The following is a 57671-nucleotide window of genomic DNA, read 5'->3' on the forward strand; positions in this document are numbered from 1 at the left end:
AAGAAAATTTTTTAGAGAATCATACAGAAGTTAATGAGATAATTTCTATGTTAAGAGATAAATCAAGGAAATAAGCAACTTTACATTGGAAGAAGGTACGAGCATGCAACAATCAAAAGAAGAAAGAGTACATGACGTATTTGAGAAAATTTCTGATAAATACGATGTGATGAATTCTGTAATTAGTTTTCAAAGGCATAAGGCATGGCGCAAAGAAACGATGCGAATTATGGATGTGAAACCCGGGAGTAAGGCACTTGATGTATGCTGCGGGACGGCAGATTGGACAATTGCACTAGCGGGAGCTGTAGGTGAAGATGGGAAGGTTTACGGTTTAGACTTTAGCGAAAATATGCTAGCTGTCGGTAAACAAAAGGTAGAAGCTTTAGAATTAAAGCAAGTAGAACTTATGCATGGAAATGCAATGGAACTTCCTTATGAAGATAATACGTTTGATTATGTAACGATTGGTTTTGGGTTACGTAACGTTCCGGATTACATGCAAGTATTAAAAGAAATGACGCGTGTAGTAAAGCCTGGTGGAAAAGTAATTTGCCTGGAAACATCCCAACCAACGATGATAGGTTTTCGTCAAGGATATGTCTTATACTTTAAATATATCATGCCGTTATTTGGAAAGATGTTTGCGAAAAGTTATAAAGAATATTCATGGCTTCAGGAATCTGCTAGTACATTCCCAGGGATGAAAGAGTTAGCACGTATGTTTGAAGAAGCTGGGCTTAAGAATGTGCAAGTGAAACCATTTACTTTTGGTGTAGCAGCTATGCATTTAGGTATTAAACCAGAATCAAAATAGAAAATAGAAAATAGAAAAAAGACGTTTTAGGTTAAGGTGAACAATATGAAGTTACAACTTATGTACTCTTTTTTACGATCGGATATTAATGTTATAGAAAAAGAATTGAAGAAGACAGTTGCTTCTGAGCAGCCGTTAGTAGAAGAAGCGGCATTACAGCTTATTGAAGCAGGTGGGAAGCGGATTCGCCCTGTTTTTGTTTTGCTTGCAGGGAAATTTGGGGATTATAAGTTAGATGCAATTAAGCATGTTGCGGTTGCATTAGAACTAATTCATATGGCTTCGCTTGTTCACGATGATGTCATTGATGCTGCGTTTTTACGACGCGGTAGCGCAACAGTGAATGCGAAATGGGGAGATCGTATTGCAATGTATACAGGAGACTACTTGTTTGCGAAGTCTCTTGAATGTATAACAAATATAGAAATTCCAGATGCACATCAAGCGTTGTCTCATACAATTTTAGAAGTTTGTAAAGGTGAAATCGAACAAATTAAAGATAAGTATAACTATGATCAAAATTTAAGAACGTATTTAAGAAGGATAAAACGAAAAACAGCATTGTTAATCGCCGCAAGTTGTCAGTTGGGAGCGATTGCTGCTGGTGCTAATCGTGATACTGTAAATCGTCTATTTTGGTACGGATATTTTGTTGGTATGTCTTATCAAATTATTGATGATATTTTAGATTTCGTATCGACAGAAGAGAAGCTTGGAAAGCCTGCTGGTGGTGATTTATTACAAGGTAACATTACATTACCTGTTTTGTATGCCATGGAAGATCCAGTTCTTCGTCAAAAAATTACATCTGTGCATGAAAATACAACAGCAAGTGAAATGAAAGAAATTATTGATGATATTAAAGCGAGCGAAGCTATTGATAAAGCATTTTCGTTTAGTGAACGTTATTTACATAAAGCATTAGAAATAATAAAACCACTCCCTCGTGGACAGGCGAAGTATGCGTTGCAAAATGTCGCAAAGTATATTGGAAAACGAAAATTTTAGTGTTTTGTCTGAAAAATAAAATAATCTCTCTATTTCAAAACTATTGCGCAATTGTGATAAGGGTGTTAATATGTGTGTGGGGATATACAATTACATACATAATTCAGAAGTGGAGAGATTTTTTATGGAAAAAACATTTCTAATGGTAAAACCAGACGGTGTACAACGTGCCTTCATTGGGGAAATTGTAGCTCGTTTTGAGAAAAAGGGCTTTCAATTAGTTGGTGCAAAATTAATGCAAGTTACTCCGGAAATTGCTGAACAACACTACGGTGAGCATAAAGAAAGACCTTTCTTTGGTGAATTAGTAGACTTTATTACATCTGGTCCTGTATTCGCAATGGTATGGCAAGGTGAAGGTGTAGTAGATACAGCACGCAATATGATGGGTAAAACACGACCACATGAAGCTGCTCCTGGAACAATTCGTGGAGATTTCGGTGTAACTGTTGCGAAAAACATTATCCACGGTTCGGATTCTTTAGAAAGTGCAGAACGCGAGATTGCTATTTTCTTTAAGGAAGAAGAATTAGTAGACTACTCAAAATTAATGAATCAATGGATTTACTAATTATTTTGAAATAATTTGTAAACGCTTTAATAACTGTGATAATAGTAAAAAGTGCGAGAAGAATAGGGGTATTCTTCTTGCACTTTTTTTATTTCGATCAGTTACGAAGTTAGGACTGTTATGATATATTGGTATGTAAAGTAAAAGGTCTACTATTATGAAAATAATCGAACAATTACAAGTAGGGAAAGCAAACATTCGATTTACTATATAATTTCTTTGTATTTTAAAGAGTGATGGAAGATAATATAGCTACTTTATGTAGCGGGATAAATACATATGCGAAAAGAGGAATAACGTATGCGATATATTACAGCTGGTGAATCCCACGGTCCGCAACTTACGACAATTTTAGAAGGTGTTCCGGCAGGGTTATCTTTAGTAGCGAATGATATAAATGAAGAATTAGCTAGAAGACAAAAAGGATATGGACGCGGTAGACGCATGCAAATTGAGAAAGACCAAGTGCAAATTGTAAGTGGTGTTAGGCATGGGAAGACGATGGGGTCCCCGATTGCACTTGTTGTTGAAAATCGTGATTTTACACATTGGACAAAGGTTATGGGTGCAGAGCCGTTAACTGAGCAGGAAGAGAAAGAAATGAAAAGACAAGTTACGAAACCTAGACCTGGACACGCTGATTTAAATGGTGCGATTAAATATGGTCATAGAGATATGAGGAATGTATTAGAGCGTTCTTCAGCACGTGAAACGACAGTTCGTGTTGCAGCTGGTGCAGTTGCAAAAAAAATATTGGCGGAATTAGGTATACAAGTAGCGGGACATGTTATCGAGATTGGTGGTGTACAGGCAGCAAATATTAAATATAACTCTATTGTGGAATTACAAAGTACTACAGAAGCATCTCCTGTACGTTGTTTAGATGAAGAGGCCGGTAAAAAGATGATGCAAGCAATTGATGATGCGAAGGCAAATGGTGATTCTATCGGTGGTATTGTTGAAGTAGTTGTAGAAGGAATGCCAATTGGGGTAGGTAGCTATGTACATTATGATAGAAAATTAGATGCAAAATTAGCAGCGGCAATTATGAGTATTAACGCTTTTAAAGGTGTTGAAATTGGAATTGGTTTTGAAGCAGCACATAGACCTGGAAGTGAAGTGCATGATGAAATCCTTTGGGATGAAGTGCAAGGGTACAGAAGAAAAACGAACAATGCAGGTGGATTAGAAGGTGGCATGACAACTGGTATGCCGGTTGTTGTGCGCGGTGTTATGAAACCGATACCGACATTATATAAACCGCTTCAAAGTGTTGATATTGATACGAAAGAACCTTTTACAGCGAGTATTGAACGTTCAGATAGTTGTGCAGTGCCAGCAGCTAGCGTTGTGGCTGAAGCTGTTGTGGCTTGGGAGCTCGCAACAGCTTTAATTGAACAATTTGGATTAGATCGTATCGATCTTATACGTGAAAATATTGAGAAACATAATGAATATGCGAGGGGATTTTAATGGAGAACATACATATTCAAACGAAATCAAAAGAATATGATGTACATGTTGGAAGGGAGGCGTTGTCACACTTAACAACGCTTATTCAAAAAATGAATCCTGCAGTATCTAACATAATGATCATTTCTGATGAAGCTGTTGCATCACTGCATTTACAGACAGTTGTTGATGCATTGCAAGTAGAGCAAAAAGTATTTTCGTTTGTTGTACCGAGTGGCGAAAAAGAGAAGTCTTTTGAAAATTTCTATGAGGCTCACACTTCGGCTCTTGAAAATAAATTAGATAGAAATTCTTTAATCATCGCACTTGGAGGCGGAATGATTGGAGATTTGGCTGGATTTGTTGCTGCGTCGTTTATGCGTGGTATTCGCTTTGTCCAAGTTCCAACGACTTTATTAGCTCACGATAGCGCAGTAGGCGGGAAAGTAGCAATTAACCATCCACTAGGAAAAAATATGATTGGAGCATTTCATCAGCCAGAAGCTGTTGTATATCATACGCCATTTTTACATTCACTTCCTGAAAAAGAGTGGCGATCAGGTTATGCAGAAGTGATAAAGCATGCTCTTATTGGTGATGTGGAGCTATATCATTGGTTAAAAGAAGAAGTGCAAACGTTAACGGATCTTCGTGATGAAAAGTTAATTCATATATTAACGAAGGCGATTCCTGTGAAAGCGAATATTGTGTCGCAAGACGAAACAGAAAAAGGTGTACGTGCCCATTTGAATTTTGGGCATACGTTAGGACATGCTCTTGAAAAAGAGTTAGGATATGGGAATATTACTCACGGTGATGGAGTAGCGGTTGGCATGCTATTTGCTATGTTTTTAAGTGAGCAAGTGTACAAAGTTGATCTTTCTTATGAAGAAATGAAGCAGTGGTTCTTGAAATACGGTTATCCAAAAATGCCAAGTGACTTGAATGTAGAACGTCTCGTTCAGTTGATGAAACAAGATAAAAAAGCAAATGCTGGAACAATTCATATGGTGCTTATGCAGGAATATGGGGGAGTGAATGTCGTATCTATTTCAGATGAGACTGTTCATATTGCGTTAGAAGCATTTCAAAAGGATATGGTGTAAAAAAGTCGTAGAACAGGTATGAAATGCATATTTAAAGGTATTCTCGTAATGGTGACGGTTATGATTAAAGGTGAAAGTAAGACATTATAAATCATATCAATGACTGGGGGAAGAAAAGTGAGAGTAAAAGAGCAATTGTTAACTTTGAGAGCATATGTACCTGGGAAAAATATTGAAGAAGTAAAAAGAGAATATGGATTGTCAAAAATTGTGAAGTTAGCGTCGAATGAAAACCCATTTGGCTGCTCTGCGCGTGTGACAGAAGCATTAACTTCGTTAGCTAATCAATATGCACTCTATCCGGACGGGGCGGCATTTGAGCTTCGTGAGAAAGTAGCAGAGCATTTAGGTGTAAAAGCGGAACAACTTTTATTTGGTAGTGGACTAGATGAAGTTATTCAAATGATTAGCCGTGCTTTGCTACATAATGGGACAAATGTTGTAATGGCGAACCCTACGTTCTCGCAATACCATCACCATGCTGTTATTGAAGGAGCAGAAGTTCGTGAAGTACCACTTAAAGATGGCATTCACGATTTAGATGCAATGTTACAACAAGTAGATGAGAAAACGAAGATTGTATGGATTTGTAATCCGAATAATCCGACAGGTACATATGTAGAAAAACAAAAATTACTTTCATTTTTAGAATCAGTTCCAAAGTCAGCGCTCGTTATTATGGACGAAGCATATTATGAATATGCTGGGGCAGAAGATTATCCGCAAACATTACCTCTTCTTGAAAAGTACGAAAATCTTATGGTGCTACGCACATTCTCAAAAGCATATGGATTAGCTGCTTTTCGTATTGGATATGCGATTGGTGATGCAAAGCTTATTGGGCAGCTAGAGGTAGCGAGACTACCATTTAACACATCAACTATCGCCCAAGCGGTAGCATTAGCGGCAATAGAGGATCAACAGTTTTTACAAGAGTGTGTGAAGAAAAATGCCGGAGGATTAAATCAATATTATGCATTTTGTAAGGAATATAACGTATTCTACTATCCATCTCAAACGAATTTCATTTTCTTGAAACTTGGTATACCTGGTAATGAAGCTTTCGAACGATTAATGAAAAAAGGATATATCGTTCGTTCTGGTGCAGCATTTGGTATGCATGATGGTATTCGTATTACTGTTGGATTAAAAGAAGAAAATGATGAGATTATTGAATTACTTACGGAACTTGTAAAAGAACAAGTGAAGAAAGAAGAAACGTATTCTTAAGAAATGGTGGAGGCTCCTGTTACAGGAGCCTTTTTCATTTGAACTGCAATAAGGGGAGTTGTTTGCACGTTCAAGAAAGAAAACGTTACAATAGAAGTAGACGTATAAGAAGAACTATTGTACATATAACTTATTTAAAATGTGAGGAGGATACAGTTTGAAACTAGTAGGACGAAAAAATAGTTTGAATGGGAAAATTGTTGTTCCAGGAGATAAATCTATTTCGCATCGCTCTGTTATGTTTGGAGCGATAGCGGAAGGGACGACGAAAGTATCAAATTTTTTATTAGGAGAAGATTGTTTAAGTACAATTGCATGTTTTCAAAAACTAGGTGTCCAGATTGAACAGTTTGGTAACGATGTCACGATTTACGGTAAAGGATTACATAATTTACAAGAACCGAAAGAAGTATTAGATGTGGGGAATTCAGGGACGACTATTCGTCTTATGCTTGGGATTTTAGCAAATACGCCGTTCCATAGTACGATAATTGGTGATGTATCAATTGGAAAACGTCCTATGAAACGTGTTACAGACCCGCTTAGTAAGATGAATGCTCAAATTGATGGTAGAGAAAACGGACAATATACACCTTTATCTATTCGCGGTGGTAAGGTAAAAGGTATGCATTACCATTCACCAGTAGCAAGCGCACAAGTGAAGTCAGCAGTTTTACTTGCGGGTTTGCAAGGGGAAGGGATTACTACGGTAACAGAGCCTATGCAATCTCGTGATCATACGGAAAGAATGTTGCGTGCATTCGGTTGTACCGTAGATGTTAATGGACGGACCGTTTCATTACAAGGTGGACAACAACTTAAAGGTGCAGACATAGAAGTTCCAGGAGATATTTCTTCGGCGGCATTTTTCTTAGTAGCTGGTGCAATTGTCCAAAATAGTAAGCTTGTATTGGAAAACGTTGGTTTAAATCCGACGAGAACAGGGATTTTAGATGTATTAACAAAGATGGGTGCACTTATTTCTATCGATCATATTAGAAATGAAGAGTTTGAACCGTGCGGGGATATTACGATTGAAACATCTAAACTAAAAGGAATAGAAATTGGTGGAACTCTTATTCCAAGATTAATTGATGAAATTCCTGTAATTGCTTTATTGGCAACGCAGGCAGAAGGAATTACTGTTATTAAAAACGCTGAGGAGTTAAAAGTAAAAGAAACAAATCGTATCGATACGGTTGTAGATGAATTAGGCAAATTAGGTGCGAAGATTGAAGCTACACCAGATGGTATGATTATATATGGTAAACAAAGTTTAAAAGGAAATACTGTTAATAGTCACGGCGATCATCGTATTGGGATGATGCTTGCAATCGCATCGTGTATTATAGATGGAGAAGTGAAAATAGAGAATAGTGATGCGGTCGCTGTATCGTATCCGGAATTTTTCGAACAATTAGCTGCGCTATGAGAGAAAGTATAGGAAGAGGTAGTTCACTCAAAAGGTTGCGTTCTTACACCTAGTTGCTTATGATAAATGAACAGAAGAGAATATTTTTTGAATTAAAGGAGACGTTTATGCAAAAGTTTGAACAGGCTGTTTCTTATATTGAAAACGGTGAAGCAGAAAAAGGATTACAATTATTAAAAGAACAACTACGAGTTGCTAATGATGAAGAGAAGTATGATATCGCTCGTTACTATCATACACTTGGGTTTATGGATGAGGCGTTAGCAATTACTGAAGACTTACGCTTGCTATATCCGGAAGAAAGTGAATTTACGGTATTTTTAGCAGAATTATATATTGATTTAGATAAAGAAGATGAAGCGATTGAAGTGCTTCATGATATTCCAGAAAACGATGATTTATATGTTCAATCGTTATTACTTGTAGCGGATTTATTCCAAATGCAAGGTTTTGATGATGTAGCAGAACAAAAACTATTAAAGGCGAAAGAAATGATGCCAGACGAACCTGTTATTACGTTTGGGTTAGCAGAATTATATAGTAGTAAAGGTGAAGAGCAAAAGGCGATCACTTATTATGAATCGTTACTAGCAGAACATAAAGTTATGGGTGGTGTTGTCATTGCGCTTCGTCTAGCAGAAACTTTAAGTGCTATTGGAAACTGGGAAGAGGCAATCTCTTACTATGAAGCGGGGTTAGAAGAGCAAAAAGATATTCACTCATTATTTGGATATGCCTTCACATTATACCAAGGAGAAGAATATCAAAGAGCAATTGGTGCTTGGCAAGAATTAAAAGAATTAGATCCTGAATACGCATCGTTATACATGTATTTAGCGAAAAGCTATGAAAAAGAAGGCATGCTTCAAGAAAGCTATGAAACACTTCAAGAAGGAATTAAAGTAGATGAGCTGTCTGTTCCTTTCTATGTAGAATTAGCGAATATTGCGGCGAAATTAGGTAAAATAGCGGAGGCTGAAGAATTGCTTCAAAAAGCGCTGGAGCTAGATCCGGGACATTTAGGTGCGATATTAAAATATGCGTATATTTTAAAAGAACAAGAGAAATACGAAGAGCTAATTGCAGTTGTAGAGCGTGCAATTGACAGTGGAGAACCAGATACACAACTACTTTGGGATCTTGCATTTGCAAAAAAACAATTAGAAATGTATTCGGATGCATTAAAACACTATGAAAGTGCATATACTTCTTTTAAGAATCATCCAGATTTCTTGGAAGAGTACGGTTATTTCTTATTAGAAGAAGGAATGCGAAAAGAGGCGAAAGAAGTATTTACGCAGTTAATACAACTAGACCCGACACAAATTCATATTGAAGAATTGTTATATAATTTAGAGGATTTTTCATAAGTTGGAAGGAAACTGAATGCCGCTTCTTGAATCTAAAAAGAAAAGAGAAAGACAGAGGAGGGACTTAATCGCTATGAATACCCCTGTTTCTGTAAACGAGAAGAAGGATTTTGTAAAATGGTTTTTGAATAATTACCAACTGAAACAGCGTGAATGTGTATGGATTTTGAATTATTTAATGAGTCACGATCAATTAATGCATAAAGTCCACTTCGTAGAACATGCAAAATATTGTCCGCGTGGCTTAGTAATGTCAGCAAATTGTGTGAAAGACACACCGTTTCACTTTTTCAAACAAAATGTAATGACAACAGATGCAGAAAAATCGTTTCATGATATTCGTTTGAATCGAGATGAGGATATTTATATTCAGCTTAATTTTAAATCATCGTTCCAAAATGCAAACTATGTAGCTGTATTAGAAGAAAACCCATATTTGCCAAAGCATATTGAAGTGAATGAAAAAGATCGATTGCTTGCAGAACGATTTTTAGAAGAAAGTGTATTCTCATTTAGAAGAGAACGTCTTTTGAAACAAATTGATGAAGCTTTGGATAAGCAAGATAAGGAAGCATTTCATAGGTTAACAGCAGAGTTGAAAATTTTATAGAATTCATTTTGATTATGTAATCTTTACGAAATTCAGACTTTTTAAGAAAAACTACTTAATAATAGGTAGTTTTTCTTTTTTTACCTCTTTTAGTATGGTTTAATATATATAAAGTGAAAGTTCTGTTATTTCGAATGAAGGAGGGGAGAAAAGGTGAAATGGATTGTAAAAGATGTAGAACAGTTTGAGCAAGCGAGGGAGTATGTAGATACAGGGATTATACCCCTTTTGTCTATTTCGGCAGCAAAAGGGATGAAAATGGTTGTAGAGCAAGGTGAATTTATTGAGGCTTTGAGTATGGAGTTGGAAAGGGAGTATAAAGGAAGAGTGCTTTTACTGCCCGCATTTACGTATTTGGTAGAGAGCCAAAAGAATGAAAAAGACCGTTTGCAAGAATGGACAGATCATTTGCAAAGGCAAGGTTTTAAGCATATTGCCTATGTGACAAGTGACTTTTCATGGAAAGAAGATATGAGAGATGTGCAGGGTGATTTATTTTGGTTTCCATCGTTATCATTAGAGCAATTTAGTGACCAAGCGAAAAGGGAAGTTATTCGTGCACACATAAAAAATATTATGGAAATGTTGGAAGAAAGATGGATAAAATAATAATAAACAGAAAGTTCTTATTATTATGAGTAGTATGATATTGACCTATACAAGAGGGTATTATATCATGATAGTGTCCTAGTTTTTATTTTTTATATAATTTTTTCACGAGGGGACAATTTCTGATAGAGGGGGGAAATTTTCGTGAGCGAGAAAGAACATCGTGTGTCAAGAAGACAGTTTTTAAATTACACACTTACAGGGGTAGGAGGCTTTATGGCGGCGGGTATTTTACTGCCGATGACGAGGTTTGCGCTTGATCCGGTGTTAAGAAAAGAAGCGGGAACAGATATGGTTGCTGTTGGGCAAGTAAAGGATATTACAACAGAGCCGAAGCGCTTCGATTTTAAGGTGAAGCAGGTTGACGGATGGTACAAGTCTGAAGAGCCAAAATCTGCTTGGGTGCATAAAGATGAAAGTGGAGAAATTGTTGCGTTTTCTCCAGTATGTAAACATTTAGGTTGCACAGTGAACTGGAATTCGGACAAAGCACATCCTAATCAATTCTTTTGCCCGTGTCACGGGGGACGTTACACAAAAGATGGGATGAACATTAAAGGCACACCGCCTCTTGCTCCGCTTGATGTGTACGAGTCTAAAGTGAAAGATGGAACGCTGTATTTAGGAAAAGCGAAGCCAAGAGGGGGTGCAAAGTAGATGCTAAATAAAATTTATGATTGGGTAGACGAACGTTTAGATATTACACCGATATGGCGTGATATCGCTGATCATGAAGTACCTGAGCATGTTAACCCGGCACATCACTTTTCTGCATTCGTCTATTGCTTTGGAGGACTTACCTTTTTCGTTACTGTAATTCAAATTTTGTCCGGAATGTTTTTGACGATGTATTATGTGCCGGATATTAAAAATGCTTGGGAGTCGGTTTATTATTTACAAAATGAAGTAGCTTACGGACAAATTGTTCGTGGTATGCATCACTGGGGCGCTAGTCTCGTAATTGTAATGATGTTTTTACATACACTCAGAGTTTTCTTCCAAGGTGCGTATAAAAAGCCTCGTGAGTTAAACTGGATTGTTGGTGTTCTTATTTTCTTTGTTATGTTAGGTCTTGGTTTTACCGGATATTTATTACCGTGGGATATGAAAGCGTTATTTGCTACGAAAGTAGGGATTCAAATTGCAGAGCAAACGCCGCTCATTGGTCCTTATATTAAAACATTACTCGCTGGTCATTCCGAAATCGTTGGCGCTCAAACATTAACTCGCTTCTTTGCTATTCACGTCTTCTTCTTACCAGCAGCACTTCTAGGTTTAATGGCCTTCCACTTCATCATGATTCGCAAACAAGGTATTTCCGGTCCGCTATAAGAGATTGCTAAATTAAAGGGGAAAGAACAAAAGGAGGGAGATTATGCATCGCGGCAAAGGGATGAAGTTTGTAGGAGATTCTCGGGTACCAGTAGCCCGGAAACCAAATATTCCGAAAGATTATTCTGAATATCCAGGGAAAACAGAAGCGTTTTGGCCGAATTTCTTGTTAAAAGAATGGATGGTTGGTGCAGTTTTTTTAGTCGGTTATTTATGTTTAACAGTGGCGCATCCGTCACCGCTTGAGAGAATGGCGGATCCTACAGATGCAGGATATATACCACTTCCAGATTGGTATTTCTTATTCTTGTATCAGTTATTAAAGTATTCGTATGCTTCAGGCTCATTTACTGTAATTGGTGCGTTTATTATGCCGGGGATTGCGTTTGGAGCGTTACTATTAGCTCCGTTTCTAGATCGAGGCCCAGAAAGAGCACCATTGAAGCGTCCTGTAGCAACGGGGTTTATGCTTTTAGCAATTGCATCGATTATTTTTTTAACTTGGGAATCTGTAGCACACCACGATTGGGAAGCTGCAAAAAAACAAGGAGCAATTGTAAAAACAGCACCAGTTGATAAAAATGATGACGGCTACAAGTTGATGCAAAAAAATACTTGTTTAACATGTCATGGTGACAATTTACAGGGCGGAGCGGCAGCACCGGCTTTGCAAAACTTAACTTTAAAACCAGAAGAAATCGCTAAAATTGCGAAAGATGGAAAAGGTTCAATGCCTAAAGGTGTATTTAAAGGTACAGATGAGGAACTGAAAAAGCTTTCGGAATTCGTTGCAAAGTATAATAAAAAATAATAGAAAAGCTGACTACAAAATCTGTGGTCAGCTTTTTATTTTGCGTGCTCAGCTAAGCTGGGCACTGTTTGATAGTGAAAGGTTTAAATAGAATTCTACAAGGATTCAAAAATTATTATAGCCTATCTTCAATTGGACAGAAGTGGCTCGGTAAAATAGATTGGTACGTCTTAGAACGGCTTAACCTTTTCTGGAATAAGAAAAGAAACATGGTCGTATCAAGGACTTGATGTAGAAAATAACATACACACTCGTGAAAGTAGGAAGCTAGAACAAACTGAAAGCTAAAGAAGGAAGAGCATCGGAAAGCTGTATGAGGGAAAACCTCACGTACGATTTGATGAGGGGAAGCTGAAACAGAAAAGGGATAGCAAAGCCATCCCTAAATAAAATTTAATCTGTTTCAGTTTTCTGCTCTACGATGACGGAAAGTTTGCTATATAATAGAGTAGAGTTCGATGAAAGAATTACTTTGTTTGAAAGGTGTTGGACATACAGATTGGCTTACTTGTATGCAATGTTAAGGCAACGTTCGGTACTATTATTTTTATTGGTTGTTAACATATTAGGTACAATTTACGGATTCATATGGTATGGAAATCAATTAAAAGAAACCTCACCTATATTTTGGCCGTTTGTACCAGATAGCCCGATGGCGACTCTCTTTTTTGTCTTTGTTTTAATTGCTTTTTTGATGAAGAAGAACTGGGGGTTGATAGAAGCGCTAGCGATAGTTACTTTAATAAAATATGGCATATGGGCTGTTGTTGTAAATGGAATTATGATTTATGTAAAAGGTCCTATTGGCCTTATGGGATATATGTTAATGTTATCTCATTTTGCGATGGCAGTGCAGGGAATGTTATATGCTCCGTTTTATCGGATAAAAAAATGGCACTTCACTGTAGCTGGCATATGGACATTACATAATGATGCAATTGATTATTTATTTTGGCAAATGCCGAGATATGGGATTATGCATTTATTTGTAGAGAAAATTGGTTATTTTACGTTTTGGTTAAGTATTGCTGTACTGTGTATTACATATTATTATTGCTTACGTGAGAACCGAAAACAGTTTTCTTTATGATGGTGAGGACATTTAGGGGGAGAAAATGAAGAAAAATAAGAGCGGTATAAACATATTGGATCGATTGATCACTTTAGTAGTTTCCTATAGCATAGCATTTTCTGTTTTCGCTCTCGCGACAACGGTAGTTGTATATGGAAAATGGTTGTATTATTTTGAAATTGATTTTTTAAATATTCCAGATTTAGCGGATATGACGAAAGATGAAATTAAGAGAAACTATGATGTGCTTATTACATATTTATCGCCGTTTTATGAAGGTGCATTACAATTGCCGACATTAGATATGTCCACAAATGGACGCATTCATTTTGTAGATGTTAAAAATATTTTAGTAAAGATTCAATATATAATGTATGGAACGATTGTAATTGCTGTATTAGGAGGAGCGTATTTATTAAAAAAGAAAAAAGAAAAGTTTTTACTTCACGGAGCGATTCTTACAATTATTTTTCCAATAGCTCTTACGTTACCAATTGCTATTAATTTTGAAAAGAGTTTCGTATTATTTCATAAGCTTTTATTTAGCAATGATTATTGGATGTTTGATATTGAAACAGATCCGGTTATTTTAATGTTACCGGAAGAATTCTTTATGCATGCTGCATGTATTATTTTATTATTGATTTTAGGTGGTAGCATGCTTTGTTACGGTGTGTATAAATATTTAGTGAAAAAGAAAAGGGTTTCAAAGAAAAAATTCTCTGTTTAAAGAGAATTTTTTTGTTTTCATAGAGATAATATATTTTTTGGTTTTGTTCTGTTCTATTCTTGTCCAATTCCACATATTTTGTACTAGTAGTTATAGGGGGGACCGGGATGAAGAGAACATTAATTGGACTGATAGCATTTCTAATTATAATGTTTCCAGTACGTATATATGCTGAAGAGTGGAGCGAACTAACTGGATTGCTAGATGACTCTTTGCAGTTAGTGAAGAAAAAAGAAGATGAAAAGGCAATACAAGTACTGTACCATTTCTCAGAGCAATTTCTATCAAAGGAGAATGAAAATAATTCAAAAGTAACTCCGGGACAAATTAGAGTCGTTTCTTTAGCATACGATAAGGCGAAACAATCTCTCGCGGAAGATTCAGATAGGCAAGTTAAAGTGGATAATATGTTAGCGTTACAACTTGCTGTTGATGCACAAGTATCTAAATATCAGCCACTTTGGATGGAAAGAGAAAGAAAGATAATGAATGCTTTTTCTCAAGTAGAAAAGGCGATGGAAAAAGACGATGATGGACAGTTCCAACAGACGCTAAATACATTTTTAAATGAATTTAATATTATTTATCCTAGTTTAATGATTGCTCTGCCAGAAAACGAAGCGCAGCGTGTAAATGCACATTTATCTTATTTGGATGAATTTCGTAACGTTATGTTAAAAACGAAAGGTGGACAAATGCAACTAGGGATTATTAAAGGTGATTTGCAAAAAATATTTCATACAGTAAAAAAAGATGAGATTGCTCCCTCTCTCATTTGGTTTATGACAATTACTGGAGGACTTATTTTGTTCACTTTAACGTATGTTGGATGGAGAAAGTATAAAGGGGAGAGAGAGAAGCGGAGAAGCAACTTGCATTCTAAAGATAGATAATACGCATAAATAAAGATACGGATTGTAAGGTTTATTTATTGACAACGGTGGAAGAAAAAAATAGAATGAGAAGTACTATAATTAAAACTTCAATGGAGGTTTATGATGTTTTATTTAATTTACTTCGCGATCATTTTGATCATACCGTTGTATGCACAGTCAAAAGTACGTAGTGCCTATAGCAAGTATTCACAAGTTTATTCAACATCAGGTATGACAGGAGCGGAAGTGGCTCGAAAAATTTTAGATGAAAATGGATTGTACAATGTAGCCGTAGAAGAAACGCCAGGTCATTTGTCAGATCATTATGACCCGCGTGTAAAGACGGTTAGATTATCGACAGATAACTATTATGGTCATTCAGTTGCTGGTACAGCTGTAGCAGCACATGAAGTAGGACACGCAATTCAAGATGCGAAAGATTATAACTTTATGCGTGTACGCCATTCGTTAGTGCCAGTTGCTAATTTTGGTTCAAACATGTCATGGGTTTTTGTCCTAATTGGTGTATTTGCACAAATGTCTGGTTTGTTGTTACTAGGAATTATTTTAATGGCAGCAGGTGTTATTTTCCAACTTGTTACATTACCAGTTGAGTTTGATGCATCAAAACGCGCAATGCAACAAATTGAAGCACTTGGTATCGTATCAACAGATGAGTACGGTCAAGCTCGTAAAGTATTAAATGCGGCAGCATTAACATATGTAGCAGCAGCAGCTGTAGCAGTATTTGAATTATTACGTCTCGTATTAATTTATACTGGTATGCAGCGTAGCGACGATTAAAGACTATCAATTTTGATAGTCTTTTTTTGTTTTGTGGATTGAATCTTATAATATGTTACAAATGGAAATAATAGAGAGAATATGGGGTATAGAACTAGTTAAAATAAAGATAAGTATGGAATGATGAAAGAAGGTGACGGACATAGAATATCCATATTATTTAGTTAAACAAGTGAAGGAGCGTAGTGCTACATACCAATTAGAAGGTTTTTTAAGTGGACAGGGCCCTAAAAACCCGAAATTAATGCTTGTTGGAGAAGCACCTGGTGAAACAGAAATTCATAATGGGATTCCATTTAGTGGGAGAGCGGGAAAACATTTAATGGAATTTTTAGAACGTATTCACGTTACAAGGGAAGAAGTATATATTACGAGTGCGGTCCGGAGTAGACCTTATAAATGGAGAGAGAAAAGGGAACGAAATGGCGAAATAATACAGAAGAAGTACAATAGAACACCGAATCAAGGTGAGATACTTGCCCATGCACCTTTGCTAGATTATGAACTGGAATTTATACAGCAGCCGGTTATTGTCACACTTGGTAATATTGCATTACAGCGTTTAGTTGGTAAAAATAATAAAATTACGGATGTTCATGGAGAATTGTTAAAGCAACCTGTGCAGCGATTGAAAGATAGCAGCAGTACAGAATTTATTTGGTCAGAAAAAGAATATTATATTTTTCCGACCTTTCATCCAGCTTCTATTTTCTATAATCGGAGTTTATTGGAGCTCATTTATGAGGATTTGGAGAAACTTAAAAGATATGTAATAAAAAACTAGAAAAGCTAAAGAGCTTTTCTAGTTGAATTTAATTATGTAACGGATTTTTATTTTCATCTAGTGTAAATCCTTCGCCGACGACATCATGTACATCACTTACAGCAACAAAGGCGTGAGGATCTACTGAAATAATGATATTTTTTAATTTCACGATTTCGTTTTTTGCAACAACACAATATAGTACATTTCGTTCAACTTTCGTATAGGATCCAACTGCTTTTAAAAAGGTTGCTCCGCGCTCCATTTCGGATAAAATTTTTGAAGCAATTTCATCGTTTTTATCAGAAATAATAGTTGCGCCTTTTGCTGCATAAGCACCTTCTTGCATGAAATCAATAACCTTAGCCCCGATAAAAACAGCAACTAACGTATACATGCCCTCGCGATATGATAAATATGTAAGAATAGAGATAATGATAACGACCGCATCAAACATAAACATCGTTTTTCCCATACTCCAGCCAACATATTTGTGAGCTAGCCTTGCGATAATATCAACACCGCCAGTAGTCCCGCCGTATTTGAATATAATTCCAAGTCCTATGCCGATAAATGCCCCAGCGAATAAAGCAGCCAGTGTCATATCATTTTGCAAGTTTAAATGTAAGTTGAGAACCTCGTAGCGCTGAAACACCCAAAGGAATAAAGAGACGCTAAATGTACCGATTAATGTGTATAAAAATGTTGTTCGGCCGAGTAATTTCCAGCCAATGAAAAATAGAGGGACGTTTAAAATTAAGTTTGTATAGGAAGGATCAAGTGAAAATTTAAAATATAATAATAGCGTAATGCCGGTAAATCCACCCTCTGCAAGATGGTTTTCAATATTGATATTCACAATACCGAAAGAAAAAATAGCGGAACCGATTAAAATAAAAATGATATTTCGAATCTTCAAATTTGATGTCATTTAGAAATCCCCCTAATTATGTAATGATTGCATTGCTCCTCTTAAACGATAGAACATAATAATAAGTTATTTCTAGTTGATAGTAAAAATAGAGAATGGTATAAGAGCTTAATTAGTTCAGCCTGATATTGTGCGGAAAAACTGCAAAAGAAAGTTTCGCTTTATCCCGTTCCAACGGCTGGTAGAGGGAAAAGCGAAGAAGAAAAGGTCGAACCAGCCGTAGGGACCCGATTGGTTCAGGCTGATCTTTTGCAAAAATCACGCAAAAGAAGTTTCACTTTATTATAGTCTATCCTAAAAAGAGTCGTAAATAGTGATATGAGGGAATAATATTTGTCAAATCGCGATGAATTGGCTAACATGAAAGAGGAAGGAATAAGAGGTGACTAGTATGGAAGCAAAAACGATGAAAGATATGCAGAAAGAAGTAGATGCATATATCGGTCAATTTAAAGAAGGTTATTTTAGTCCGCTTGCAATGATGGCTCGTTTAACTGAAGAAATGGGAGAGCTTGCAAGAGAGGTTAATCATTATTATGGTGAGAAACCAAAGAAAACGACTGAGAAAGAACGAAGTGTTGAGGAAGAGCTTGGAGATGTTTTATTTGTTATGATTTGTATGGCAAATAGTTTAAATATTGATTTAGAAACAGCGCATAACATTGTAATGAATAAATTTAATACACGTGATAAAGATCGTTGGACACGTATTGATGAGGGAGAGAAAGACGCATGAAAGAAATTAAAGTAATTATCGCTGGACCACGAGGACGCATGGGATATGAAGCAGTCCTTCTTATGGAAAGAACAGCGCATTTCAATTTAGTAGCAGCAATTGATTATAAGCATGGCGGAGAAAAAATTTCTGATTTACCGGGAATGCCAGCGCTAGATGCACCTATTTACGCGGATTTACATACTTGTTTAGATGAAGTAGAAGCAGATGTATTGTTAGATTTAACAACACCAGAAATTGGAAAGAAACATGTGACACTTGCAGTTGAACGTGGACTTCGATCAGTTATTGGTACAACTGGATTTACTGAAGAAGAACTAAAGCAATTAACAGAAAACGCAAAAGAAAAAGAAGTAGGAACAATCATTGCTCCAAACTTTGCGATTGGTGCAGTACTTATGATGAAGTTCTCTCAAATGGCAGCGAAGTACTTCCAAGATGTTGAAGTAATTGAATTACACCATGATCAAAAATTAGACGCACCATCGGGTACAGCTGTAAAAACAGTAGAATTAATCCGTCAAAATCGTGTACCAAAAGAGCAAGGGCACCCTAATGAAACGGAACAATTAGAAGGGGCACGTGGTGCAAATGTAGACGGTATTCACATTCATAGCGTACGTCTACCAGGGCTTATTGCACACCAAGAAGTAATGTTCGGCGGAGATGGACAAATGTTAACAGTTCGTCATGATTCATTCAACCGTGCATCATTTATGTCAGGTGTAAAACTATCAATTGAAACAGTAATGAACCTTGATCATCTTGTGTACGGTTTAGAAAATATTATCGACTAAAGGGGAGACAACGGATGAAAATTGCCTTAATCGCACATGACAAAAAGAAAGATGATATGGTTTCGTTCGCATACGCATATAAACCAATTTTTGAAAAACATGAACTTTTTGCAACAGGAACGACAGGACTTCGTATTATGGAGGCAACTGGTTTAGTTGTAACAAGATATCAATCCGGTCCTCTTGGTGGCGATCAAGAAATTGGTGCAATGATTGCAAAAAATGAGATGGATATGGTGATTTTTTTCCGGGATCCACTAACAGCCCAGCCGCATGAACCAGATGTTAATGCGTTACTTCGTTTATGTGATGTATACGCCATCCCATTAGCAACAAATATGGCAAGTGCTGAAATGCTAATGCATGCATTAGAGCGGGGAGATTTAGATTACCGAAAGTTAAGAAAATGAGGGGAACAATTATGAGTGGATTACATATATTAGCGTTTGGTGCTCATGCCGATGATGTTGAAATCGGCATGGCAGGTACCATTGCAAAGTATACGAAGCAAGGATATGAAGTAGGCATTTGCGATTTAACAGAAGCTGATCTTTCTTCAAATGGAACGGTAGAACTAAGAAAAGAAGAAGCAAAGGCTGCAGCTCGTATTATGGGAGTAAAAACGAGAATTAATTTAGCAATGCCAGACCGTGGTTTGTATATGAAAGAAGAATATATACGTGAAATTGTAAAGATTATTCGTACATATAAACCAACACTAATTTTCGCACCATATTACGAAGATCGTCATCCAGACCATGCTAATTGCGCGAAAATTGTGGAAGAAGCTATCTTTTCAGCGGGAATTCGTAAATATATGCCTGAACTTCCGCCGCACCGTGTAGAGTCTTTTTATAATTATATGATTAATGGTTTTCATAAACCGAATTTTTGTATAGATATTAGTGAATACCTTTCTAAAAAGGTGGAAGCGTTAGAAGCGTATGAAAGTCAGTTTTCAACAGGGAGTGATGGTGTTAAGACGCCATTAACCGAAGGATACGTTGAAACTGTAATCGCTCGGGAGAAGATGTTTGGGAAAGAAGTTGGAGTGCTGTATGCCGAAGGATTTATGAGTAAGAAACCGGTTTTATTACATGCTGATTTAATAGGGGGATGTAAATGAAATTGAAAATAGGTATTACATGTTATCCTTCTGTAGGTGGTTCTGGGGTTGTTGGGACAGAGTTAGGGAAGCAATTGGCGGAACGCGGGCATGAAATTCATTTTATTACATCGGGTGTACCATTTCGGTTGAATAAAGTGTACCCGAACATTTATTTTCACGAAGTAACAGTAAATCAATATTCTGTTTTTCAATATCCACCTTACGATTTAGCATTAGCGAGTAAAATGGCAGAGGTTGCTCAAAGAGAAAACCTTGATATTTTACATGTGCATTATGCAATCCCTCATGCTATTTGTGCATATTTAGCAAAACAAATGATTGGGGAGCGTATTAAAATTGTTACGACCTTACATGGAACGGATATTACTGTGTTAGGTTCCGACCCTTCGTTAAATAATTTAATTCGCTTTGGTATTGAACAATCTGATGTTGTTACAGCTGTGTCACATTCGTTAATTGAAGAAACAAATGAACTTGTAAAACCAGATAAAGAAATTGAGACGGTATACAATTTTGTAGATGAACGTGTTTATTTCAAACGTGATATGTCTCAATTAAAAAAAGAATATGGTATACGAGAAAATGAAAAAGTGTTGATTCATATTTCAAATTTCCGAAAGGTTAAGCGTGTACAGGATGTTGTGCAGTCATTTGCCAAAATTGTAAAGGAAGTAGATGCGAAATTGCTTCTTGTTGGTGATGGACCAGAGTTCTGTACTATTTTACAATTGGTGAAAAGTTTACATATTGAGGAACGTGTCTTATTCCTAGGAAAGCAAGATAATGTTGCAGAGCTTCTTGCGATGAGTGATTTAATGCTACTTTTATCAGAAAAGGAAAGTTTTGGTCTTGTTATATTAGAAGCGATGGCGTGTGGTGTGCCTAGTATCGGAACGAGGGTTGGGGGCATTCCAGAGGTCATTCAACATGGTGAAACAGGATATATATGTGAAGTTGGAGATACAGACGGAATAGCTAAGCAAGCAATTCAGCTACTAGAAAATGAAGAACTTCACCGTAATATGGGAGAGCGAGCGATGAAATCTGTATATGAGCAGTTTCGTTCGGAAAAAATCGTTTCACAGTATGAGGCGATTTATTATGACATACTAAGGGATGACAAGAATGGAAAGATTTAAAAAAGCTAGTTCAATTATTGAGATGTTAAAACAGCACGGACATGAGGCTTACTTCGTTGGTGGAAGTGTACGCGATCTTATTATCGATAGACCGATTGGAGATATCGATATCGCAACATCTGCTTTACCAGAAGAAGTAATGGCTATTTTCCCAAGAAATGTTCCGGTTGGTCTTGAGCATGGAACTGTAATTGTTGTAGAAAATGGTGAACCGTATGAGGTAACTACTTTTCGAACAGAAAGCGAATATGAAGATTTTCGAAGACCTAGTAGTGTTCAATTTGTCCGTTCATTAGAAGAGGATTTAAAACGACGTGATTTCACGATGAATGCAATTGCAATGACAGAGGAAGGCGAAATGGTTGATTTATTTGCTGGGAAAGAAGCGATTCGTCTGAAGGAAATTACAACGGTTGGAGATGCTGCAGACCGTTTTCAAGAAGATGCACTGCGAATGATGCGTGGTATTCGGTTCGTAAGTACGTTAGGTTTCTCTTTGGAAATAAAGACGAAACAAGCAGTTGAAACGTATGGGCATTTGCTCGAACATATAGCGATTGAAAGAATTACAGTTGAATTTGAAAAATTGTTGACCGGTACATATTGTGTGAATGGTCTTCAAGAGTTAGTAGAAACTAAGCTATTTTCTCATCTGCCATATTTGCAAATGTCAGAAGAAAGACTCTTGAGAGCTACGCAGTATAAATGGGATTCTTTTGAAACAGACGTTGAGGCTTGGGCATTTTTCTTATATTGTATCGGAGAAGAGCATCCATCTGTCTTTTTGCGGCAATGGAAGTTCTCGAATAAAAAGATTAAAGATATCATAGCGGTTATATTAGCAATTCGTTCTAGAAAGGAGAAGGAGTGGGATACAATCCTTCTTTATAAAACTGGGATTCGCATCGCTGAGATGGCGGAAAGAGTATATGAAGCGATAATAGAAAGTTATAATAGTGCGTCTGTTAAGCAAGTACAATCATTATTTCATGCATTGCCGATAAAAAATCGTCAAGAAATGAATGTGACTGGTAATGATTTATTAAGCTGGACAGATAAAAAGCCAGGTCCGTGGGTTGCCGAAATGCTTCAAAATATTGAAGAAGCAATCGTACAAGGAGATTTAGTTAATAAGAAAGAGGATATAAGGGAGTGGCTACAAAGATGCAATCTACTATAAGAAAGCAGTTATTACAAGTTTTTTCTGAAGCAGATGGTGCATTTGTATCTGGTCAAATACTTAGTGACAAACTTGGTTGTTCGAGAACCGCTGTATGGAAGCATATGGAGGACCTTCGTAATGAAGGGTATGAACTAGAAGCTGTACGCCGCTTAGGGTACCGAATTGCTAGTAAACCAGATAAAGTAACTGCGAATGAGATTCAATTAGGATTACAAACAGAGCGTATCGGTAGAACGGTTTATTTTGAAGAATCGGTTGAGTCTACTCAGCATATTGCAGCGAGACTTGCTTATGAAGGCGCAGAAGAGGGAACAATTGTCGTTGCTGAAGAACAAACAGCAGGTAGAGGACGTTTAAGTAGAAAATGGTATTCCCCAAAAGGAACAGGAATTTGGATGAGTATTATTTTGCGTCCCTCGATTCCAGTTCATCATGCACCACAGCTTACTTTATTAGCAGCTGTTAGCGTAGCGCAAGCAATTGAAAAATGTACCGGTGTAAACGTAGGGATTAAATGGCCGAATGATATTTTAATTCAAGGTAAAAAAGCTGTCGGTATATTAACGGAGATGCAAGCTGATCCAGATAAAATTAATGCTGTTATTATGGGAATTGGCATTAATGCAAATCAGAAACAAGAACATTTTGATGAGGAAATTCAGCAAATTGCAACTTCATTAGCAATTGAATCGGGTAAGCCGATTGTTCGTGCGGAACTTATGCAACAAATTTTCTTGCAACTAGAGAAATTGTATGAAGAGTATTTAAAAAATGGCTTCTCTGTTATTAAAATTCTTTGGGAAAGTTACGCAGTAAGTATCGGAAAAGAAATTACAGCTCGAACGATGAAGGAAACTATTAATGGGCTAGCAAAAGGAATTACGGAGGATGGTGTATTGTTACTTGAGGATCATCAAGGACAAGTGCACCACATTCATTCTGCTGATATAGAAATTAAGTAAAAGAAGTTCCTATTTTGGAGCTTCTTTTTGTCATTTAGATACTAATAAATTTCACATACCGTAATAGGGATAGAAAATTATTTTTTCGAAAAAATGTAGCAATTCCTTTTCAGAGTTTGCTATAATTAGTTCGAATATGGGCAGTATCAAAGCGAACTGCACCATTATTTTACGCAGTATGAAAAAATAATAATTTGGATTCTGCCTTGATCCAATAACGGACTGGGACAGAGGGATGAATAATGCCGACTAACACACAACCCTTCTGCCCTTTTATGGCCAGAGGGGTTTTTTATATGATTTCGGCCATCTCCTCTCTCCTGCATAAAGGAGGAGTAGTTTTTGAAAACAACAACAGATTTTTTGAAAATGAAAGAGCAAGGTGAGCCGATTACAATGCTAACGGCGTATGATTATCCATCTGCTAAATTAGCAGAAGAAGCTAAAGTCGATATGATTTTAGTGGGTGATTCTCTAGGAATGGTTGTACTTGGGTATGATTCAACAGTTCCAGTAACAGTAGAGGATATGATTCATCATACGAAAGCTGTACGCCGCGGAGCGAAAGAGACGTTTATTGTAACTGATATGCCATTTATGTCTTATCATGTCTCATTGCAAGATACGATGATTAATGCACGTCGCATTGTTCAAGAGAGCGGGGCACATGCATTAAAGGTAGAAGGTGCTGGAGAAGTTATATCAACTATTCACTACTTAACGAATGCGGGAATTCCCGTTGTGGCGCATTTAGGTTTAACTCCTCAATCTGTAGGAGTGCTAGGTGGGTATAAAGTACAAGGGAAAGATGCTGAAAGTGCAAAAAAATTAATAGAAGATGCAAAGAAATGTGAGGAAGCTGGTGCGATAGCACTTGTGCTAGAATGTGTGCCAATGCAATTAGCAGAACTTATTTCAGAGCAGTTAACAATTCCTACAATCGGAATTGGAGCAGGACAAAAAGTAGATGGGCAAGTTCTTGTATACCACGATCTTATCTCGTACGGCGTAAATCGTGTTCCGAAATTTGTGAAGCAATATACGTCTGTTCAAGAGGAGATTGTGCGAGGGATTTCGCAATACGTTACTGAAGTAAAGACAGGGCAATTTCCTGAAGAAAAACATTCATTCACAATGAAAGAGGAAGAGTGCTTAGCGTTATACGGAGGAAAACAATAATGAAAATCATAACTACAGTGCAAGAGATGCAGCAAATTACAAACGAACTGCATGCAAGTGGAAAAAGTATCGGTTTTGTTCCAACGATGGGGTATTTACACGAAGGGCATGCTACGTTACTACGTAAGGCAAGGGAAGAAAATGAAATTGTAGTTTTAAGTGTATTTGTAAATCCACTACAATTTGGACCAAATGAAGATTTAGATCGATACCCACGTGATATTGATAGAGATGAAAATGTAGCAAAAGAAAATGGTGTTGATTATTTATTTTATCCGAGTGTAGAAGAGATGTATCCAGCAGAACAAACGACAACAGTAGAAGTTGTGAAGCGTACCGACGTATTATGTGGCAAACAAAGACCTGGTCATTTCGCTGGTGTTGCGACTGTACTAATGAAACTATTTAATATTACATTGCCAACACGTGCTTATTTCGGTATGAAAGATGCACAGCAAGTAGCTGTAATTGAAGGATTCGTAACTGATTTTAATATTCCCGTTACGATCGTACCAGTTGATATTGTAAGGGAAGAAGATGGATTAGCGAAAAGTTCTCGTAATGTGTATTTATCACTAGAAGAACGTGAAGAGGCTCCTCATTTATACGGCAGTCTATGTATAGCGAAAGAACGAATTGAGGCAGGCGAACGTAATCCGGAAATCATTATGAATCTTGTGAAAGAGCATATTGAGAAGTATACGAAAGGCACTGTAGATTATGCTGATTTATATGCATATCCTTCTTTAAAAGCAATAAATAAAATTGAAGGAAGAATCATTTTAGCGATTGCAGTTAAGTTTGAAAATGTACGATTAATTGACAATATAACATTAATGGGGAAATAAGGGGGAGCATCTATGTTTCGCACAATGATGAGAGCGAAGTTACATCGTGCAACTGTAACAGAAGCAAATTTAAATTATGTAGGTAGTATTACAATTGATGAAGATTTAATGGATGCGGTAAATATTGTAGAAAATGAAAAAGTACAAATTGTAAATAACAACAATGGAGCTCGCTTAGAGACATATGTTATTAAAGGAGAGCGCGGTAGCGGTGTTGTGTGTTTAAATGGTGCAGCTGCAAGGCTTGTACAACCGGGTGATAAAGTTATTATTATTTGCTATGGTTTAGTGGCAGAAGAAAATATTCATAAACAAGAGCCGAAAATTGCAGTATTAGACGATGATAATCAAATTATTGAAATGTTAGGTGCTGAAAAAGCTGGCACGATATTATAAGTAGGAAGGCTATCTCTAATTAAGGAGATAGCTTTTTTGTGCATCTTTTCATTAAGATGAGGTAAAACGTGGTATAGTAACATTATATAATTTTTGTGTTTGATAGGTAAGAAATTGAGGTGTTACATATATGAGTAAGCGTTATGTCGTTGTTGATTTAGAGACGACAGGGAACTCCTGGAAGGATGGGAAGGATAAAATCACCCAAATTGCAGCTGTTGTAGTGGAAGATGGAGAGATATTAGAGATTTTTTCATCTTTTATTAATCCGAAGAGAGAGATTCCCCTATTTATTACAGAATTAACTGGGATTGATGAAGATCTTGTAAAACAAGCCCCGTTATTTCGAGATGTAGCCCCGATGATTGTTGAGCTATTACAAGGTGCGGCTTTTGTTGCACATAACGTTCACTTTGATTGGAATTTTTTAAATGAAGAATTAAGGCAGGCTGGATATACAGAAGTACATTGTCCTAAAATTGATACAGTTGAATTGGCGCAAATTCTTTTGCCGACAGCTGATAGTTATAAATTACGTGATTTAGCTAAGCAGCATGAACTAGAGCACGATCAACCACATCGTGCGGATAGTGATGCTCTTGCAACAGCGGAGTTGTTTTTACAATTTTTAAGTGAAATTGAAAAGTTACCACTTGTCACATTACAATCGCTTTATGAATTAAGTGATGTTTTCCAAAGTGATATAGCTGATGTACTTTCTGAAAATATTTTAAAGAAAATGATGCATGGTAAAGAAGATGCAGAGGATTATGAGGTGTATCGAAATATTGCGCTTCGAAAGCGGAATTATTCTTTAAGCCTCAGTGAAATATACTCATCTAAATTTGATGCTTTCTTACATAAGACAATCGATAAACTTGAATTGAATATGCCAAAGTTTGAAAAAAGAGAAAGCCAACAGATTATGATGAAGGAAATATATACAGCGCTAAGAGATTCTAGGTTTTCACTGATTGAAGCAGGAACAGGTACGGGGAAGACGCTTGCATATTTACTTCCAAGTATTTATTTCGCAAAGAAAAAAGAAGAACCTGTCATTATAAGTACACAAACTGTACAATTGCAACAACAAATACTAGAAAAAGAAATTCCTTTATTAAAGAAAATAATGCCATTTTCATTTGAAGTAGCTCTTCTGAAAGGAAGAAAGCATTATCTGTGTCTACATAAATTTGAATATGCTTTGCAAGAGGAAGAGAAAAATTATGATATGGCGCTCACAAAAGCAAAAATTTTAGTGTGGTTATTGCAAACGGAAACTGGCGATCGTGATGAATTAAATATTCCTGAGGGCGGCAAGTTACTTTGGAACCGTATTTGTAGTGATGTACATAGTCCAGGCGGGATGCAAAGCAACTGGTATAGTCGTTGTTTTTATCAAAGAGCAAAGAATAAAGCATTATTTGCAGATATCGTTATTACAAATCATGCGTTATTATTTCAAGATTTTTCAAGTGAAGAACCACTATTTGCTTCATGTGAACATATTATTTTTGATGAAGCTCATCATATCGAGGAAGCGGCGAGTAGAACATTAGGTGAACAGTTCTCATGCATGTATTTTCAAGTAGCTTTATCTCGTCTTGGTACGCTAGAAACAGATGATGTACTTTCTAAAGTATATAAAATGATGAAAAAATCAGAGCAAGCATCGCGTTCGACTTTCCGTATGGTGAGTCATAGTTTGAAGGAATTGAAATTTGATGCGGATGAACTATTTCAAATGTTACGGACTTTCGTATTTAAACAAACAAAGCAGGAACAAGGGATGAGCAATATGCCACTCATTTATCGATATAACACGGAAGTAGAGAAAGGTAAGTTATGGGATAGCATTACCGAGTTAACAAATCGATTTGTGTATGATGTAAGAAAGTTATTGACTACACTTGAGAAGCAAGTTGAAATATTGCAAAGTAAATTAGAATGGGAGATGCATGTCGTTACAGGTGAATTTATGCATTTAATTGAGTTGTTGAGAAAGATGGCACAATCTTTACAATTACTCATTTTAGAAAAAAATTCATACGTGACATGGATGGAGACTGAAACGAAGGGAACGATTCATTCAACAGTTCTATATGCGCAGCCTGTTCATATTGGTGAAAGATTTGCTGATGAATTTTTAACCCAGAAAAAGAGTGTTATTTTCACATCAGCAACGTTAACAGTTAATGATTCATTCGACTATATAAAAGAGGAGCTAGGTTTACATGATTTTGCTCCCAATACATTAAAGGTTCCATCACCATTCCGTTTTGAAGAGCAAATGAAATTAATGGTTTCAACGGATGTACCTTTTATTAAGAAAGCAAGTAATGAAGAATATATTGAGTCTATATCGGCACATATTGCGAAAATAGCGAAAGCTACAAAAGGTAGAATGCTCGTTTTATTCACTTCGTATGAAATGTTGAAAGAAGCGTATACGAATTTGAAAAATGATGAGACATTAGAAGGATATTTATTATTAACGCAAAGTGTGAATAATAAGAGCCGAAGTCGTCTAATCCGCAAATTCCAGGAGTTCGACAAATCGATTTTGTTAGGAACAAGTAGTTTTTGGGAAGGGATAGATATACCTGGAGATGCTCTGAGTTGTCTTGTCATTGTCCGTCTGCCTTTTACCCCTCCTCATCAGCCGATGATGGAAGCAAAAGGAGAGTGGTTAAAAAATCAAGGAGAAGACGTATTCGATAAGTTGGCGCTCCCACAAGCAATCTTGCGTTTCAAACAAGGGTTTGGTCGTCTTATTAGAACAAATACAGATACGGGAACTGTATTTGTATTAGATCGTCGTTTGACAAGTTCTTCTTATGGAAAACGATTTTTACAATCAATCCCAACTGTACCGCTCTATGAAGGACCGTTAGAAGAATTGTTAGTACAGTTAGAAGAATCGTCAAATGAATAAAATTGGAAGAAAAATACGCCTGAAGTACATTTAAACTTCAGGCGTAAAAAATGTGGGTAGGAGGAATTTTATTTTTCTTACTTCTTGTATACAAAATATATTGCTTTTCGATTTGAAACCTTTTTTTGCTGTACATGTCCTGCTATAATAGATGGGTGATGAAGCAGGGGTTGTAAAGAATGTACTCTTATTGTAACCGCATTGCGTTCTTCTATAATTAGAAATTTTTGTGTAACGGAGGAGTTTTTTCATGGATAAGAAAATCGAAGTCCTATCAACGACGCGTATTAAATATTCGTCTGACTTGTATAAAATTGTTGATGGTTTGAATCGTACGTTAAAAGAGCAGGACCTCATGTTCGGATTAGCATTAGACGAAAAAGATAAAGAAACAGCTGTATTTACGATTTACAGAACGTAGTGATACAATGAAAAAGTGGATCTTTACAATCATTATCGTTATCGTTGCTAGCGGAATATATGGGGCATATGTTTATAATAAAGCGATGGAAAAGAAAATTCCAAAAGAGTCAAAGTCTGTAGAAATTGCGAAAGAAAAGGCAAAGCTTACAAAGGTAAATACTGTTGATTATTATAATGGAAAATCTTCATATACAGTCGTACAAGGTGCAGATGAAAAAGGAGAACAACTTATCGTTTGGGTGCCTGATAAAAAAGGAAATGTCCTTGTGAAGAAAAAGAGCGAAGGTATTTCTAAAAAAGAAGCTTTGCAAAAATTGGCTGAACAAGCTACAGGAGAAGGTGCTGAGCCGAAGCCGAAACCAAAAGAAATTATAAAAGTAAAATTAGGTGCTCAAAACGATATTCCATTGTGGGAAATTACATATATTGATCAGGAAGATCGTTATACGTATTACTATTTAGAGTTTCAAAATGGGGTTTATGCTGGACACTACAGCATTGAAAAATAGATGTAGGGGGAACTACAAATGAAATTAGCAAAGCGAGTAGCTGCTTTAACACCATCTGCAACTTTAGAAATTACAGCAAAGGCACAAGCATTAAAAGCAGAAGGTCATGATGTAATTGCATTAGGAGCAGGAGAACCTGACTTTAATACGCCAAAACATATTATGGATGCTGCGCATAAAGCGATGTTAGAAGGACATACGAAATATACACCAACAGGTGGATTACAAGCGTTAAAACAAGAAATTGTGAAGAAGTTTACTCGTGATCAAGGAATTGCGTATGATCCATCTGAAATTATTGTATGTAATGGTGCCAAGCATGCATTATATACATTATTCCAAGTGTTACTTGATGAAGGAGATGAAGTTATCATCCCAACTCCTTATTGGGTAAGTTATCCTGAGCAAGTAAAGCTTGCTGGTGGTAAGCCAGTTTATGTAGAAGGTCTAGAAGGCAATGAGTACAAAATTACAGCAAAGCAGCTGCGTGAGGCAATTACAGAGAAAACGAAAGCTGTTATTATTAATTCACCGAGCAATCCAACAGGGATGATTTACAGCAAAGAAGAATTACAACAGCTTGGAGAAGTATGTTTAGAGCATGATATCTTAATCGTTTCAGATGAGATTTATGAAAAATTAATTTATGGTGACGCGGAATATACTTCAATTGCCCAGCTTTCTAATGCACTAAAAGAACAAACACTTATTATTAATGGTGTATCTAAATCACATTCTATGACAGGTTGGCGTATTGGATATGCAGCAGGAAATAAGCAGCTTATTAAAGCGATGACGAACTTAGCGAGTCATAGTACGTCAAACCCTACTTCAATTGCTCAATACGGTGCAATTGCTGCGTATGCAGGCTCACAAGAACCCGTAGAAACAATGCGTCAAGCGTTTGAAGAAAGATTGAACATTATTTATGATAAATTAATTCAAATTCCTGGTTTCACTTGTATCAAACCACACGGTGCTTTTTACTTATTCCCAAATGTAAAAGAAGCCGTAGCGTTAGCTGGGTATGATACAGTTGATGAGTGGGCAAAAGCATTATTAGAAGAAGAAAAGGTGGCTCTTGTTCCAGGTACAGGATTTGGTGCACCAAATAACGTTCGATTATCGTATGCGACATCTCTTGAGCAAGTTGAGAAAGCATTAGAACGAATTCATACGTTCATGAAAAGTAAGGTACAGGCTTAATCGTCTGTTTCTTGTAGTAAATGGCAAAAAACCTCCCTATATATAGGGAGGTTTTTTTGACGAATTGTGGCAAAAAGAAATGGCTAAAGGTGTGTTATACTAGAGAACGAGGTGTTTGGTGATGAAAAAAAAAATGATGTTACAATGGTTTGAACAGGGAAGCATAGCGATTCCTAAATTGCTTATGATGCATTATAAAAAGCTAGGTTTAAATGAGACGGAATTTATGGTAGTACTTCATGTACACACATTTTTAGAATCAGGTAATTCGTTCCCGACTCCTTCGGAGATTTCAGAACGGATGACGATAACAGAAATGAAATGCATGGAAGTGATTCAGACTTTAATCCAAAAAGGTTTTTTAGCACTAGAAGGTGGACGAAGATCTGAAGCGATGATGTGTGAAAGTTATTCTTTACAACCACTGTGGGAAAAAATATTGCACTTTTTAATGAATGAATCTATAGAGGAAGAGCAAAAAGAACAAAAACAAATTCAAGTAAATTTATATACAGTATTTGAAAAAGAATTCGGAAGACCACTTTCGCCATTTGAATGTGAAACATTAGGGATGTGGGAAGATCAAGATCAACACCATCCGAATTTAATTCAAGCGGCTCTTCGTGAAGCTGTTATGAGTGGTAAACTTAATTTCCGGTATATTGATCGTATTTTGTTTGAGTGGAAAAAGAACGGAATTAAAACGGTAGATCAAGCGCAAAATCAAGGCCAGAAATTTAGAGCGAATCAACAACGCACACAACAAACGACAAAACAAGAGACGAAATTTACTGGGAAAGTGCCTTTTTATAATTGGTTGGAGCAGTAGTGTAGGAGGAAAGATATGTTGAACAAAACGCAAATTCGTTATTGTTTAGATACAATGGCGGATATGTATCCAGAAGCGCATTGTGAATTAATTCATGATAATCCATTTGAACTTGTAATCGCAGTGGCATTATCTGCACAATGCACAGATGCACTTGTGAATAAGGTGACGAAAAACTTATTTCAAAAATATAAAACACCAGAAGATTATTTAAGTGTGTCTTTAGAAGAATTACAACAAGATATACGTTCCATTGGATTGTTTAGAAATAAGGCGAAAAATATTCAAAAATTGTGCCGGATGTTACTAGATGATTATAACGGGAAAGTTCCAGAAGACCGTGATGAGCTGACGAAATTACCAGGAGTAGGGAGAAAGACAGCGAATGTAGTTGTTTCGGTAGCATTTGGGATTCCAGCGATTGCTGTTGATACGCATGTAGAGAGAGTGAGTAAACGGTTAGCAATTTGTAGATGGAAAGATTCTGTGTTAGAAGTGGAAAAGACATTGATGAAGAAAATTCCAATGGATGAGTGGGGAGTTACACACCACCGTATGATTTTCTTCGGACGTTATTACTGTAAGGCGCAGCGACCACAATGTGAAGAGTGTCGATTACTAGAAATATGTCGTGAAGGAAAGAAACGAATGAAGGGGAAATAAAGGATGGAGCGAGTTATAGAAATACCGAAAGAGTTTCGGTGCGTACCATTTTTTAAAGAGAGTGCAAATTCGATTACGTATGACACAGACCAATCTTTTGAAGAAATAATACAAAATACTTACTTTATATTTGATATTGAAAGACAATATGAACCATGGAATGAAATTGAAACAAGTATTCCAGCGGTGTTAAATATATGGAAAAGCAAGCATGAAGAAATTGCTATACTATTTCGGAACAGAAAAAAACAAGAAGCTGAGGGTCCGATGATTCTTTTTGCAGCGCACTTTCTATCGGTTATATATTGGTTAAATGAGCAGCCTGTTCATAGTTTGAATGAGATGCAAGTAAATACGAATAAATTGGAAGTACAACCTGTTAACTTTATGGAGCGATATTCATTTATTATAAAGAAACCGAGTAATTACCATTCGTATATTCAATTAGTACAGTTGTATATCGAAATAGAAAAGCTATATGTAAAGAAAATGATAACAAAAAAGAAGTCGATTTCTCATTAAGAGAAACCGACTTCTTTTTTTGTTTATTAAGACTCTGTTGTAACAACATTTCCGTCCGCGTGAGGTGTATCTCCTCCGGTATTTTGTTGGTGTTGGTGTTGTTGCTCTTCAGCTTTTTTTCTAGCTTCTTCTTCAGCTTTTCTCTTAGCTTCTTCGTCGGCTTTTCTCTTAGCTTCTTCGTCAGCTTTCTTCTTAGCCTCTTCGTCAGCGGCTTTCTTTTGAGCTTCTTCTTGCTGTTTACGTTGTTGTTCTTGTTGCTGCTGTTGTTCTTGTTGTTTACGTTGTTGTTCTTGCTGTTGCTGCTGTTCTTGCTGTTTACGCTGATCTTCATCAGCTTTTTTCTTAGCTTCTTCTTGTTTTAGTTTATCTTCATTGGTCTTTTTCAGGGCTTCTTCGTCAGCTTTTTTCGCATCTGGAGTTCCGCCAGGCGCAGTGAAGGATGCACCAACTGCAGGACTTGTTCCAGTCCCCTTCTTCGCTACTACAGAGAAGCTATAAGTAACACCTGGCTTAATACCACCAAGAGTAGCTGTCGTACCGCTTACTGATAAGCTACCACTAGAACCGTCAGTAGCTTTATAGCTTGCTGCGTATGCATCAACATTTGATGATGGTCCAGACCAGTTCAGTGTCACTGTGCCAGCGCCATCGAAAGCGACATTAAGGCCACTAGGTGGATCTACTTTAATTTCTTTAACTGCATCTTTTTTCGCACCTTTTATGTACAATTCTTCATTTATTTCTTGTACAGAAGAAGGACGTTCGAAACGAGATTTATCTGTAGCGAATTTGCTCATCATTACTTGGAACATTTGTTGTGCAATTTTAGTATAACGATCGCTAATGTAATTTTCTGGACCATTCTTTTCGTAACCAGTCCACACAGCCATCGTATATTGTGGTGTATATCCAGCGAACCAGCTATCTCTGTTTGCATCAGCTGGGATGCCATATTTTTTTATATCTTTTGCATCAAAGTTTTGTGTTCCTGTTTTACCAGCAACGTCGAATCCAGAAACATATGCTGTTGGACCTGTACCGCCAGAACCAGGTTTTACTACGTCACGAAGAACGTCAGTGACCATGTAAGCTGTATAGTCGTGCATTGCGCGTTGTTCTTTCGGTTTAAAGCTTTTCTTTTTCCCATCTGGGAAGATGACTTCTTTAACGAAATGAGGTTTATTGTATACACCATCATTACCAAACGCTGCATATGCACCTGCTACTGCTAATGGAGAACTATCGTTACTACCAATTGCAGTAGATTCATGTACTCCATTTTCAAACGTCATGCCTAAACCTTCAGCAAACTCTTGTGACTTAGTAAGACCAACTGTTTGAGCTGTCTTTAAAGCCGGGATGTTTAATGACTTCTTCAATGCTTCACGAAGTGAAACGTCACCTTTAAAATTACCCGTAGCATTTTTAATCTTTGTGCCATTAGAGTAAGTGTAATCAGAGTCATTTAATTGATGATAAGTAGACCACTGAAGGTTTTCAATTGCAGGACCATAGTCGAAAATTGGTTTCATTGTTGAACCAACTTGGCGTTTTAAATCAACTGCCATATTATGACCTTTGAAAGTAGACTTACTTTCTTTACGACCAGCGCCGATTGCTCGAACTTCTCCAGACTGAGTATCCATAAATACGAATGATCCTTGGAATTGATCGTTTGGATACTTGATGAGATTCCCATCCATAATTTTTTCAGCGTAATCTTGAGCATCTTGATCAAGTGTTGTATGAATCGTTAAACCATCTGAACCGATATTTACATCAGGGTATTCTTTTTCAACTTCCTTTACAGCAGCATCTATAAATGCTTGATACTTCATTTCAGTCACTTCTGAAGATGGAAGAAGTCCTTGTGTTACAGGGATTTGCATCGCATCATTCATTTCTTGTTTCGTTATATACCCGTGTCGGTTCATTAATGTTAATACGATATTACGACGTTTTGTTGCTCTATCAACGTTATCTGGTTTTGTTGGATCATAAATGTTAGGACCTTGGGGTAAACCAGCGAGCATTGCAGCTTCGTGTAGTTGTATGTCTTTTAAATCCTTGCCGTAATATTTTTTGGCAGCTGTGGAAATACCATAAGAGCGATTACCTAAGTTAATCTTATTTAAGTACATTTCTAAAATTTCATGTTTTGAGTACTGTTGCTCTAACTTATAAGATAAGTACCATTCCTGCACTTTTCTTTTTGCAGTTTTGTCCATCGTTAGAAAATAGTTTTTAACTACTTGCTGTGTAATCGTACTACCACCTTGTGATCCAAAACCACCGGTGACATTTTCCATGACTGCCATTCCAGTACGTCTAAAATCAATTCCATTATGATCGTAGAAACGAGCATCCTCAGTCGCAAGGAATGCACTTTCAATTACTTTTGGAATTTGATCGTATGTAACATGGGTTCGTTTTTCAGCACCGTATTCATAGAAGAAATTCCCGTTTTTATCAAGGAATTTTGTTGATAAAGGATTGACTAGCTTTGATTTGTCTAGTTTTGGAGCGTCCTTTACCATAACAAAGAAAGCCGAAACGCCAGCTACGAGGCCGACGATACCAAGAAGTAGACAACCTATAAGGAATTTCTTGAAAAAGGAACCTTTTTTCTTAGGCTTTTCTTCTTTATGAGTTTCTTTCGTTTGATTTTTTACATGATTTCGTTCTGTACGAGAACGATAATTATCTGACATTATACTTTCTCCTACCTTTCATTCTCTCCCCCAAAAGTCGAAAAAAGAGCCTTAGTGATGACTCTATCACGAAAAATAAACCGTGTCTAGTACGCGGATATAATCAATTCGAGGGTGATAACCGCATGATAATAAAGACCCATGCTCTTCTATTTCTTGTTTTGTAATCGATTTACGTCCACCAGTATTTTGACGATTCCAAAATGCAATAATATGTTTTGCATCTAATAAATAAAATTCATCAAAAAGTGTAAATTTAATAATAACAAATGCAATTCCATTATGAGCGACTACTTGCTTCATATGTTCAATTTGATGAAGGTGGAAGTTTTGAAGTGGAAAACTGGTTTTATTTTTAGTTTCTTTCGCTTCAAAATCGATGTATTTCCCTTTGTATACACCGTTGTAATCTGTTGTAGAAGGTTGTTTGAAATACGCTTCTTTTACCACTGCAGCACTTCGAGCGGGGTAATCTACTTTTACAATTTGAAGAGGTGTAGGTTTTTTATGTACGCATGCAATATTATGGGTTAAGTAATATTGATTGGTGTCATTCAATTCCTCTTCAAGGGACATACCTCTATTACTGTAAGTATGTTTTTTTATTGGTGTTTTATGAGGTTGTGAAGCTTGATCGTACCTTTTTCCATTTGGGTAACGAATGGTCATATTTTGTCCACTCCCAACTTGATAAGATTTACTTACAAAGGTGATTATATCAAAAAATGAAAAAAGATGTGACCTTTTTCAAGAAAGGTATGGTGACTTACTCATGTTTCGATGGAATGATTACGAAAAAATTAAACAGACCCGTAATGATATTTTTTGTACAGAAGAGGAAAAAGCTATAGTTCTTAATATTAAGGAGAGCACGGATGTAGCTAACGTAGATAATATTTCACGTACACAATCTTACCAAGAATATTATTTGAGAAATAGAGAAATTAGATGGTCTTTTTTAGCAAGCATGGTTTCAAGGAATGGGGGATGGAACATGACAGATTTAGAAGGAGAATATTATTCTAATCTTTTATCTCAAACAGTTAAGAGACGATTATTTCTTTTGTATGAGAAAGCCAATTGGCTCATTTTTTTAGATGCATTTCCTCAACTATTACTGTATGAGGAAAGTAAAAAGAGATGTGCACCGCTCTTTCATTTGTTACAATTTTTCAACATATCAATTTTTATGGAAAAAGAATGGGTCGCGTTTTGGGAGAAAAAAGATATAAATAGGCTTATGACGGCACTTATTATTAATGAACAAAATAAAATTCAAAAACCAGTAATTGAGAATGCATACTTTCAAAAACATGTATTTGATACTGCACTATTCAAATTTCAAGAAATATTTCACGTTAGTGCAGTTATTTTTCCAATGGTGGAAGGGGGAATGTATGGATTTTCAGTTTATCAATTTGAAACGTTGCAAAAACGTATAGAACTGGGGAAGCAATTAGCTTGGTTATTATTTCATTCAAAGTATAAGGCTTCTTTTTATAAATTTGCAGTGCAAACTAGGCATACAGGATCTAGGATGGATTATGAATGTAATATAAGGGGAATTAGAAAATCATGTACGCCGGCTCTTCGGGATGTGTATTCTATTGTCACTCATGAAAAATTAATTGAAAAAGATTGGTTTAGTGACGGGTTGGAAATAGATTCATTATTTTTACTTGAAAAACCTAAGGGGGAAATTAATATAACAGAATGGTATAGAAAGAAGAGGGAGCAAATACATACTCTTTCTATATTAAGTAGTTTTGTTAAAAGAATAGATGAGTTCATGATATAATAAAGAAGTCCCGCCTTCTTAAATGAAGGCGGGACTTCTTTATTAAAAGTAATATGCTCTACAACAAGTTACTTTCTAATCGACTATTTGCCGGCAGTACGACTTTAACTTCAACACTTATCGAAAGCGAAGAGGTAAGGTAGACTAGAAAATAGTTGTTTGTAAAAGCCACTTTGATTAAAGTGTCATTTTATCAAGCTATTTGCGGACAGTAAAACTCCCACCTCAAAATTTGGCTGGAGCAAAGAAGGTAGGTGGAAGCCCTGCTGCCCGTAAACACCCGATTGGTGCGGGCTAATAATCAGTGGGGGATGAACAAAACCCCACTGATTAAAGTTTCACTTTATGTAGCGGGGAAATTTGGACCATCAAGCTTTGGATTCCCAGTCTCAGGTTTGTTTTGTTGTTTGTTTTGCTTTTTCTTTTTTTCGTTTTTATTTTTTGCCATCGTAATACACCTCCTTTTTGTATTGTTACCATTTCTAAAAATGGCATACTAAATGATTTCTTTGACGAATATCAACTAGTTTTGTCATGTGGGAAGGAGTAATTAATCAATCGGCGAAATTACATGACAAAGGAAAGGCAAAGAAGGGGGCGTTTTAAATATGGCGATGGTTCAGAAGGAAGATGTTATGAAAAAAATGGATCAAATGTTAAGTTCTCTCGATTTGCTGGAAATGAAGATTGGGATTAGAATGAATCATGCATTGAAGGATAAAGGTGAAAAAATATGCAATAAGATAGAAATAACAGAAATGCATATAGAACATATGGAAAATAAATTAGTGCATCACGAAGAAAAAGGGAGCTGGGTAAAGACATTTCAAAACGTCGTAGTGAGTGCATAATAAGGTGGGAACAAAATGGGACATGAAGCATTAATCCAGTCTTCGGAGAAGTTAATGCAGTATAATGATGAAGCGAATGTGAAAAAAAGAGAGATGGCTGAATATGATTTTTATAAGGATATGAAGCCATTTGTTGATATTGTAGATGCTGAGTTAGAGATGTGGAAAGAATTAGCTTATAGGTGGATAAAGGAAGAAAGACCTAAGTATATACATGTACAACAAATTGATCAAGTGTATGATAATTTACAAACTAATGTGCTACAATGTTTTGTTAATAAGGGAAAAGGTAAACGTTTCTTTGAAACTCATCAAGCTATTTCGTATACTTTGCAAAATATCGTAGATCAATGTAAATAACAAGAGGGAAAACCCTCTTGTTTTTTTATGCCTCGGTCACTGTTGTAGGTTTTGTTGCACCGTTTATTTCTAATTCACGTATTAATGTTCGGTAATCTGATATGCATATTTTTCCTTCAAGATAACAATGTCTTGCAAAGTCTAACAGTTCATTCGAATTTTCTGTGTAATACCCCTTTTTTTGAGAAAACGCTTGTTTTAAATCCCCTAATACCATGTTGATTCCTCCCCCATGAGAATCTTCTTCCTTATTATCATAGCATGGAAGGGTTTACTTTCTAATTTTTTTAAAAATTTAAACTTCCGACAAAAACAGACAGGTAATCCGTCACACATTTTATTTTATAGGTACATATTCTATATGTAGAAACTTATGCCAAGGAGGAGAGAATGCATGTTTCAACAACCTAATGTATATCAGCAAGCAAATCCATATGCACAGCAAAATATGTACCAATATAATGAGGATACATATTTACGATATAATATGTATCCTTTCGAGCCTCATTATGGAAACCAAAATTATTATCAACCATTTGAAGTGTCTTTTGGGAATCAACCGCAGCAAGCGCATATGAATCAACCGCAACAAGCATATACGAATCAACCACAGCAAGCGCATATGAATCAACCGCAACAAGCATATACGAATCAACCACAGCAAGCGCATATGAATCAGTCGCAACAAGCGTATACGAATCAACCGCAGCAACCGCACATGGATCAGTCGCAACAACCGCATATGAATCAGCCGCAGCAAATGTATACGAATCAACCACAGCAAGCGTATATGAATTCACAAAACTACATGTCGCCAGCTCAATATGTAAATCAACAAGCTATGTTTTATCCACCAAAACAACCATATCCAACGATGAATAAACAAAAGCAACAGCAACAGCAACAGCAACCAAGTCAGTTTTCTAGTTTTGTTTCACAATTTAAATCATCAGATGGTAACTACGATGTAAATAAAATGATGAACACAGCTGGACAAATGATGAACGCGATGAATCAAGTAACAGGGATTGTTAAGCAAGTCGGGGGATTTTTTGGTAAATAATAGTAGGGGGTTGTCTATAATAGGTATTACGTATGAATTTGGATACTAGACAAATTTCCATGAAATAAATGGGTATATATAACAAGCGGCTTTACCCCCTCGCTCATATTGTAAAGTGTAGTCAGATTTTTTTAATGAGAGAGGAGAGAAAAAACTATGCATCATTGTCATCCTTGCTTTGGAGGGCATAAGCCTGTAGGACCTATTTGTACGACAGCTCCTGTCATTCATCCAACAAAACAATGCGTAACACATTCTTTTTCAACAACGGTGGTGCCACACATTTTTCCAACCCATACAACGCATGTTCATCATCAACAAATTAAAAATCAAAGCTTCTTCCCACAAACAAACTCGAACGTAAACGTTGTAGATCCTGGGGATCCAGGATTCGGCGGAGGATGTGGACCATGCGGTCATGGCCATCATCACCATGGGCATCAAATATCACCATTTGGACCAGGACCGAATGTATCACCATTTGGACCAGGACCGAACGTATCACCATTTGGACCAGGACCGAATGTATCACCATTTGGACCAAATATCGGACCAAACGTTGGTGGAATGTTTAAAAAGTAAATGATATGTTAGAACTAGCGAAATGCTAGTTCTTTTTTTGTAATTGGAGTGTTGATATGAAGGTTGTTGCTGTAACAGGATATAAGCCGTTTGAACTTGGAATATTTAAAAATGATCATCCAGGAGTAGAGTGTATAAAAAAGGCGCTGCGTCGTAAATTAACTGTTTTTGTAGAAGAAGGCTTGGAATGGGTTATTATTAGCGGCCAGTTAGGAGTAGAGCTATGGGCTGCTGAAGTTGTTTTTGAAATTCAAGTAGAATATCCAGATTTAAAATTAGCGGTATTTACTCCTTTTTTAGAACAAGAAGAAAATTGGAAGGAAGATAACCGTGAATATTACGAATTTATTCTTTCGCAAGCAGATCACATTGATAGTATTACGAAACGGAAGTACGAAAGCCCAGAGCAATTTAAATTAAAGAATCAGTTTTTTATTGAAAAAAGCGATGCACTTTTAGCTGTATATGATGAAGAAAAGTCTGGGAGCCCTAAATATATTGTAGAAGCAGCTAAGAAAAAAGGAGAAATAGAAAATTATCACAGTTATTTTATTCTTTTTTCTGATTTACAAGATATAATGGAAGAGGAACAGTGGAATAATGCAGAGTAATATGTAATATAGTACTCGTATATTTGATTGACAAAAGGCATTGTTTCTGAAAAAATTTAGTTAATGAAAGCTTTGGCAAAAATTAGAGGTGAAGAAAATGATTTCGGATAAAATTAAATTAACAGCGAAAGATATTTTAGAAAAAGAATTTAAAACAGGTATGAGAGGTTATCAACAAGAAGAAGTAGATAAGTTTCTTGATATGATTATTAAAGATTATGAAGCTTTTCATAAGGAATTTGATCAATTAAAACAACAAAACGTTCGTTTGAAACGTGAATTAGAAGAGCAGAAAGTAGCGGCAACACAAGTTCCGCAACAACCGGTACAAACGCCAGTTGCACAACCAGTGTATAACAATACGAATACGGATATTTTAAAACGTCTATCTAATTTAGAAAAAGCTGTATTTGGAAGTAAGTTATACGAATAAATTAAGGTAACAAAAAGGTTAAAGTATTTTACATAGAAAAAAACATTGCAAAATCTTTTTGTTTCCACTATACTAATGTTTGTCATAACGTTTGGGTAATCGCTGCAACGCCAACGTTGTAGAGGAAAGTCCATGCTCGCACGGCCTGAGATGGCTGTAGTGTTCGTGCCTAGCCAAGTCATAAGCTAGGGTATTCTGGCTGCAAGGCTGGTTTAACGGCAGGGAAAAAACCTAAGTCCTTTCGGATATGGTTTGACTACCTTTAAAGTGCCACAGTGACGAAGTCCTTGAAGAAATGATAGGAGTGGAACGAGGTAAACCCCACGAGCGAGAAACCCAAATAATGGTAGGGGAATCTTTTCCAAGGAAATGAACGACGGAAAAGGACAGGTTTTCGTAACCTGTAGATAGATGATTACCACCGGAGTACGAGGCGTGGGCCGTTTGCAGTACAAAGGAACAGAACATGGCTTACAGAACGTTATGAACCAACTATGAAATAACTCAGCTCTCCTTTGTTAGAGGAGGGCTTTTTATTTGTATGAAGTTATAAGTTGTGAGTTAAAATGGTAAATGAGAATATTCTTCGTAATATGTGATAATTAATAGGAAAACATGTTATTAATTATTGTTTGATTATACATAAGAGGTGAATGCAAATGGGAAAAGTTACTTTAATTGCAACAGCGGCAATGGGTATTGAAGCGTTAGTTGCCCGAGAAGTTCGCGATCTTGGTTATGAATGTGAAGTGGAAAACGGAAAGGTAACGTTTGAAGCGGATGAAAAAGCGATTTGTCGTACGAATTTATGGTTACGTACTGCAGACCGTGTGAAAATTAAAGTCGGCGAATTTAAAGCAACAACATTCGATGAGTTATTTGAAAAAACAAAAGCGTTAAACTGGGGAGATTATATTCCAGAGAACGGAGAATTTCCCGTTATTGGGAAATCTTTGAAATCAACATTATTTAGCGTTTCAGACTGCCAACGTATCGTTAAAAAGGCTGTTGTTGAGAAATTAAAAACAACGTATAGACGCACAACTTGGTTTGAAGAAGATGGACCGTTATTCCGTATTGAAATTGCAATGCTCAAGGATATTGCGACGTTAACAATCGATGCGAGTGGTGTAGGTCTTCATAAACGTGGATACCGTCTTGAGCAAGGTGAAGCGCCTTTAAAAGAAACATTAGCTGCGTCTTTAATTAAGTTAACAAACTGGAAGGCGGATCGTCCTTTCGTTGATCCTTTCTGTGGATCTGGTACAATTCCAATTGAAGCTGCATTAATTGGACAAAATATCGCACCAGGATTTAACCGAGGCTTTGCATCGGATGAATGGGGCTGGGTTGGTAAACAAAATTGGCGCGAAGCTCGTCAAGAAGCTGAAGATTTAGCTAATTATAATCAACCATTGCAAATCATTGGATCAGATATCGATCACCGTATGATAAGAGTTGCCCAAGATAACGCAGAAGAAGTTGGATTAGGGGATCTTATATCATTTAAACAAATGCAAGTAAAAGATTTCACGACAAAAGAGGAATATGGCTATGTTGTAACGAATCCTCCATACGGAGAACGTTTAAGTGAAAGAGCGCTTGTTGAAAAATTATATAAAGAAATGGGAGAGGTATTCCGCCCATTAGATACGTGGTCAATGTATTTATTAACAAGTTATGAAGCATTTGAGAAATGTTATGGGAAAGATGCATCGAAAAAGCGTAAACTGTTTAACGGATTTATCCGTACAGATTACTATCAATACTTCGGAAAGCGTCCACCGCGTAATTCATAGTATAAAACTCCTCCAGCACGCATATACTGGCTATTATGTAATGCGTAAAGGAGGAAGTGATATGGATAGTTTCCAATTCTCGATGATTCAAAAAGCTATTCACCGTACGTATGATGAGCTCGGAAAAGAAGTGGATAGTCAAGGTGCAATTGTAGAGGGAATACAAAAAGCGCAGGAAGAATATTTGTCAGCTCTTTCACATGAAACAGCGATTGATAAACGTTATTTAAGGTCATTAATATAGAAAAAAATTTTCCTTTTTCGAAAGGAAAATTTTTTTTCGTGTATTTCTATGTATTGTAACAGGGGAAAGTGGCTGCACACATGTGAGTAGCAGTTGCTATATCTTTTTATAGAAAAACTGTTTGGTTGGAGGCTAAGGATGTTTACTGAGAATAGGTTACCATTTGAAGTAGGAAAACAAGATAATTTTTATGATAAGTTGAATGAGTGGATTGGAGATGTGTTTTACGACATTCTTCCGGAAAAAGGTTTTGAAGAGCGTGATGAACAGATTTTTATGGCGTTTCAGTTAGAGCGCGCTTTCCAAGAGAAGAAAGTTATGTTTGCAGAAGCAGGTGTAGGAACAGGGAAAACAATTGTATATCTTCTATATGCAATTTGTTATGCACGTTATACAGGGAAGCCGGCTATTATCGCTTGTGCAGATGAAACGTTAATTGAGCAGCTTGTGAAAGAAGAAGGAGACATTGCTAAGTTATCTGAAGCATTAGGGCTATCTGTTGATGTTAGACTTGCGAAGTCAATGGATAATTATTTATGTTTACGTAAACTTGAAGATGTTATGAGTGGACGAGCTCCAGAAGTAATTGAAGATGTATATTACGAATTACCTCAGTTCGTATTCGATCATGGTACGATGCAGAACTTTACTCACTATGGTGATCGAAAAGAATTTCCACTGTTAAATGACGAGGAATGGTCAAAGGTAAACTGGGATTACTTCCAAGATTGCTTCACTTGTGATTCTCGTCATCGTTGTGGTCAAACTCTTTCGCGCGAGCATTATCGTAAAGCGGCAGATTTAATCATTTGTTCTCAAGATTTCTATATGGATCATATTTGGACGTACGAAGCTCGCAAACGTGAAGGACAAATTCCGTTATTACCAGAAAGTAGCTGCGTTGTATTCGATGAAGGGCATCTTGTAGAATATGCAGCTCAAAAAGCTTTAACGTACCGTTTAAAACAAACGATGATGGAGCAACTTTTAACGAGATTATTACAAAATGATATTCGTGAAGAGTTCGCACATTTAGTAGAAGAAACAATTTGGCAAACTGAACAATTCTTTGGGGTACTACAAGAGAATAAAAAGGAAATTGAAGGTTCTGATCGTTTAGAAATTACTGTGACAGAAAAGGTAACTGCAGAAGCGAAAAGACTTTATGCGAAAATCGGTGAAGTCGGTGATGCATTAGTATTTGAAAGTGAAATGCATACAGTAAACACATACGATTTAAATATTGTTGATGAGCATTTAGATGTGTTAGAGCATTCACTTCGTCTTTTCATGCACGAGAAAAATGTAATTACGTGGGGTGAAGAAGGCGATGGTGCTTTCACGTTAGTTATTATGCCGCGTGCAGTTGAAGAAGTGTTACAAGAAAAAGTATTCTCGAAGAAGATTCCATATATTTTCTCTTCTGCGACATTATCTGACAATGATTCGTTCGCATTTACTGCAAATAGTCTAGGGGTAAAAGATTACTTATCATTCTCAGTTGCTTCGCCGTTTGATTATGAAGAGCAAATGACAGTAAACTTACTTCCGTATACGAAAGAAAATGAATGGGAAAGAAAGTGTCAATATACACTTGAAAATATACAAAAAACAAATGGACGTACACTCGTATTATTCCGTACAACGCAAGAACTTGCAGCGTTTAAAGAATATGTAAGTAAAGAGCAAATGTCAGTGCCGTTCCTATATGAAGGAGATCAAGAAATTAGTCAGCTCGTTTCTCGTTTCCAAAATGAAGAAGAGACTGTACTTTGTGCCGTTCATTTATGGGAAGGTTTAGACATTCCAGGTTCATCATTATCACATGTTATTATTTGGTCATTACCATTCCCTCCAAACGATCCTGTGTTTGAGGCGAAGCGTAAACATGTGAATGATCCATTCTGGGACGTAGATGTGCCTTATATGATTTTACGTCTTCGCCAAGGAATTGGACGTTTAATTCGTACAAGTGAAGATAAAGGTGCTATATCATTATTCTTATCAGATAATGAAGATGAAAAAGTGATAGAAGCAGTGAAGAAAGTACTTCCGGTAGAAGGAAAAGTACTTTAAGCGAAAAAATGTTGTAGGGAAAAGTTTGGCATTTGCCAAGCTTTTTTTCTATTAGAAAAGGAATTTATGTTTCAGTGTCGAAATAAGTTTGAGGTAGAAAAAGGAGGTTTTTTATACTATGACAGTTGCTACATATGAAGTGGAAAAACAATTTTTAACATATGTGAAGAAGATAGAGAATTACGGAGAGGCATTAAGCTTAATGTTTTGGGATTTAAGAACAGGTGCACCAAAGCAAGGAGTAGACCAGCGTTCAGAAGTAATTGGAATGCTTTCATCCGAAGTGTTTGCGATGTCGACTTCAGATGAGATGGGGAACTATTTAACTGAACTAGAATCTTTAATTATTGAAAATAAACTTTCTGAAACGACAAAGAAAATGGTTGAAGAGTGTCGTAAAGAATATGATAGAAATAAGAAAATTCCACAAGCGGAATATGAAGCGTATGTGAAATTAGAAGCGAAAGCGGAAAGTGTATGGGAAGAAGCTCGCGAAAAATCTGACTTCGAAATGTTCCGTCCGTATTTAGAAAAAATTGTTGAATTCAAAAAGAAGTTTATTACATATTGGGGTTACGAAACGTACAAATATAACACGCTATTAGACATGTATGAGCCGGGAATCACAGTAGAAGTGTTAGATCATGTATTTGGTCAACTACGTGAACGTATCGTTCCGCTTGTGAAAGAAATTTCTGAGTCTAAAAAAGAGTTGAAAACAAATGCTTTAGCTGAACATTTTTCAAAAGAAAAACAAAAGAATTTTACTTTAGAGTTATTAAAACAATTGAACTATAACTTTGAAGCGGGTCGTCTTGATGAAACGGTACATCCTTTTGAAATTACATTAAATAGAGGGGATGTTCGTATTACGACTCGTTACGACGAGAAAGACTTCCGTATGGCTGTTTTCGGCACGATTCATGAATGTGGTCATGCTGTATATGAACAAAATATTGCAGAGAAATTTGAAGGTACACCGCTATGTAGTGGAACTTCTATGGGTATTCATGAGTCACAATCATTATTCTTTGAGAACTTTATCGGTCGTAATAAATCATTCTGGAAGAAAAATTATGATTTATTAAAAGAGTATAGCGATGGTCAATTCAATGATATATCAGTAGATGAGTTTTATGATGCGATTAACGAATCGAAGCCATCGTTTATTCGTATAGAAGCAGATGAGCTTACATATCCGCTTCACGTCATGGTTCGTTATGAACTTGAGAAAGAATTATTTGATGGTACATTACAAGTGAAGGATTTGCCATCGGCTTGGAATGATAAGATGGAAGCATATTTAGGAATTCGTCCGGAAAACGATGCACAAGGTGTATTGCAAGATGTTCACTGGGCTGGTGGTTCATTTGGATACTTCCCATCCTATGCGCTTGGTTATATGTATGCAGCGCAATTTAAACATAGGATGCTAAAGGATATTCCAAACTTTGATGCATTATTAGAAGAAGGAAACGTGACACCAATTCGTGAATGGTTAACAGAGAATATTCACCAATATGGCAAAACGAAAAAACCACTTGAAATTTTAAAAGATGTGACAGGTGAGGGTTTAAATGCAAACTACTTAGCTGATTATTTAGAAGCTAAATATAAAGAGATTTATGAGTTATAAAACAGGAGCTGCTTAATTGCAGCTTTTTTTTATGAGGGGGTGAGAGAAATGGGCTATATGTTTACAGTAATGTCGCAAGCGGAAGCAGAAGAAATTGCATACAACTGGCATTATGAAGGGGAGTATTCCTTTTATGATATAGAGGCAGATGAAGAAGATTTAGCTGAGTTTTTAGAGGATGAGAGTAGAGGGAATCATACATTTTCTGTGAAGGAAAATGGTACTCTCATTGGTTTCTTTAGTTTTAGTAACATAAATAATCAAACAGTTGATATAGGACTTGGAATGAGACCTGATATAACAGGCAATGGATTAGGTTTACAGTTCGTAAAAGCTGGATTAGATTTTAGTAAAGAAAAATACGGATGCAATTATATAACACTATCAGTAGCGACATTTAATGAAAGAGCGATTAAAGTGTATAAAAGAGCAGGATTCGAAGCTGTTGGAACGTTTATACAGAAAACAAATGGTAGTTGTTTTGAGTTTTTGAAAATGAATTATATATGTGAAAATGATTAAAAAACAGAGGAGAGCTTCTGTTTTTTTATTTTGATGTAGAAATAAATGATGTTTGTTTTTGTACTTGTTGTAATTAGAAGTTTTGAAATTTTGGAAGAGGATGTGTATGATTGAAGTTTAGTAGCAAATAGCAAGTTTAGTAAGGAGAGGTAGTATGATTATAATTAAAACGAAAAATGAAATAGATTTGATGCATGAATCGGGGAAGTTACTAGCTTCTTGTCATAGAGAAATTGCAAAAATGATGAAACCAGGTATCACTACACAAGAAATTGATACGTTTGTTGAAGCATATTTAGAAGAGCATGGTGCCAGATCCGAACAGAAAGGGTATAACGATTATCCATACGCAATATGTGCATCTGTGAACAATGAAATGTGTCATGGGTTTCCAACAGATGTTCCCTTAAGTGAAGGAGATATTGTGACAATTGACATGGTAGTAAACTTAAATGGTGCGCTTTCGGATTCTGCATGGACGTATATAGTTGGAGATATTTCTGATGAAGCAAAAAGGTTATTGTTAGTAGCAGAGAGTGCTTTATATAAAGGGATTGAGCAAGCAATAAGTGGTAACCATGTTGGAGATATTGGATACGCAATTGAAAGTTATGTAGCCTCTGAAGGGTTTTCTGTTGCAAGAGACTTTACGGGACACGGAATTGGTAAAGAAATTCATGAGGAACCAGCAATTTTTCATTTTGGTAAGCCAAGGCAAGGACCAGAATTACAAGAAGGAATGGTAATTACAATTGAACCTATTGTAAATGCCGGTATGCGATATTCTAAAGTAGATTTAAACGGATGGACTGCACGGACGATGGATGGGAAATTATCTGCACAGTATGAGCATACAATTGCGATTACGAAGGATGGTCCTATCATATTAACGACGTTGTAATATGAAATGTGAAAGTTTGAAAAACTCGAACAAAAATGGTATTTTCATAAAATTCGTACGTGTTTTTTCGATAAATGCTTTTCAAAGTGAAAAAAGTGCGTTATAATCCTTCTATAAATAAATAAGTTAGCTACACTCATATAATCGCGGGGATATGGCCTGCAAGTTTCTACCGAAGTACCGTAAATACTTTGACTATGAGTGAGGACGAATATATTTGCTTGTTTAGCATTCTTTTTTGCGAAACTCCAAAAGCACGTCTCTCACTTGTAACGAGTGGTGGCGGCTTTTGGAGTTTTTTATTTGCATAAGAGGAGGAACTAACATGAAAGTATTACAAGAAAAGATTTTGAACGAAGGAAAGGTTTTATCTGGTGATGTATTAAAGGTAGATGCATTTTTAAATCATCAAATTGATCCAGTACTTATGCAAGAAATCGGAAAAGAATTTGCTAAGCGTTTTAAAGAAGAGAACATTACAAAAATCGTGACGATTGAATCTTCAGGCATTGCGCCAGCGGTTATGGCTGCTTTAGAGCTTGGTGTAAAAGTAGTTTTTGCAAGAAAGCGTAAATCGTTAACGTTACAAGATAATATGTATGTTGCAAACGTATATTCATTTACAAAACAAGAAACGAACGAGATTTCATTATCTCGAAATCATATTGATGAAAATGATCATGTATTAATTATTGATGACTTTTTAGCAAATGGTCAGGCTGCTTTAGGTTTAATGAGTTTAGTAGAGCAAGCCGGGGCAAGTATTGCGGGAATTGGCATTGTTATTGAAAAAGCATTTCAAGATGGAGGAAAGAAGCTGCGTGAACAGGGTGTTCGTGTTGAATCACTAGCAGAAATTGCATCACTTGATAACGGCACAGTTACATTTGTACAGCAAGAAACTGCGGAGGTGAACTAACGATGAAGCAGCACCCATTTAAAATCGCATCGCTTGGTATGCAGCACATGCTTGCCATGTACGCTGGCGCAATTATTGTTCCTCTTATTGTCGGCGGGGGACTTGGTTTAAATCAACAAGAATTAACGTATTTAGTATCGATTGACTTATTAATGTGCGGCGTAGCAACGATTTTACAAGCATTATCAAATCGCTTTTTCGGTATTGGGCTTCCGGTTGTACTTGGTTGTACATTTACAGCGGTTGGACCGATGATTGCAATTGGTAAACAATACGGCGTGTCCTCTATATATGGAGCAATTATTGCTGCGGGATTATTTGTTGTTATTTTCGCAAAATTATTTGGGAAGCTTGTAAAACTGTTTCCTCCTGTTGTAACAGGATCTGTCGTTACAGTTATTGGGGTTACACTTGTTCCAGCAGCTATTAATGATATGGCTGGAGGAGTTGGAAGTAAAGATTTCGGAAGTCTAGAAAATTTAGCGTTAGCATTTGGTGTTTTATTATTTATCATTATTATGTATCGTTTCTTTGATGGATTTATCCGTTCAATCTCTATATTACTTGGTCTTTTGTTCGGTACAATCGTCGCAGCATTTATGGGGAAAGTAAGCTTGCAAGCGGTTGGAGAGGCAGATTGGTTCCACGGTATTCAGCCGTTTTACTTCGGTACACCAACATTTGAATTAACGCCAATTATTACGATGATTCTCGTTGCTTGCGTAGGAATTGTGGAAGCAACAGGGGTATATTTTGCATTATCTGATATTTGTAATAAGAAGATCGGTGAAAAAGAATTAACAAAAGGTTATCGCGCAGAAGGATTAGCAATGGTTCTAGGTGGTGTTTTTAACGCATTTCCATACACAACATATTCTCAAAACGTAGGACTTGTTCAATTAACTGGAGTAAGAAATCGCGTCATTATCTATACTTGTGGTGGTATGTTAATTGCTCTTGGGTTTATTCCTAAAATCGCAGCCATTACAACAATTATTCCGAAATCAGTACTTGGCGGTGCAATGCTAGCAATGTTCGGCATGGTTATGGCATATGGTATTAAAATGTTAAGCAGTGTTGATTTTGGAAAACAAGAAAATTTATTAATTGTCGCATGTTCTGTCGGAATCGGACTTGGAGTTACAGTTGTTCCAACGTTATTTTCACAGCTTCCGGAAAACATCCGTATTTTAACAGATAACGGAATTGTACTTGGAAGTGCGTCAGCAGTACTTTTAAATATCGTATTTAATATGGTGCCGCATCGCAAAGTAAAAGTAAAAGTAAAAGAAGAACCAGTCTCTATGCAAAGTGCAGTAAGAGAAGCGTAAAAAGCAAGGTCTCATTATGAGACCTTGCTTTTCTTTTTAAGTGGCATCATCTTACCGCACGTACCAAGGCGCCAAATGTATTCAAGTGGCCCATATTGGTAACGTGAAAGCCACCAGCGGCTAATAAAGATTTGTAACGTATAAAAGCCGATGCAAAATAGTGGTCCCACCCATAATGGAGCGGGATAATACTTTTTGAAAAATAGGCCGAATACAAGTAACGTAACAATCGTATGCATGATGTAATTTGTTAACGCCATTCGTCCGACATATTGGAATGGGCGTAATAATGTTTGCCATCTTTCTTTTTGTAATAAACGCATGAGTGTGAAAATGTAGAATATGAATAATGTTTTTCCACTAAACATTGTAAAGGCCTGCATATAAAATGGTTCATAAGATGGTTTTGATAAGAAGTAACGGACCATGAAGAACCACATTGGTAATGTCAAAATGAACATAATGATTTGCCATTTTTTAAGCTTTGGATCTAACTCTTTCGTGCGGCGGAAAATATCTTTTTTGCCGGCGTATAAACCAAGTAAAAATAGTCCAACTGTTTCTGGGAGCATGAATACATTTAGTCCAATTCCTTCAGAATAAAATGCATGGAAACGATTTTGTATTTGTGACACCCAGTCTTCAAGTGGCATGATCGGTAAGGAAAACCCTAACTCTGCCTTTGGTACTAAGGCAACCACTATACTAGCGATTAGCATGAAAAATTGAAAAATACTTAGTAAAACTAATGCCCATATTAAAATAGTACGAGGCTCTCTCTTATAAAATAACAATAAGAAAAATCCAGCGATGGCATAACTATGTAAGATGTCTCCGTCCCATAAAAGAACGTAATGCAAGAAACCAAATAATAATAAAATGAGCAAGCGACGAACAAATAAAGTTTTTGGGCGATCCGTTTTCGCTTCAGCACGAGTCATAAAAATGTAAAAGCCTAGGCCGAATAAAAACGAAAAGATAGTATAAAACTTTGTTTGAATAAACATATCGTAAAATAGACGGATATAGCTATTTAGCCCCTCATAGACTCCTGAAAGATCACGTGAGTCGATCCCAGCGATAACAGGCCAGTTAACAAGAAAAATACCTAGTACAGCTATTCCTCTAATAATATCGATGGAATGTATCCTCTCGCCTTGTGAAATATTTTGTGTCATTATTTTCCTCCTTGTTAAGTAATTCCCTTTTATTATACAAAATGTAAAGAGGAGGGTATATAGGTAATTTCCAATTTTTAAAACTGCTAAGATGTGCATTATGAGATATAATAAGAGTGCACAGCAAGTTTTAAACTTCTTTAAAACAGGCAGTAAAGCTCCTTTTCCCGAAGGAGCTTTCTTTTTTTAGAAATTTGTTGATAATGATTCTCTTTAATGATAAAATGTATTCAAAAGTGATAATCATTATCAAAAAAGGTTGGTGTGTTAATATGGTGTATGCACTTGTTGCAGGAACGATTGCTATATATGTTGGTGTTACAAAGTATGTTTTAAATGGAGTAGGAACAACAAAATGAATAATATTACATAAAATCCCTTTCATTTGTAAAAAGAATGAAAGGGATTTTTTATTTTTGATGTGAATATGCTGAAAATTTAGTATGATAATAAAGTGAAACTTTAATCAGCGGGGAGGTCTATCCCTCACTGATTACTAGCCCGCACGAAACGGGTTTTTACTGCCCACAAATAGCGGGATAAAGTATATACATCTTGGATAAAGGGGAACAAGGGGATGACAAACATAGTACAGACAAACGGTATGAAAAAACTTGTTTGTTTTTATGAAGAGTGGCAAAAAAACGGCGATGTAGAGAATAGTTTGAAGTTGTTTGAAGTGATTCAAAAATATAAACAAGAGCAGCTTATGCTAGCTTTTTGTGGTCATTTTTCTGCGGGGAAATCGACAATGATGAATCACCTATATAAAGCGCAATTATTACCGACAAGTCCGATTCCAACGAGTGCTAACGTTGTTAAAATTGAAAGAGGATCTGATCGTGTTGTTGTAACGATTAAGTCTGGAGAACAGTATGAATATGACGGCACATATTCAGCAGAAGAATTAAAACAAATATGTAAAGACGGTGATGAAGTAATTGGTGTTCATATTTATCGAAATGATGCGCCAATTCCTGATGGGGTTATGTTAGTTGATACGCCCGGAATTGATTCTACGGATGATGCCCACCAATTAGCGACGGAATCAACACTGCATCTAGCAGATGTTATTTTCTATATGATGGATTATAACCATGTCCAATCAGAGGTTAACTTACAATTTGTTAAAGAATTGAAACAACGTAATAAAACGGTTTATCTCGTTGTAAACCAAATAGATAAACATAAAGCAAATGAGTTATCGTTTGAAGAGTATAGAGATAGTGTAAAACAGTCTTTTTCTAACTGGGATATTGAAGTAGATGGTATTTTCTATACATCATTGCGAATGATGAATCATCCATACAATGAAATTCAAAGTTTAGAAGCATTAATCTTTTCTATCATGAAAGAAAAAGAGCAGTATGTAAGAAAGGGAATGGAGCGAGAAACAGAATATTTACTGCAAGAACATTGTTCGTTTATTCTTTCTGAAAATGAAAAACATCTCATGAAATATGTAGAAGAATTAACATCACCACTGTCACTTTCAGAGATAGTTGAAAAAAAGGAAGAGTTAACTGAAAATAAAAATCGGGTGGCTAGTAAAGAATCTGATGTGAGAAATGAATTTATAAAAGGTTTACAAGCCATATTAGATAACGCGTATTTAATGCCATTTGAAATGAGAGAATTGGCAAATAAATATTTAGAAACGAAATTAACGAAGTTTAAAGTTGGCTTGTTATTTGCGAAAGGAAAGACGGAGCAAGAAAAACAGAGACGTGTAGATGCTTTTTATTCTGCTCTTCAAAAGACTGTTGAAACGCAACTTGATTTTCATGTGAAAGAATTTATTGTAGCCTTCTTAAAAGAAGAAGGGTTATTTACAGAGGAAATAGGGAAAGACATATATGCGTTAGAAATTGCTTTCGGACCGGAAGTGTTGGCTGAAACAATTAAACAGGGGGCTGGATTTACCGGTGATTACTTACTTCTTTATACTGCTGACGTTGCAAATGAGTTAAAGAAAAGATACTTTATGAAATCTCAGCAAATCTTTGGAAAAAGTACGGGTATATTGCAGAAGAAAGTGAAGATAGAAGTTGCACGTATTGAAGAAGAAATTGAAAAATACACGATGTTACAAACAGCAAAAGAAACAAAATTACAGTACATTAAGACGTATGAGGAATATGAGAGCTATTTAGGAGATATTTGGAATGAAAATATTTCTATACCAGATGGATTGCAAATAGACGAAATATTACAAAGTAAAAAACAAGTTGTTAGTGAGAAGTTTACACTACAAGAGCAAGAAATTGTAAATAATAACGTAGCGGCTAGTGAAGAAGAGATTAAAGGAACGAAAGCTTTAAATATTCAGCGTATATTAGAAAAAGTGAAGAAAGCTGAAACGATATTAGATCCATTGCCTACACTGAAACATCTACAGCAAGAAGTAGTTGGCAAAAGACAGCGTGTAGAAACGAAGCAATTTACAGTAGCGTTATTTGGAGCTTTTAGTGCTGGGAAATCATCATTTGCTAACGCATTGCTCGGTGAAAAGGTACTTCCTGTATCGCCAAACCCAACGACAGCAACAATAAATCAAATTTTGCCAGTTACAGAAGATAAACAACATGGAACGGTAATTGTCCAGTTTAAATCAGAGCAAGCGCTGTTAGAAGATATGAAAGCTGTTTATAAAATGTTTCACTATGAAATTGCTACATTGGAAGAAGCGTTAACGAAAATTGATCAAATTATGAAATACCCTTCACCAAGTGGGAAGCAAAAAACAACATTTAGCTTTTTGCGAGCGGTACAAAAAGGATATGAGGTAGTTGCTAATCATTTAGGGGAACAATTACAAGTTACGTTAGAGGAGTTCTCTGATTATGTAGCTAATGAAGAAAAATCATGCTTTGTTGAGTATATGGAGCTTTATTATGATTGTGCTTTAACAAGGCAAGGAGTAGCTCTTGTAGATACACCAGGGGCGGATTCTATTAACGCGCGCCATACGGATGTTGCATTCCAGTATATTAAAAACGCGGATGCTATTTTATTCGTAACATACTATAATCATGTTTTCTCTCGTGCAGATCGTGAATTTTTAATTCAGCTCGGTCGTGTAAAGGATACATTTGCACTTGATAAAATGTTCTTCTTAATAAATGCTGCCGATTTAGCACAATCTGAAGAAGAACTTGAAATGGTAAAAGGTTATATTGCGGATCAGCTCCTGCAATACGGTATTAGAAATCCACGTTTATTTGCAATTTCAAGTTTATGTGCGCTTGAAGAAAAGCAAGGGAAAAGTATTGATAAAGAAAAGTATGGTATTTTACAAAACTCCGGGATTACTAAGTTTGAAGAATCATTTACGTCCTTTATGATGAGGGATTTAATGCTTGTATCTGTGCATGCTTTATATGGTGCATTGCAAGGAGCGAATCAGCTTCTTGTAAATATGATAAATGGCGCAAAGCAGGGAAATGATGAGAAAGAGAAGCAAACAAAAAAATATGAAGCAGAGCGTAATCAGCTACTTCATATTATTTCATCATATAGTGTACTTGCTGAAGAGCAAGCAATGCAAAATGAAGTGAAAGAATTGCTTTATTATGTACACCAACGTCTATTTTTACGCTATAACGATGTGTTTACTGAATTTATTAATCCGGCGTCGTTACGAACAGATGGGAATGTAAAAATGCAGTTGCAGCAATGTGTAATGGAATTAGTTTCATTTATTCAACATGATTTATTACAAGAAATGCGTGCGACATCATTACGTCTTGAAAAATGGATAGATGAAGCGATGAAGCGTGCAAAGGATGAAATTGTTGTGAATTGCAAAGTGGAAAATGAATCGATTTCTATGGGTGGAACAGTGGATTATGAATATAAAATTATTACACATAAAGAGCCGTTTCCTTCAATAGAAATAAAAGATTTTAAAAAGGCACTAGCACATTTTAAAAATGAGAAAAGCTTTTTTGAAAAAAATGATAAAGCTTTTATGCAAGAAGACGCTAAAGGAGTGTTAGAACCTTTCGTATCAAACTATGTAGTTGATGAAGAAGATTTATTCGTTCATCATTATAAGCAAGAGTGGGATGCAAAATGGAACCTATTCCAAAAAGTGATGCAGCAAGATGTTGAGAATTATTATGAAAGTATATTATTCGCTTTAGCTGAAACAATTGATGTATCACTATACGAACAAAGTAAAGAAGAGCTACAAAAGCAGTTAGTAGAAATTGAAAAAGAAATTTATATTAAATAGCTGTTATGAAAAAAAGATTCGTTCAATTTTCTTTTGTAGTACAGTATCTAAAGATTTTACAAACCCTGCAAACTCATCAGTAGAAATCATATGGGTAAGAACTAAGCGTCTGCCGTCTGGTGTTTCACCGCATAAGACGAATGAAGAAAACTCATACGTTTTGTTTTCTACTACTAATTTTGGATAGGAATATGTGTCGCTCTTCTTTTTCTTTCCATCAATAGAGATGACGTTGCATTTTTTCTCATTGTTGTCCATGATGAATCCCTCCTTTCTATTATTTATGGTAGACAAGGAGGGTTTAGAACAATAGAGAAAGGGGAATTTTTTATGGGCGTAGTAATAGAGTATATTTCGAAAGAAGCTATACCGAAACCTTTATTATTGCTTGCTGATCCAAGTGAGCAGCAAATTGATGCATATGCACAAAGAGGCTTAACATATGTAGCTAAGCAAGAGGAGAGTGTTATCGGTGTATATGTTCTTTTGGAAACAAGGCCGAAGACGATGGAAATTATGAACGTTGCGGTTGTAGAGCATTTGCAAGGAAAAGGGATTGGAAAGAAGCTATTAAGTCATGCCATAGAAACTGCTAAAGGATATGGTATGTCAAAACTTGAAGTTGGTACAGGCAATTCTAGTGTTTCACAACTTGCTTTATATCAAAAATGTGGATTTCGTATTTTTTCTATTGATTTTGATTACTTTTCAAAGCATTATGAAGAAGAGATTATTGAAAATGGGATTGTATGTCGTGATATGATTCGGCTTGCAATGGAATTGAATAAGAACGTATAACTTATTTAGGGGGAAGAGAAGATGGAAGTACATAAAGCAATTACAGCACATTCTCGTAAACAAAATGAAAGTGTAAAAGCATGTTTACAATTAGATGCGCAGCGTGAAGCAGCTATTGAAGCAGCCGTATCTCTTGCGTCAAATGGGAAAGAATTTTCGGTTGATGTCATTAATGTTGTAACAAAGCAAATTAATGAACTTGCAAAAAATGGCGTTGCACTGCAGCGTAAACTTGTTACAAAAGATATGGTTATGGAGTATGTAGGTCGTTTGCAAGAGAAAGAAGGTCGTTAAAGATGGTTGTTACAGTCGAATGGTTACGTGAGCATATAGAAGATGAGAATGTCCGTATAATCGATTGTCGATTTGATTTAGCGAATCCTAATTGGGGTAGAGAGAAGTATGAGGAAGAACATATTCCTCATGCGTTATATTTTGATTTAAATTTAGATTTATCAAGTCCTGTAGCAGAACATGGTGGCCGCCATCCGTTGCCAAATATTGAGGAGTTTGCAGACAAGCTTTCACAGGCCGGGATTGATGAACATACGACAGTGATTGCGTATGACAGTCAAGCTGGTGCAATGGCTTCTCGTTTATGGTGGTTATTAAACTATGTAGGACATGAGAAAGTGTATATAT

Annotated in this window: 63 protein-coding genes, 1 other RNA gene and 1 riboswitch (2 of these 65 running past the window's edge); of the genes, 57 read left to right on the forward strand and 7 right to left on the reverse strand. The window is 36.3% G+C overall.

Annotation, left to right across the window (positions count from 1 at the left end):
* The 19 genes from MR155_RS07330 to MR155_RS07425 form a co-directional block, all read left to right on the forward strand.
* Window positions 1-74 carry the final stretch of a heptaprenyl diphosphate synthase component 1 gene (locus MR155_RS07330; protein WP_113937053.1) on the forward strand. It extends 679 nt beyond the left edge of the window, so 74 of the gene's 753 nt are visible here — the last part of the coding sequence; its start codon lies beyond the left edge, outside the window; the stop codon is at window positions 72-74.
* Between the two features lie 29 nt (window positions 75-103).
* Window positions 104-817: a 2-heptaprenyl-1,4-naphthoquinone methyltransferase gene (gene menG, locus MR155_RS07335; protein ID WP_002086620.1), complete on the forward strand. Its 714-nt coding sequence runs from the start codon at window positions 104-106 to the stop codon at window positions 815-817.
* A 45-nt stretch (window positions 818-862) separates the two neighbouring features.
* Window positions 863-1825 carry a heptaprenyl diphosphate synthase component II gene (gene hepT, locus MR155_RS07340; protein WP_002011823.1) on the forward strand — a complete coding sequence of 321 codons (963 nt, stop codon included), beginning with the start codon at window positions 863-865 and terminating at the stop codon, window positions 1823-1825.
* Window positions 1826-1949: 124 nt separating this feature from the next.
* Window positions 1950-2396 carry a nucleoside-diphosphate kinase gene (gene ndk, locus MR155_RS07345; RefSeq protein ID WP_000415879.1) on the forward strand — a complete coding sequence of 149 codons (447 nt, stop codon included), beginning with the start codon at window positions 1950-1952 and terminating at the stop codon, window positions 2394-2396.
* Between the two features lie 300 nt (window positions 2397-2696).
* Window positions 2697-3869 (forward strand): chorismate synthase, encoded by a 1173-nt coding sequence (aroC, locus tag MR155_RS07350; RefSeq protein ID WP_002030766.1) that lies wholly within the window; start codon window positions 2697-2699, stop codon window positions 3867-3869.
* Window positions 3869-4954 carry a 3-dehydroquinate synthase gene (aroB, locus tag MR155_RS07355; protein ID WP_002011826.1) on the forward strand — a complete coding sequence of 362 codons (1086 nt, stop codon included), beginning with the start codon at window positions 3869-3871 and terminating at the stop codon, window positions 4952-4954. The genes aroC and aroB overlap by 1 nt, the downstream gene beginning before the upstream one ends.
* Before the next feature lie 117 nt (window positions 4955-5071).
* Window positions 5072-6184 (forward strand): histidinol-phosphate transaminase, encoded by a 1113-nt coding sequence (gene hisC, locus MR155_RS07360; RefSeq protein WP_002086618.1) that lies wholly within the window; start codon window positions 5072-5074, stop codon window positions 6182-6184.
* 157 nt (window positions 6185-6341) lie between these two features.
* Window positions 6342-7616 (forward strand): 3-phosphoshikimate 1-carboxyvinyltransferase, encoded by a 1275-nt coding sequence (gene aroA / locus MR155_RS07365; protein WP_113937056.1) that lies wholly within the window; start codon window positions 6342-6344, stop codon window positions 7614-7616.
* A gap of 107 nt (window positions 7617-7723) precedes the next feature.
* The gene (locus tag MR155_RS07370) at window positions 7724-8986 is read left to right on the forward strand and encodes a tetratricopeptide repeat protein (protein WP_242309078.1); all 1263 of its coding nucleotides are present in this window, start codon (window positions 7724-7726) and stop codon (window positions 8984-8986) included.
* Window positions 8987-9059: 73 nt separating this feature from the next.
* Entirely contained in the window at window positions 9060-9596 is a 537-nt protein-coding gene (locus MR155_RS07375) for a ReoY family proteolytic degradation factor (RefSeq protein WP_002086615.1), read from the forward strand.
* Between the two features lie 153 nt (window positions 9597-9749).
* The gene (locus tag MR155_RS07380; RefSeq protein ID WP_002064531.1) at window positions 9750-10205 is read left to right on the forward strand and encodes a YpiF family protein; all 456 of its coding nucleotides are present in this window, start codon (window positions 9750-9752) and stop codon (window positions 10203-10205) included.
* A gap of 144 nt (window positions 10206-10349) precedes the next feature.
* Window positions 10350-10862 carry a menaquinol-cytochrome c reductase iron-sulfur subunit gene (gene qcrA, locus MR155_RS07385; RefSeq protein ID WP_002135282.1) on the forward strand — a complete coding sequence of 171 codons (513 nt, stop codon included), beginning with the start codon at window positions 10350-10352 and terminating at the stop codon, window positions 10860-10862.
* On the forward strand, window positions 10863-11537 hold the full coding sequence (gene qcrB, locus MR155_RS07390; RefSeq protein ID WP_000932700.1) for a menaquinol-cytochrome c reductase cytochrome b subunit: 675 nt from the start codon (window positions 10863-10865) through the stop codon (window positions 11535-11537).
* A gap of 43 nt (window positions 11538-11580) precedes the next feature.
* Window positions 11581-12348 (forward strand): menaquinol-cytochrome c reductase cytochrome b/c subunit, encoded by a 768-nt coding sequence (qcrC, locus tag MR155_RS07395; RefSeq protein ID WP_002011836.1) that lies wholly within the window; start codon window positions 11581-11583, stop codon window positions 12346-12348.
* Window positions 12349-12847: 499 nt separating this feature from the next.
* Complete coding sequence (gene lhaT / locus MR155_RS07405; protein ID WP_242309273.1) at window positions 12848-13438, forward strand: lipoprotein heptaprenylglyceryl N-acetyltransferase LhaT; 591 nt, start codon at window positions 12848-12850, stop codon at window positions 13436-13438.
* A 25-nt stretch (window positions 13439-13463) separates the two neighbouring features.
* Window positions 13464-14150, forward strand: a complete 687-nt coding sequence (gene lit, locus MR155_RS07410) for a lipoprotein intramolecular transacylase Lit (protein ID WP_002064533.1) — start codon at window positions 13464-13466, stop codon at window positions 14148-14150.
* 107 nt (window positions 14151-14257) lie between these two features.
* A complete protein-coding gene (gene ypjB / locus MR155_RS07415) occupies window positions 14258-15043 on the forward strand; it encodes a sporulation protein YpjB (RefSeq protein ID WP_002168786.1) in 786 nt (261 codons plus the stop codon).
* 105 nt (window positions 15044-15148) lie between these two features.
* A complete protein-coding gene (locus tag MR155_RS07420; RefSeq protein WP_002086606.1) occupies window positions 15149-15829 on the forward strand; it encodes a zinc metallopeptidase in 681 nt (226 codons plus the stop codon).
* 133 nt (window positions 15830-15962) lie between these two features.
* Window positions 15963-16613, forward strand: a complete 651-nt coding sequence (locus MR155_RS07425) for a uracil-DNA glycosylase (RefSeq protein ID WP_242309080.1) — start codon at window positions 15963-15965, stop codon at window positions 16611-16613.
* Window positions 16614-16641: 28 nt separating this feature from the next.
* Here MR155_RS07425 and MR155_RS07430 read toward each other — a convergent pair whose 3' ends face one another.
* Window positions 16642-17523 carry a YitT family protein gene (locus MR155_RS07430; protein WP_242309082.1) on the reverse strand — a complete coding sequence of 294 codons (882 nt, stop codon included), beginning with the start codon at window positions 17521-17523 and terminating at the stop codon, window positions 16642-16644.
* A gap of 391 nt (window positions 17524-17914) precedes the next feature.
* On the opposite strand from MR155_RS07430, the gene MR155_RS07435 reads away from it, so the two are divergent.
* The 17 genes from MR155_RS07435 (at window position 17915) to MR155_RS07515 (ending at window position 32979) form a co-directional block, all read left to right on the forward strand.
* Window positions 17915-18259: a nucleotide pyrophosphohydrolase gene (locus tag MR155_RS07435; RefSeq protein ID WP_002011846.1), complete on the forward strand. Its 345-nt coding sequence runs from the start codon at window positions 17915-17917 to the stop codon at window positions 18257-18259.
* Window positions 18256-19056 (forward strand): dihydrodipicolinate reductase, encoded by an 801-nt coding sequence (gene dapB / locus MR155_RS07440; protein WP_002126457.1) that lies wholly within the window; start codon window positions 18256-18258, stop codon window positions 19054-19056. The genes MR155_RS07435 and dapB overlap by 4 nt, the downstream gene beginning before the upstream one ends.
* Before the next feature lie 14 nt (window positions 19057-19070).
* A complete protein-coding gene (mgsA, locus tag MR155_RS07445) occupies window positions 19071-19466 on the forward strand; it encodes a methylglyoxal synthase (protein ID WP_000684753.1) in 396 nt (131 codons plus the stop codon).
* An 11-nt stretch (window positions 19467-19477) separates the two neighbouring features.
* The gene (bshB1, locus tag MR155_RS07450; protein ID WP_242309084.1) at window positions 19478-20182 is read left to right on the forward strand and encodes a bacillithiol biosynthesis deacetylase BshB1; all 705 of its coding nucleotides are present in this window, start codon (window positions 19478-19480) and stop codon (window positions 20180-20182) included.
* Window positions 20179-21324 (forward strand): N-acetyl-alpha-D-glucosaminyl L-malate synthase BshA, encoded by a 1146-nt coding sequence (gene bshA / locus MR155_RS07455; RefSeq protein WP_002086596.1) that lies wholly within the window; start codon window positions 20179-20181, stop codon window positions 21322-21324. Before bshB1 ends, bshA begins: the two co-directional genes overlap by 4 nt.
* A complete protein-coding gene (locus MR155_RS07460; protein WP_242309086.1) occupies window positions 21311-22504 on the forward strand; it encodes a CCA tRNA nucleotidyltransferase in 1194 nt (397 codons plus the stop codon). Before bshA ends, MR155_RS07460 begins: the two co-directional genes overlap by 14 nt.
* The gene (locus MR155_RS07465) at window positions 22489-23469 is read left to right on the forward strand and encodes a biotin--[acetyl-CoA-carboxylase] ligase (RefSeq protein ID WP_002086594.1); all 981 of its coding nucleotides are present in this window, start codon (window positions 22489-22491) and stop codon (window positions 23467-23469) included. Before MR155_RS07460 ends, MR155_RS07465 begins: the two co-directional genes overlap by 16 nt.
* A gap of 342 nt (window positions 23470-23811) precedes the next feature.
* The gene (gene panB / locus MR155_RS07470) at window positions 23812-24648 is read left to right on the forward strand and encodes a 3-methyl-2-oxobutanoate hydroxymethyltransferase (RefSeq protein WP_113937062.1); all 837 of its coding nucleotides are present in this window, start codon (window positions 23812-23814) and stop codon (window positions 24646-24648) included.
* Window positions 24648-25496: a pantoate--beta-alanine ligase gene (gene panC / locus MR155_RS07475; protein ID WP_002086591.1), complete on the forward strand. Its 849-nt coding sequence runs from the start codon at window positions 24648-24650 to the stop codon at window positions 25494-25496. The genes panB and panC overlap by 1 nt, the downstream gene beginning before the upstream one ends.
* A gap of 12 nt (window positions 25497-25508) precedes the next feature.
* Complete coding sequence (gene panD / locus MR155_RS07480) at window positions 25509-25892, forward strand: aspartate 1-decarboxylase (protein WP_000490176.1); 384 nt, start codon at window positions 25509-25511, stop codon at window positions 25890-25892.
* Window positions 25893-26022: 130 nt separating this feature from the next.
* Window positions 26023-28827 carry an ATP-dependent DNA helicase DinG gene (gene dinG, locus MR155_RS07485; protein ID WP_113937063.1) on the forward strand — a complete coding sequence of 935 codons (2805 nt, stop codon included), beginning with the start codon at window positions 26023-26025 and terminating at the stop codon, window positions 28825-28827.
* Window positions 28828-29077: 250 nt separating this feature from the next.
* A complete protein-coding gene (locus MR155_RS07490) occupies window positions 29078-29248 on the forward strand; it encodes a YpmA family protein (protein WP_002086589.1) in 171 nt (56 codons plus the stop codon).
* Window positions 29249-29255: 7 nt separating this feature from the next.
* Window positions 29256-29759, forward strand: a complete 504-nt coding sequence (locus MR155_RS07495) for a cell wall elongation regulator TseB-like domain-containing protein (RefSeq protein WP_113937064.1) — start codon at window positions 29256-29258, stop codon at window positions 29757-29759.
* 18 nt (window positions 29760-29777) lie between these two features.
* The gene (aspB, locus tag MR155_RS07500; protein ID WP_113937065.1) at window positions 29778-30965 is read left to right on the forward strand and encodes an aspartate transaminase AspB; all 1188 of its coding nucleotides are present in this window, start codon (window positions 29778-29780) and stop codon (window positions 30963-30965) included.
* Window positions 30966-31086: 121 nt separating this feature from the next.
* Window positions 31087-31794, forward strand: coding sequence for a DNA replication protein DnaD (gene dnaD, locus MR155_RS07505; RefSeq protein ID WP_000728546.1), 708 nt, complete (start codon window positions 31087-31089; stop codon window positions 31792-31794).
* 15 nt (window positions 31795-31809) lie between these two features.
* A complete protein-coding gene (nth, locus tag MR155_RS07510) occupies window positions 31810-32457 on the forward strand; it encodes an endonuclease III (RefSeq protein WP_000933020.1) in 648 nt (215 codons plus the stop codon).
* Between the two features lie 3 nt (window positions 32458-32460).
* Window positions 32461-32979, forward strand: a complete 519-nt coding sequence (locus tag MR155_RS07515; RefSeq protein ID WP_242309089.1) for a YpoC family protein — start codon at window positions 32461-32463, stop codon at window positions 32977-32979.
* 26 nt (window positions 32980-33005) lie between these two features.
* On the opposite strand, the gene MR155_RS07520 is transcribed toward MR155_RS07515, so the two are convergent.
* Both MR155_RS07520 and recU read right to left on the reverse strand, forming a co-directional pair.
* Window positions 33006-35690: a penicillin-binding protein 1A gene (locus MR155_RS07520; RefSeq protein ID WP_242309091.1), complete on the reverse strand. Its 2685-nt coding sequence runs from the start codon at window positions 35688-35690 to the stop codon at window positions 33006-33008.
* Between the two features lie 66 nt (window positions 35691-35756).
* Window positions 35757-36359: a Holliday junction resolvase RecU gene (gene recU / locus MR155_RS07525; RefSeq protein WP_002030800.1), complete on the reverse strand. Its 603-nt coding sequence runs from the start codon at window positions 36357-36359 to the stop codon at window positions 35757-35759.
* A 103-nt stretch (window positions 36360-36462) separates the two neighbouring features.
* On the opposite strand from recU, the gene MR155_RS07530 reads away from it, so the two are divergent.
* Entirely contained in the window at window positions 36463-37488 is a 1026-nt protein-coding gene (locus MR155_RS07530; protein WP_219301832.1) for a DUF2515 domain-containing protein, read from the forward strand.
* Between the two features lie 343 nt (window positions 37489-37831).
* Here MR155_RS07530 and MR155_RS32010 read toward each other — a convergent pair whose 3' ends face one another.
* On the reverse strand, window positions 37832-37978 hold the full coding sequence (locus MR155_RS32010) for a phage portal protein (RefSeq protein WP_306475192.1): 147 nt from the start codon (window positions 37976-37978) through the stop codon (window positions 37832-37834).
* A gap of 118 nt (window positions 37979-38096) precedes the next feature.
* On the opposite strand from MR155_RS32010, the gene MR155_RS07535 reads away from it, so the two are divergent.
* Window positions 38097-38339, forward strand: a complete 243-nt coding sequence (locus tag MR155_RS07535; protein WP_002011865.1) for a hypothetical protein — start codon at window positions 38097-38099, stop codon at window positions 38337-38339.
* 15 nt (window positions 38340-38354) lie between these two features.
* Window positions 38355-38699 carry a YppE family protein gene (locus MR155_RS07540; RefSeq protein WP_002011864.1) on the forward strand — a complete coding sequence of 115 codons (345 nt, stop codon included), beginning with the start codon at window positions 38355-38357 and terminating at the stop codon, window positions 38697-38699.
* 25 nt (window positions 38700-38724) lie between these two features.
* On the opposite strand, the gene MR155_RS07545 is transcribed toward MR155_RS07540, so the two are convergent.
* Window positions 38725-38916: a YppF family protein gene (locus MR155_RS07545; protein ID WP_012260642.1), complete on the reverse strand. Its 192-nt coding sequence runs from the start codon at window positions 38914-38916 to the stop codon at window positions 38725-38727.
* A gap of 177 nt (window positions 38917-39093) precedes the next feature.
* Between MR155_RS07545 and MR155_RS07550 the strand changes: the two genes are divergently transcribed.
* From MR155_RS07550 to pbuX, 13 genes are all read left to right on the forward strand, one after another.
* Window positions 39094-39762 carry a YppG family protein gene (locus MR155_RS07550; RefSeq protein WP_242309092.1) on the forward strand — a complete coding sequence of 223 codons (669 nt, stop codon included), beginning with the start codon at window positions 39094-39096 and terminating at the stop codon, window positions 39760-39762.
* 156 nt (window positions 39763-39918) lie between these two features.
* Window positions 39919-40344, forward strand: a complete 426-nt coding sequence (locus MR155_RS07555; protein ID WP_002011871.1) for a CotD family spore coat protein — start codon at window positions 39919-39921, stop codon at window positions 40342-40344.
* Window positions 40345-40400: 56 nt separating this feature from the next.
* A complete protein-coding gene (locus MR155_RS07560) occupies window positions 40401-40955 on the forward strand; it encodes an SLOG family protein (protein WP_002011870.1) in 555 nt (184 codons plus the stop codon).
* Between the two features lie 97 nt (window positions 40956-41052).
* Window positions 41053-41388, forward strand: coding sequence for a cell division regulator GpsB (gene gpsB / locus MR155_RS07565; protein ID WP_000622428.1), 336 nt, complete (start codon window positions 41053-41055; stop codon window positions 41386-41388).
* A gap of 87 nt (window positions 41389-41475) precedes the next feature.
* Window positions 41476-41867, forward strand: an RNA gene (gene rnpB / locus MR155_RS07570) — RNase P RNA component class B.
* 180 nt (window positions 41868-42047) lie between these two features.
* On the forward strand, window positions 42048-43187 hold the full coding sequence (locus MR155_RS07575) for a THUMP domain-containing class I SAM-dependent RNA methyltransferase (protein WP_002011868.1): 1140 nt from the start codon (window positions 42048-42050) through the stop codon (window positions 43185-43187).
* A gap of 61 nt (window positions 43188-43248) precedes the next feature.
* Window positions 43249-43431, forward strand: a complete 183-nt coding sequence (locus MR155_RS07580) for a DUF3921 family protein (protein WP_113937070.1) — start codon at window positions 43249-43251, stop codon at window positions 43429-43431.
* 138 nt (window positions 43432-43569) lie between these two features.
* On the forward strand, window positions 43570-45507 hold the full coding sequence (locus MR155_RS07585) for an ATP-dependent DNA helicase (protein WP_002011942.1): 1938 nt from the start codon (window positions 43570-43572) through the stop codon (window positions 45505-45507).
* A gap of 118 nt (window positions 45508-45625) precedes the next feature.
* The gene (gene ypwA / locus MR155_RS07590) at window positions 45626-47143 is read left to right on the forward strand and encodes a carboxypeptidase (protein ID WP_113937071.1); all 1518 of its coding nucleotides are present in this window, start codon (window positions 45626-45628) and stop codon (window positions 47141-47143) included.
* A gap of 48 nt (window positions 47144-47191) precedes the next feature.
* Window positions 47192-47665: a GNAT family N-acetyltransferase gene (locus tag MR155_RS07595; protein WP_113937072.1), complete on the forward strand. Its 474-nt coding sequence runs from the start codon at window positions 47192-47194 to the stop codon at window positions 47663-47665.
* A gap of 154 nt (window positions 47666-47819) precedes the next feature.
* Window positions 47820-48566, forward strand: coding sequence for a type I methionyl aminopeptidase (locus tag MR155_RS07600; RefSeq protein WP_016101466.1), 747 nt, complete (start codon window positions 47820-47822; stop codon window positions 48564-48566).
* Window positions 48567-48682: 116 nt separating this feature from the next.
* A riboswitch (purine riboswitch) is annotated at window positions 48683-48784 on the forward strand.
* A 107-nt stretch (window positions 48785-48891) separates the two neighbouring features.
* Window positions 48892-49485, forward strand: a complete 594-nt coding sequence (locus MR155_RS07605) for a xanthine phosphoribosyltransferase (protein ID WP_002086571.1) — start codon at window positions 48892-48894, stop codon at window positions 49483-49485.
* Window positions 49486-49487: 2 nt separating this feature from the next.
* Window positions 49488-50816: a xanthine permease PbuX gene (pbuX, locus tag MR155_RS07610; protein ID WP_242309094.1), complete on the forward strand. Its 1329-nt coding sequence runs from the start codon at window positions 49488-49490 to the stop codon at window positions 50814-50816.
* Window positions 50817-50830: 14 nt separating this feature from the next.
* On the opposite strand, the gene MR155_RS07615 is transcribed toward pbuX, so the two are convergent.
* Window positions 50831-51994, reverse strand: coding sequence for a DUF418 domain-containing protein (locus tag MR155_RS07615; protein WP_242309096.1), 1164 nt, complete (start codon window positions 51992-51994; stop codon window positions 50831-50833).
* A gap of 203 nt (window positions 51995-52197) precedes the next feature.
* On the opposite strand from MR155_RS07615, the gene MR155_RS07620 reads away from it, so the two are divergent.
* Both MR155_RS07620 and MR155_RS07625 read left to right on the forward strand, forming a co-directional pair.
* Window positions 52198-52353 carry a hypothetical protein gene (locus tag MR155_RS07620; RefSeq protein ID WP_002011935.1) on the forward strand — a complete coding sequence of 52 codons (156 nt, stop codon included), beginning with the start codon at window positions 52198-52200 and terminating at the stop codon, window positions 52351-52353.
* Between the two features lie 218 nt (window positions 52354-52571).
* Window positions 52572-56231, forward strand: coding sequence for a dynamin family protein (locus tag MR155_RS07625; protein ID WP_242309097.1), 3660 nt, complete (start codon window positions 52572-52574; stop codon window positions 56229-56231).
* A 3-nt stretch (window positions 56232-56234) separates the two neighbouring features.
* Here MR155_RS07625 and MR155_RS07630 read toward each other — a convergent pair whose 3' ends face one another.
* Complete coding sequence (locus MR155_RS07630; RefSeq protein WP_000369740.1) at window positions 56235-56489, reverse strand: DUF3931 domain-containing protein; 255 nt, start codon at window positions 56487-56489, stop codon at window positions 56235-56237.
* Between the two features lie 72 nt (window positions 56490-56561).
* Between MR155_RS07630 and MR155_RS07635 the strand changes: the two genes are divergently transcribed.
* The 3 genes in view from MR155_RS07635 to MR155_RS07645 are tightly spaced (at most 21 nt apart) and all read left to right on the forward strand, a layout consistent with a single transcriptional unit that may run on beyond the window.
* The gene (locus MR155_RS07635; protein WP_002030843.1) at window positions 56562-57029 is read left to right on the forward strand and encodes a GNAT family N-acetyltransferase; all 468 of its coding nucleotides are present in this window, start codon (window positions 56562-56564) and stop codon (window positions 57027-57029) included.
* A 21-nt stretch (window positions 57030-57050) separates the two neighbouring features.
* A complete protein-coding gene (locus tag MR155_RS07640; protein ID WP_113937077.1) occupies window positions 57051-57323 on the forward strand; it encodes a YpbS family protein in 273 nt (90 codons plus the stop codon).
* A gap of 2 nt (window positions 57324-57325) precedes the next feature.
* Window positions 57326-57671, forward strand: the beginning of a protein-coding gene (locus tag MR155_RS07645) for a sulfurtransferase (RefSeq protein WP_242309099.1). 488 nt of this gene lie beyond the right edge of the window; only the first 346 of its 834 coding nucleotides appear in the window; the start codon lies at window positions 57326-57328; the stop codon falls past the right edge of the window.

The sequence above is a fragment of the Bacillus cereus group sp. BfR-BA-01331 genome, assembly GCF_022663915.1.
GTDB classification, from domain to species: domain Bacteria; phylum Bacillota; class Bacilli; order Bacillales; family Bacillaceae_G; genus Bacillus_A; species Bacillus_A mycoides.

Bases quoted from the DNA above. Each gene is read 5' to 3' on its own strand.
- MR155_RS07495 (WP_113937064.1), top strand. From the start codon at position 29,256: ATGAAAAAGTGGATCTTTACAATCATTATCGTTATCGTTGCTAGCGGA.
- dinG (WP_113937063.1), top strand. From the start codon at position 26,023: ATGAGTAAGCGTTATGTCGTTGTTGATTTAGAGACGACAGGGAACTCC.
- ndk (WP_000415879.1), top strand. From the start codon at position 1,950: ATGGAAAAAACATTTCTAATGGTAAAACCAGACGGTGTACAACGTGCC.
- MR155_RS07460 (WP_242309086.1), top strand. From the start codon at position 21,311: ATGGAAAGATTTAAAAAAGCTAGTTCAATTATTGAGATGTTAAAACAG.
- aroC (WP_002030766.1), top strand. From the start codon at position 2,697: ATGCGATATATTACAGCTGGTGAATCCCACGGTCCGCAACTTACGACA.
- panC (WP_002086591.1), top strand. From the start codon at position 24,648: ATGAAAATCATAACTACAGTGCAAGAGATGCAGCAAATTACAAACGAA.
- MR155_RS07430 (WP_242309082.1), bottom strand. From the start codon at position 17,523: ATGACATCAAATTTGAAGATTCGAAATATCATTTTTATTTTAATCGGT.
- MR155_RS07530 (WP_219301832.1), top strand. From the start codon at position 36,463: ATGTTTCGATGGAATGATTACGAAAAAATTAAACAGACCCGTAATGAT.
- MR155_RS07420 (WP_002086606.1), top strand. From the start codon at position 15,149: ATGTTTTATTTAATTTACTTCGCGATCATTTTGATCATACCGTTGTAT.
- MR155_RS07540 (WP_002011864.1), top strand. From the start codon at position 38,355: ATGGGACATGAAGCATTAATCCAGTCTTCGGAGAAGTTAATGCAGTAT.
- MR155_RS07560 (WP_002011870.1), top strand. From the start codon at position 40,401: ATGAAGGTTGTTGCTGTAACAGGATATAAGCCGTTTGAACTTGGAATA.
- MR155_RS07625 (WP_242309097.1), top strand. From the start codon at position 52,572: ATGACAAACATAGTACAGACAAACGGTATGAAAAAACTTGTTTGTTTT.
- recU (WP_002030800.1), bottom strand. From the start codon at position 36,359: ATGACCATTCGTTACCCAAATGGAAAAAGGTACGATCAAGCTTCACAA.
- MR155_RS07515 (WP_242309089.1), top strand. From the start codon at position 32,461: ATGGAGCGAGTTATAGAAATACCGAAAGAGTTTCGGTGCGTACCATTT.
- MR155_RS07615 (WP_242309096.1), bottom strand. From the start codon at position 51,994: ATGACACAAAATATTTCACAAGGCGAGAGGATACATTCCATCGATATT.
- MR155_RS07520 (WP_242309091.1), bottom strand. From the start codon at position 35,690: ATGTCAGATAATTATCGTTCTCGTACAGAACGAAATCATGTAAAAAAT.
- ypwA (WP_113937071.1), top strand. From the start codon at position 45,626: ATGACAGTTGCTACATATGAAGTGGAAAAACAATTTTTAACATATGTG.
- lit (WP_002064533.1), top strand. From the start codon at position 13,464: ATGAAGAAAAATAAGAGCGGTATAAACATATTGGATCGATTGATCACT.
- menG (WP_002086620.1), top strand. From the start codon at position 104: ATGCAACAATCAAAAGAAGAAAGAGTACATGACGTATTTGAGAAAATT.
- MR155_RS07370 (WP_242309078.1), top strand. From the start codon at position 7,724: ATGCAAAAGTTTGAACAGGCTGTTTCTTATATTGAAAACGGTGAAGCA.
- MR155_RS07585 (WP_002011942.1), top strand. From the start codon at position 43,570: ATGTTTACTGAGAATAGGTTACCATTTGAAGTAGGAAAACAAGATAAT.
- dnaD (WP_000728546.1), top strand. From the start codon at position 31,087: ATGAAAAAAAAAATGATGTTACAATGGTTTGAACAGGGAAGCATAGCG.
- nth (WP_000933020.1), top strand. From the start codon at position 31,810: ATGTTGAACAAAACGCAAATTCGTTATTGTTTAGATACAATGGCGGAT.
- dapB (WP_002126457.1), top strand. From the start codon at position 18,256: ATGAAAGAAATTAAAGTAATTATCGCTGGACCACGAGGACGCATGGGA.
- aspB (WP_113937065.1), top strand. From the start codon at position 29,778: ATGAAATTAGCAAAGCGAGTAGCTGCTTTAACACCATCTGCAACTTTA.
- MR155_RS07465 (WP_002086594.1), top strand. From the start codon at position 22,489: ATGCAATCTACTATAAGAAAGCAGTTATTACAAGTTTTTTCTGAAGCA.
- MR155_RS07620 (WP_002011935.1), top strand. From the start codon at position 52,198: ATGATTCTCTTTAATGATAAAATGTATTCAAAAGTGATAATCATTATC.
- MR155_RS07535 (WP_002011865.1), top strand. From the start codon at position 38,097: ATGGCGATGGTTCAGAAGGAAGATGTTATGAAAAAAATGGATCAAATG.
- MR155_RS07545 (WP_012260642.1), bottom strand. From the start codon at position 38,916: ATGGTATTAGGGGATTTAAAACAAGCGTTTTCTCAAAAAAAGGGGTAT.
- bshB1 (WP_242309084.1), top strand. From the start codon at position 19,478: ATGAGTGGATTACATATATTAGCGTTTGGTGCTCATGCCGATGATGTT.
- MR155_RS07640 (WP_113937077.1), top strand. From the start codon at position 57,051: ATGGAAGTACATAAAGCAATTACAGCACATTCTCGTAAACAAAATGAA.
- MR155_RS07575 (WP_002011868.1), top strand. From the start codon at position 42,048: ATGGGAAAAGTTACTTTAATTGCAACAGCGGCAATGGGTATTGAAGCG.
- MR155_RS07580 (WP_113937070.1), top strand. From the start codon at position 43,249: ATGGATAGTTTCCAATTCTCGATGATTCAAAAAGCTATTCACCGTACG.
- MR155_RS07550 (WP_242309092.1), top strand. From the start codon at position 39,094: ATGTTTCAACAACCTAATGTATATCAGCAAGCAAATCCATATGCACAG.
- MR155_RS07630 (WP_000369740.1), bottom strand. From the start codon at position 56,489: ATGGACAACAATGAGAAAAAATGCAACGTCATCTCTATTGATGGAAAG.
- MR155_RS07595 (WP_113937072.1), top strand. From the start codon at position 47,192: ATGGGCTATATGTTTACAGTAATGTCGCAAGCGGAAGCAGAAGAAATT.
- MR155_RS07605 (WP_002086571.1), top strand. From the start codon at position 48,892: ATGAAAGTATTACAAGAAAAGATTTTGAACGAAGGAAAGGTTTTATCT.
- gpsB (WP_000622428.1), top strand. From the start codon at position 41,053: ATGATTTCGGATAAAATTAAATTAACAGCGAAAGATATTTTAGAAAAA.
- qcrB (WP_000932700.1), top strand. From the start codon at position 10,863: ATGCTAAATAAAATTTATGATTGGGTAGACGAACGTTTAGATATTACA.
- mgsA (WP_000684753.1), top strand. From the start codon at position 19,071: ATGAAAATTGCCTTAATCGCACATGACAAAAAGAAAGATGATATGGTT.
- MR155_RS07375 (WP_002086615.1), top strand. From the start codon at position 9,060: ATGAATACCCCTGTTTCTGTAAACGAGAAGAAGGATTTTGTAAAATGG.
- MR155_RS07490 (WP_002086589.1), top strand. From the start codon at position 29,078: ATGGATAAGAAAATCGAAGTCCTATCAACGACGCGTATTAAATATTCG.
- qcrC (WP_002011836.1), top strand. From the start codon at position 11,581: ATGCATCGCGGCAAAGGGATGAAGTTTGTAGGAGATTCTCGGGTACCA.
- MR155_RS07635 (WP_002030843.1), top strand. From the start codon at position 56,562: ATGGGCGTAGTAATAGAGTATATTTCGAAAGAAGCTATACCGAAACCT.
- aroB (WP_002011826.1), top strand. From the start codon at position 3,869: ATGGAGAACATACATATTCAAACGAAATCAAAAGAATATGATGTACAT.
- panD (WP_000490176.1), top strand. From the start codon at position 25,509: ATGTTTCGCACAATGATGAGAGCGAAGTTACATCGTGCAACTGTAACA.
- MR155_RS07435 (WP_002011846.1), top strand. From the start codon at position 17,915: ATGGAAGCAAAAACGATGAAAGATATGCAGAAAGAAGTAGATGCATAT.
- MR155_RS07600 (WP_016101466.1), top strand. From the start codon at position 47,820: ATGATTATAATTAAAACGAAAAATGAAATAGATTTGATGCATGAATCG.
- bshA (WP_002086596.1), top strand. From the start codon at position 20,179: ATGAAATTGAAAATAGGTATTACATGTTATCCTTCTGTAGGTGGTTCT.
- pbuX (WP_242309094.1), top strand. From the start codon at position 49,488: ATGAAGCAGCACCCATTTAAAATCGCATCGCTTGGTATGCAGCACATG.
- hepT (WP_002011823.1), top strand. From the start codon at position 863: ATGAAGTTACAACTTATGTACTCTTTTTTACGATCGGATATTAATGTT.
- ypjB (WP_002168786.1), top strand. From the start codon at position 14,258: ATGAAGAGAACATTAATTGGACTGATAGCATTTCTAATTATAATGTTT.
- MR155_RS07555 (WP_002011871.1), top strand. From the start codon at position 39,919: ATGCATCATTGTCATCCTTGCTTTGGAGGGCATAAGCCTGTAGGACCT.